The sequence below is a fragment of the Streptomyces dysideae genome (assembly GCF_001514305.1).
In the GTDB taxonomy this organism is placed as follows: domain Bacteria; phylum Actinomycetota; class Actinomycetes; order Streptomycetales; family Streptomycetaceae; genus Streptomyces; species Streptomyces dysideae.
On sequence record NZ_KQ949076.1, the window covers coordinates 87,917 to 144,824 of the forward strand.

The window sequence follows — 56,908 nt, forward strand, 5'->3', positions numbered from 1 at the left end:
GGGGCGTTCGGCTGAGCATGAGTCCTGGCAACAGGACTCACTCCCGCTCAGTCCCTAGGAACGGTCGACGGCACGTCAGGGGGGCGGCGGGGACTACCTCTCCAACGAGATCGCCTACCGGGCGACGCTGCTGCGGGACCGGCTGGGGCTGCACGACTCGCTGCCGGGCGGGCATGTGCACACGCCCGTGCTGCAGTTCGGGGCGGGCAACACCGATCCGGCGACCGGGTCCGTGACCGACCCGGAGTTCGTGCGCAACCGGCTGGACATCATCGCCCAGGTGCGGACGATCCTGAGCGTGGCGGCGGGCAGCCCGGTCACCGGGTGACGCGCTTGTCGTCGGTGGCCGCCCCGTCGTCCGCGTCCTCTGCGTCCTCTGCGTTCTCCTCCACCGTCTCCTCGCCCAGCAGTTCGCGCGCCATCAGCGTGGCGCCCGCGACCGCGCCCGGCATCAGGAACACCGCGACGAACGGCACCAGGAAGGCCACGCCGAGGGGTGTACCGAAGCCCCACACCAGGGTCTTGCGGGAGCGCAGGAGGGCGAGGCGGTCGCGGAGTTCGACGCCGCGGCGCTGGAGGGCGACGGCGGTGAGCTCCTCGGTGAGGAAGAAGCCGGTGACGACGAAGCCGATCACCGGCACGACCGTCTGGCCGACGACCGGGATGAAGCCGAGGGCGAAGAGCAGGACGCCCCACAGGAGGGCGCGGAACACGATCCGGAGGCTGTCGCGGGCCGAGATCCACAGCTCGCGCCAGAGCGGCAGCCCGGACTCGGGGGCCGTGCCGTCCGGGGAGACGTCCCGGTCGACCTTCTCGGAGAGGTTCTCGTAGAAGGGCTGGCCGACCAGGAGCGTGACCGCGGTGAAGGTGAGGACGGAGAGCAGGAGCGCCAGGGCGAACAGAACGGCCGTGAGGAAGCCGCGGAAGAGACCGAGCCAGGGGCTCGACCAGTCGTCGGCGAAGGGCGTCGCCCAGGCCACGAAGGCCGCGCCCCACAGGGCCAGTGCGACGAGCGCCGCCGCGTAGAGGACGAGTGTGATGAGGCCCGGGAGCAGCCCGAAGCCGTACTGCTTGCCGTGCCGGGCCACCCATCGCTGGCCCTTGAGGAGATAACTGAAACCCACCCCGAGATCGCGCATGGGGGAACTCTATCGGGGGCCTGTCGCCAGCCAGGGCTCACACGGGTCCCAGCCTGGTCATACGGGGGTCACGGCCACGAGAAGCGTAGGGATCGTTACCACGGGCTGTCCTCCCGTTCCGGCTCGCCGCACGCCGACGCTGTTTCCGCCCTCAGGATGCCCGGTCCAGGAGGCCCGGGATGCGCCGTCCGGGGCATCCGTGGCACCAACTCCCTCTTGTTGCGGTTGAGTCGAACAGGTACACCTCGCCGTACCGATCTCAGGAAGCCTTGGAGGAGGTACGCGTGCGCACCACGAGAACCGTTCCTGCGAGACCCGTTCTGATCACCGCCCTCGCCGTCACCGCGGCGGGGTCGCTGTTCCTCACCCCGCACACCGCCGGCGCGACACCCCAGCCCCCAGTCACCCGGGACGACCCCGCCCTCGACCAGCGCGCCGCGCAGGCCCCGGCGAGCGCCGCCCGGCGAGCCCTCGCCGCCACCACCGACCCGGTGGCCGACGACAGCCGCGGCTACCCGCGCGAGCAGGTCCTCACCCCCGACCCCGAGAACCCCGCCGACAAGTCCGTCAAGCTCGGCCTCACCCCGTACCACGCGATCGCCCCGAAGCTGAACGCCCTGCAGGCCCTCGGCGACCGGGTGAGCGTGGAGGTCGCGGGCCGTTCGGCGGGCGGGCACCGGCTCTACCTCGTCACCGTCACCGCGCCGGAGAGCGGCCGCCAGGCCCGCGCCCAGGCGCGGATGCGCGAGCTCATCGAGAACGCGCCCGCCGCGGCCGCCAAGAGCCGGGAGGTCAAGGCGGGTTACAAGACCCCGGTCTTCATCAACAACAACATCCACGGCAACGAGTGGGAGGGCACCGACGCCTCCCTGAAGCTCATCGAGCAGCTCGCCACCGCCAAGGACCAGAAGACGCGCGACCTCCTCTCCCACTCCCGCCTGTACTTCAACATCACCGCCAACCCGGACGGCCGTGTCGCCGGCACCCGCGCCAACGCCAACGGCTTCGACATGAACCGGGACTTCGTCACCGCCTCGCAGCCCGAGGTACGGGCGATGCGGCAGATCCAGATCGACAAGCAGCCGGCCGTCATGCTCGACCTGCACGGCTACGTCAACGGCACCCTCATCGAGCCCACCACTCCCCCGCACGGCGAGAACTACGAGTACGACCTCTTCCTGAAGAACACCTACGCCAACGCCCTCCGCATGGAGTCCGCCGTCAACGGCCTCGGCTACACGCCGGAGAAGGACGGCGTACAGCCCGCGCAGATCCCGTTCCGGGACGAGGAGGAGGGCTGGGACGACTGGCCGCCGATCTTCACCCCGCAGTACGCGGCGTTCCACGGCACGGTCGCCGCGCACACGGTGGAGATCCCGTTACAGGTGAACAACGCGGCCTACACCAGCCTGCCGGAGAGCGAGCTGCGACGCCGGTCCGCGATCAACGTGGATGTGGCGGGGGCCGCACTCCGCGCCACCCTCGACTACGTGCGGAGCAAGCGCACTTCGATCGTCGCCGACCAGATCGAGGTCTTCCGGCGGGGTGCCGCGGGCGCCGCGCAGGTGGCGGTTTCGGAGGAGACGGTGCCGGGGGTGCCCGGGATCGGCCCGGAGGACGTCTACACGACCGACTTCCCGCGCGCCTACGTCATCCCGGCCGGCCGGGGCGCCCAGCGCTCCGCGACCGCCGCCGCGCGTCTCGTCGACCACCTCCTCGCCAACGACGTCCGCGTCACCCGCGCGATCCGTGCCTTCCGGCTCGACGGGCGGACGTACGCGAAGGGCTCGTACGTCGTCGACATGCGCCAGGCCAAGCGGGGCATGGCCAGTGTGCTGCTGGCCGACGGGAGCGACATCAGCGACAAGGTGTCGGTGATGTACGACATCTCCGGGTGGAGTCTGGGCCGGCTGTGGGGTGCGACGGTCGAACCGGTGAGGCGCGGGAGCCTGTACGGCGTTTCCGCCCGCCCCGTCTCCGCCGCCGCGCACGTCGGTTACGTCGCGCCGCGCGGCAACCTGCGCCTGAGGCTCGACGACGCGCGGGAGATCGCGGCGCTCAACTCGCTGCTGCGGAAGGGCATTTCGGTACGGCAGGCAGCGGACGGCAGCGTCATCGTGCCGGGCTCGGCGCGAGCCCAGGCGGCGGTCGCCGCGAGGACGTACGACGTCGCCTTCGACGCCACGACGGCGACCGGCACCACCGCCCTGCACCGCACCCGGGTCGCGGCGGCCGTCACACCGGGTGAGCTGTTCGCGTTGCGGGAGATGAACTTCGAGGTCACGCCCGTCTCGGCGGCCGTGCTCAACGCGGGCTTCGACTGGTCGGCGGTGGACGTGCTGTTCGTGTCGGCGGGGCTGGAGTACGAGGACCTGGGCACGGCCGCCCGTACGGCGCTCGACGGCTTCCTCGACGATCACGGTCTGGTCGGGCGCGGTGCCACCGGTGCGGCGCTCAACTCCGCCACCGGGCTGCTGGCCGCGAAGCCGGTCGAGGGCAACGGGGACGCCAATGGTGTGGTGCGGATGGTGAACTCCGGGGTTCTCACCGGTGGTTCGCCGGACCACGGGTTCGTGTACGCGCCCGTGTGGTTCACGGATCTCGGTCCCGAGGTCCGCGTGGAGCAGTCGTACGCGGCCGGGAACCCGCTCGTCTCCGGGCACTGGCGGCCGGCGGAGGACGGTACCGGCGGGCCCGCGGACGCGGCGGGGCAGGCCTCGGTGGTCAGCGGTGCGCAGGCCGTGCTGTTCGGCACGGAGCCGCTCTTCCGGGACCATCCCAAGGGGGAATTCGCCCAGGTCGGGAGGGCGTTGTTCAGCATGGCACAGGCAAGCGGCGCAGATGAGGAGAGCGGATGACGCAGGAGATCCACGGCACGGTCGCGGCCGGCTTCGAGGCGGTGCGCGCGGAGTTCGCCGCGTTCGTGGCGGGGGAACTGCCCGATTACGAGGGGCAGTTGTGTGCCTACGTGCACGGACGCAGAGTCGTCGACCTGTGGGCCGGGGACGGCGCCCGGGCCGACTCCCTCTACGGCGTGTTCTCCTCCACGAAGGGTGCCGCCCATCTGGTGGTCGCCCTGCTCGTGCAGGACGGCACCCTCGAGCTGGACCGCAAGGTGACGTACTACTGGCCGGAGTTCGGCGCCGAGGGCAAGGCGGGGCTGACCCTGCGCGATCTGGTCGCGCACCGGGCCGGTCTGGTCGGGCTCGACGCCGGGTTCACGGACGACGAGCTGGCCGACGACCGGGCGATCGCCGAACGGCTCGCGGACCAGCGGCCGTTCTGGCGGCCGGGCACGGCGTTCGGCTACCACGCGCTCGTCATCGGGGCGCTCACCGGTGAGGTGGTACGGCGGGCCACCGGCCGTTCGCTCCAGGAGGTGTACGAGGAGCGGGTGCGGGCGCCGTACGGGCTGGACTTCCACCTCGGTCTGCCCGAGTCACTGGAGCCCCGCTTCCGGTCGGTGCAGCCGATGGCGCCGACGCCGGTGCAGCAGGCCGAGCTGGCCGCGATGCCGAGTGCCCCGCACAGCCTCGCCTCGATCGCCTTCAACACGCATGTGGCCGACCCCGGGGATCTGATGAGCTACGGCAACTCCCGTACGGTGCGCGCCAAGGGGCCGGCGTCGGCGGGCGGGGTCGCGGCCGCGCGGGGGCTCGCCGGGATGTACGCGGCGGCGATCAGCGAGGTGGACGGACGGCCACCGCTGCTGAAGCCGGACACGGTCGCCGAGGTCGGGCAGATCCATTCGATCGGCTACGACCTGGTGTCGCGGACGCACAAGGCGTTCGGGCTCGGCTTCCAGGCGACGGCCGACATGGCGTACCCGTTCCTGGGTGCCGGGACGTTCGGGCACAGCGGGGCTGCCGGGTCACAGGCGTTCGCGGATCCGCGCAGCGGGCTGGCGTACGGGTACACGCGGCGGCGGTATGCCTTTCCGGGCGGGGCGGCGCCGGAGAACGAGCGGCTGGTGCGGGCGGTGCACACGGCGGCACTCGCGCACTGATCCACCCGGATACGACGGAGTCCGCACCCCACGTCCAGGGGTGCGGGCTCCGTCGTGTGCAACGAACGCGGTCAGGCGGGCGTCACGGGTGTGGGCTCAGACCTTGACGATCATCTTGCCGGTGTTGTCGCCGCGCAGCACCCCGAGGAACGCCTCCAGGTTGTTCTCGATGCCCTCGACGACCGTCTCGCGGTACTTCAGCTCGCCGGAGCGGACCCAGCCGCCGACCTCCTGGACGAACTGCGGCTGGAGGTCGTAGTGGTCGTTGACGAGGAGGCCCTCGATGCGGCCGCGGGTCGCGATGAGGCGGGCGAGGTTCTTCGGACCGGGGGCGGGCTCGGTGTTGTTGTAGACCGAGATCATGCCGCAGATCGCGATACGGCCGCCGAGGTTGAGGGAGCCGATCGCGGCCTCCAGGTGGTCGCCGCCGACGTTGTCGAAGTAGACGTCGACGCCGTCGGGCGCCGCCTCGCGCAGCTGCTCGCCGACCGGCCCGTTCTTGTAGTTGAAGGCCGCGTCGAAGCCGTACTCCTCGACAAGGAGCTTGACCTTCTCGTCGGAGCCGGCGGAGCCGATGACCCGTGAGGCGCCCTTGAGCCTGGCGATCTGGCCGACCTGGCTGCCGACGGCACCGGCGGCGCCGGAGACGAAGACGGAGTCGCCCTCCTTGAAGGAGGCGGTGCGCAGGAGGCCGGCGTAGGCGGTGAGGCCGGTCATGCCGAGGACGCCGAGGTACGTGGACAGGGGCGCGGCGTCCGGGTCGACCTTGACGGCCTGCTTGGCGTCGATCGTGGCGTACTCGCGCCAGCCGCCGAAGTGGAGCACGTGGTCGCCCGGGGCGATGCCCTCGGCGTTCGACGCGACGACCTCGCCGACCGCGCCGCCCTGCATGACCTTGCCCAGCTCGAACGGGGCGACGTACGACTTGGCCGCGGACATCCTGCCACGCATGTAGGGGTCGACCGAGAGGTACTTGTTCCGTACGAGGACCTCGCCCGTGCCGGGCTGCCGGATCTCCGCCTCGACCAGGGCGAAGTCCTCGGGCTGCGGCCAGCCGACGGGGCGGCTGAGCAGGTGCCATTCGCGGCTGGTGGCGGGGAGGGCGGGGGTGTCGGACATGAGGGGCCTTCCTGTTTCCTGCGTTCTCGTGCGTGCGGCTCGATCTGCCTCAATTTACTTCAGCATCTGAAACAACCATGCTCCTGAATATTTCATGTTGTCAAGTAAAGGGGTAGCCTGGAGCCCATGGCCACGCAGAAGACGACACCCCGTATCGACCCGCTGACCCTTGAGGTCGTCGACCTCATCGGCACGGTCGTGGCCCGCTATCACGAGGAGTACGAGGACGCCGCCGCCGAGCACGCCCTGACCGGCGCCCAGGCCCGGCTGCTCAGCCTGCTCTCCCTGGAGCCGCTGCCCATGCGGCGGCTCGCCCAGAAGCTGAAGTGCGAGCCGTCGAACGTGACAGGGATCGTGGATCGCCTGGAGGCTCGGGGGCTGGTGGAGCGCCGGCCCGACCCGAACGACCGCCGGGTGAAGCTCGCCGCGACCACGCAGGAGGGGCGTCGGGTGGCGCGCAGTCTGCGCGATTCGCTGGACTTCGCGCGGGAGCCGCTCGCGGGGCTGTCGGCGGCGGAACGGGAGTCCCTGCGGGACCTGTTGCGGCGGATGGTCGGGGCGTAGTGTCAGTGGGCTTGCCTACACTCACCGCCCATGACTGATCAGGTCGTACAACCGAGAAGAGTCGAACCTCCGATCGCCGGCGACGAGGCGGCCACGCTGCTGGGCTCCCTGGAACGCCAGCGCGCGACTTTCGCCTGGAAGTGCTCCGGCCTGGACTCGGCCGGTCTGCGGGCCACCGTGGGCGCCTCCGCCGTCACCCTCGGCGGCCTGCTGAAGCATCTCGCCCATGTCGAGGACACCCACTTCAGCCGACTGCTGCTGGGGCGGGAGAAACCGGAGGCGCCGTGGGACGGGGTGGACTGGGACGCCGATCCCGACTGGGCCTGGCGGTCGGCCGACGACGACAGTCCCGAGCAGCTCATGGACCTCTGGCAGTCCGCGGTCGCCCGCTCCCGCGCGGTCGTCGGCGCCGCGCTGGCCGAAGGCGGCGTGGCGCAGCTGGGGCGCTTCACCACCTCCCGGGGCGAGTCCCCGAGCCTGCGCCGCATCCTCGTCGACCTCATCGAGGAGTACGCCCGGCATGTGGGCCACGCCGATCTGCTCCGCGAGTCGGTGGACGGGCTGACGGGGGAGGACCCGCCGGACTGACCCCGGGCGAGAACGCCGAGCGGTCCGTCGCACGGTGTACGTGCGACGGACCGCTCCGGAGCGAAGGCGTTCTCTTCGGCTCAGGCTTTCTTACGGGCCGTCATGGCGCGCTGGATCAGGATGAACGCGCAGAGCAGCACACCGGTGGCGATCTTCGTCCACCAGGAGCTGAGCGTGCCCTCGAACTGGATGATGCTCTTGATCAGGCCCAGGACGAGGACGCCGAAGAGGGTGCCCAGGACGTAGCCGGAGCCGCCCGTCAGCAGCGTGCCGCCGATGACGACCGCGGCGATCGCGTCGAGTTCCATGCCGGTCGCGTGCAGCGGGTCACCGGACTGGATGTACAGGGTGAAGAGCAGGCCCGCCAGCGCCGAGCAGAACCCGCTCACCGTGTACACGGCGATCTTGGTGCCGCCCTGCGGAAGACCCATCAGCAGGGCCGACTGCTCGTTGCCGCCGATGGCGTACACCCGGCGTCCGAAGGGCGTGTAGTGCAGGACGTAGAACGCCACGGCGAGGACGACGAGCGCGACGATGGCGCCCACCGACAGGAAGCCCACCCCCAGCGAGGCCTGCGCCTGCGCCATGCTGCTCACCGAGGCGTCGCCGATGGCGATCGACTCCTTGCTGATGACCAGGCACAGGCCCCGGAAGAGGAAGAGGCCGGCGAGGGTCACGATGAAGGGCTGGATCTCGAAGTTGTGGATCACATAGCCCATCAGGAAGCCGCCGAGGGCTCCCACGGCCAGCGCCATGGGGATGACGACCAGGATGGGCAGGCCCTGACGCTCCACCAGCCATGCCGTGAACATGGTCGTGAAGCCGATCACGGAGCCGACGGACAGGTCGATACCGCCGGACATGATGACGAAGGTGGCGCCGACGGCGGCGACCAGCAGGTAGCCGTTGTCGATGAAGAGGTTGAGGAAGACCTGCGGTTCGCCGAAACCGTAGTTCTGGTAGCGGCTCAGGCCCGCGATGTACATCGCGAGGAAGAGCGTGGCGGTCACCAGGACGGGCAGGCGCCGGTCACCGAGCAACTGCGCGGCCTTGGACGTCGTACGGCTGTCCGGCGCCGTGGGGGTCTGGGTGGTCGCGCTCATCACGACACCTCCATCTTGGGGGCTGCCTCGGGCGTCGTGGCGGTCTTCGCCGGGGTGGCGGGCGACGTGCCGCCGCCCGTCGCACCGGACTTGGAGCCGAACTTGGCACCGAAGACCTTCGCGCGGAACTTCGGGGACTGCAGCAGGCAGACGATGATGACGACGGCGGCCTTGAAAACCAGGTTGGTCTGGGTCGGCACGCCGATGGTGTAGATCGTGGTGGTCAGCGTCTGGATGACGAGGGCGCCGATCACCGTGCCGCCGATGGAGAACCGGCCGCCCAACAGCGAGGTGCCGCCGATCACCACGGCGAGGATCGCGTCGAGTTCGATCCACAGGCCGGCGTTGTTGCCGTCCGCGGCCGAGGTGTTGGAGCTGATCATCAGGCCCGCGATGCCGGCGCACAGGGCGCAGAACACGTACACCATGATCTTGATGCGGAGGGACCTGATGCCGACCAGTCGGCTGGCCTCGGCGTTGCCGCCGACCGACTCGACGAGCAGGCCGAGCGCCGTGCGGCGGGTCAGCGCCACGGTGACGGCCACGACCGCGGCCACCACGAAGATCGAGAAAGGCAGCGTCAGCCAGTAGCCGCCGCCGATCAGCTTGTACGGCTCACTGTTGATGGTGATGATCTTGCCGTCGGTGATCAGCTGGGCGACACCGCGCCCGGCGACCATGATGATCAGCGTGGCGATGATCGGCTGGATGCCCATCCGGGCGACCAGGAAGCCGTTCCACAGGCCGCAGACGACCGCGGCCACCAGCCCGACACCCATGGCCAGGAACACCGCGGACAGGGCGTTCTGGTCGGCCTGGTCACTGATGTACGAACAGGTCAGGGCGCCGGTGATGGCGACCACGGCACCGACGGAGAGGTCGATGCCGCCGGTGGCGATGACCAGGGTCATGCCGACCGCCACCAGGATCAGAGGCGAGCCGAACAGCACGATCGAGACGAGGCTGCCGTAGAGGTGGCCGTCCGTCATCCTGATCGAGAAGAAGTCGGGGGTGAAGGGGACGTTGACGAGCAGCAGGACGACCAGGACCGCGACCGGCCAGAACAGGTGATGGTGCGTCAGTGCTCGCCAACGGGAGGTGGTGGTCACTGGTGTTCTCCGCTCGCGATGGTCTCGAGGATCTTGCTGGAAGTGATCTCCGGCCCGTTGGTGAGCCGCGCCACCAGCTTGCGGTCGCGCAGCACCCCGATGGTGTGGCTGAGGCGGAGGACCTCCTCCAGCTCGGCCGCGATGTAGAGCACGGACATGCCGTCCTCGGAGAGGGACACCACGAGCTTCTGGATCTCGGCCTTGGCGCCGATGTCGATGCCGCGCGTGGGCTCGTCGAGGATCAGCAGCTTCGGCTGGGTGATCAGCCAGCGGGCGAGCAGCACCTTCTGCTGGTTGCCGCCGCTGAGCTGACCGACGCGGGCCTCCGGGTTGGCGGGGCGGATGTCCAGCGCCTTGATGTACTTGCCGACGAGTTCGTCGCGCTGGGCGGACGGGATGGGCCGGGTCCAGCCGCGGGCTGCCTGCAGGGCGAGGATGATGTTCTCCCGCACCGTCAGATCCGGGACCAGGCCCTCGGTCTTGCGGTTCTCCGAGCAGAACGCGACCCCGGCGCCGATGGCGTCGTTCGGGGCGCTCATCGAGACCTGCTTGCCGCCGATGGACACCTTGCCGCTGTCCGGCTGGTCGGCGCCGAAGAGCAGCCGGGCGAGTTCGGTACGGCCGGAGCCGAGCAGGCCGGCCAGTCCGACGACCTCGCCCTTCTTGATCTCCAGATCGAAGGGGGCGATACCGCCCGTCCTGCCGAGGCCGTCCGCCTTCAGCAGCGTCTCGCCGACGTCGGCGTGCAGCTGGTGCTCGTGGAGCTCCTCCAGCTGGTCCAGGGCCTTGCCGATCATGAGCTGGATCAGTCCGACCTGGTCGAGCTCGCTCACCATGTGCTCGCCGACGAGGGTGCCGTTGCGCAGGACGGTCATCCGGTCGCAGATCTCGTAGATCTGGTCGAGGAAGTGGGAGACGAACAGGATCGCGACCCCCTCGTCCTTCAACCGCCGCATCAGGCGGAACAGTTCGAGGACCTCGTCGCGGTCGAGGCTGGACGTCGGCTCGTCCAGGACCAGGACCTTGGTGCCCTGGCCCTCCCCAGCGCCGGTGCTCACCGATCGTACGATCGCGACCAGTTGCTGCACGGCGAGCGGGTACGAGGACAGGGGTGCGGTGACGTCGATGTCGAGGCCGAGCCGGTCGACCAGCTCCGCTGCCTCCTTGCGCAGCCGCTTCCACTGGATGCGGCCGAAGCGGGTCGGTTCCCGTCCGATGAAGATGTTCTCCGCCACCGACAGGTTGGGGCAGAGGTTGACCTCCTGGTAGACCGTGCTGATGCCGGCCTGCTGCGCCTGCAGCGGGCTGCCGAACCGCACGGACTTCCCGTCGAGGGTGATCGTGCCGCCGTCCAGGGAGTAGACCCCGGTCAACACCTTGATCAGGGTGGATTTACCAGCGCCGTTCTCGCCCATCAGGGCGTGGATCTCGCCGGGGAAGAGCCGGAAGTCGACACCCGACAGAGCCCGTACCCCCGGAAACTCTTTGACTATGCCCGTCATCTCCAGGACGGGCAGCGGCTCTGCCATGGCAGCGCTCCTCATGGATTTCGTTCAGGCCCGCAGGGAGCCCCCTGGACAACCCTCTGGGCGGAGGGCTTGGTCAGGCGGAGGCTCCCTGCCGGTGGGTGCGGTCGGTCAGTACTTGCGAGTGGGGAGCGCGGCCTTGGCCTGGTCCTGCATGAAGTCGCTCTCCTCGGTCTTGATCCAGCGCTCGACCGTCTCGCCGTCCTTGACCTTCTGGACGACCTCCATCAGCTGGGGGCCGAGCAGCGGGTTGCACTCGACGATGGCGTTGATCTTGCCCTCGGACATGGCGATGAAGCCGTCCTTCACGCCGTCGACCGTGACGATCAGGATGTCCTTGCCGGGCTTCTTGCCGGCCGCCTCGATGGCCTGGATGGCGCCGATGCCCATGTCGTCGTTGTGCGCGAACAGCACGTCGATGTCCGGGTTGGACTGCAGGAAGGCCGCCATGACCTGCTTGCCGCCGGCGCGGGTGAAGTCGCCGGTCTGGCTGACGACGATCTTCCAGTCGTCCGCGTGGTCGGCGTCCATGACCTCCTTGAAGCCCTTGGCACGCTCGATCGCGGGGGCGGCACCGGTGGTGCCCTCCAGCTGTGCGATCTTCACGGGGCCCTTGTGGCCGGCCTTCTCGAGGACCTTCTCCAGGATCTTGGCCGCGCGCCGGCCCTCGTCCGTGAAGTCGGAGCCGACCAGGGTCACGAACAGGGACTCGTCGGAGGTCTCGACGGAGCGGTCGGTGAGGACCACCGGGATCTTCTTGGCCTTGGCCTCCTTCAGCACCGCGTCCCAGCCGGTGACGACCACCGGCGAGAAGGCTATGACGTCCACACCCTGGGTGATGTAGCTGCGGATCGCGGAGATCTGGTTCTCCTGCTTCTGCTGCGCGTCGGAGAACTTGAGGGTGTAGCCCGCCTCCTTGGCCGCTTCCTTCACCGAGTCGGTGTTGGCACTGCGCCAGCCGCTCTCCGAACCGACCTGGGAGAAGCCGAGGACGAGCTTCTTGCCGCCGCCGCTGCCGGAGTCGGAGGACGAGGAACTGTCGTCCTCCTTGGCGCAGGCCGCCAGGCCCGTCGCAGCCACCACGCCGACCGCCGCAGTGAGGAAGTTCCGTCTGTTGAGCATGTTCTTCTCCTTTGAAGAGCCGGCCCTGGGATGGACCCGCTGGTACTCGATGGGACCGGCCGCACTGCGTCCAGCCTGTCGATCATTGTTCGAAATGTCGGCCGCGCTGGTGGATGGAAGGCGATCGGTTGGTGTCATGTCAGCCGGGAGCGGTCCCCGGTTGAGGGTGGTACGGAAAGGTGCTGGCGCGGACGACGAGTTGAGGTTCGATGGCGATTTGTGATGTCCCGGAGGGGGTCCGGCCCTCGATGAGGTCCAGCAGCAGGGCGATGCTCCGCGTGCCCACCGTCGAGAAGTCCTGCCGGACGGTGGTGAGCGGCGGAGCGAAGAACTCCGACTCCGGGATGTCGTCGAACCCGGCCACCGCGACGTCCTGGGGAGTTCGCACGCCCGCCTCACGCAGAGCCCGCAACACCCCCAGCGCCATCTGGTCGTTGGCGACGAAGACTGCGGTCAGACCGCGGCCCACCCAGCCGGCCAGTTCCTGGCCCGCACGGTAGCCCGACAACGGACTCCAGTCACCCCGCAGCGGCATCGGCGGTTCCACGCCTGCCTCTTCGAGGGTCGCCCGCCAGCCGACGGTCCGGTCCGCCGCCTCCTGCCAGTCCTCGGGCCCGGCGAGATGCCAGACCTTGCGGTGGCCCGCGGCCAGCAGATGGCCGGTGACCAGCCGCGCACCCAGATGTTGATCCACGTTGACGCTGGGGATCTCCACGCCGGACCCGGTTCCCACGGCCACCACCGGAAAGGGACGGCGGAGTTCGGCGAGGGCCTCGACCGCCGACCGCTGCGGGGCGATGGCGATCACCCCCTCCACCCCTCCCTCGCTGAGGTGGTCCAGGGCCTCGGACAGCGTCTCCACCGTCAGTTTGCGCAGACTGACCGTCGAGACAAGATACCCCTCGGCACGCGCCGCCTCCTCGAGCGCGAACAACGTGCTGGCCGGGCCGTAGAGCGTGGTGTTGGAGGCGACCACGCCCAGGGTCCTGGTGCGCCGGGTCACCAGGGCCCGTGCGGAGGAGTTGCGGCGGTAGCCCATCTCCTCGATCGCGCGCTGCACCCTGGCCCTGGTCTCGTCCCGCACATTGGGGTGATCCCCCAGTACGCGGGACACGGTCTGGTGGGACACGCCGGCCAGGCGTGCCACGTCGGCCATGGTGGGCGGCCGAAGCTGCGAGTGTGTCACGGCCGCACCTCCTTGGCGGTCGTCTGCCGATAAGACCTGTGCTGTGGGCTGGTGGTTCCCCGCCGTCGGCTTCACGCCGGGGTTCCGGAAAGCCTCATGGCACCGGGTGGGAAGGCGAGTTGAGTCACTGCTGGCACGTCCTCGTAGCTCCTTGGTTGCCGCCCGGCGCGGAATGGTGAACGCGGAGGTCATTGTGAGCGCTAACAATTCATGGCGGTCAAGAGGGCTGCATCAGGGAAGTCGTCACGGTTGAATAACGCGGCACGCTGCGAGTGTTCAGGAGGCGGTCGGCCGTGGCGCACATCGCGGCCGGGAAACAGGCCGGGTGTCGACACGAGGTGTGCCGTAGCCGAACGGCGATGTGGCGACAGGACCGACAGGACCGACAGGACCGACAGGACCGACAGGACCGACAGGACCGACAGGACCGACAGCCGGGCCTCCCCCGCACGGAGAGGCTCACGCGACCCCCGGTCACCGTCGGCTTCGGACGACGAGCGGTCCGCCCGTCCGGAACCCTACGAGCACCACCACAGGAAGCGCGTGCACGTCTCCGAAGGGGTCGGATCCGGGGTCGGGAGGTCCGAGGTCGGATCAGCCGTCGGGGTGCTGGAGTCCTGCGGTGGGGAGGTCGCGGCGGGAGCCGAGGAGGTGGGGCGCGCCGTCGCGTTCGAGGCCGGACCGCCCTTGGGCTTGTCCCGGTCCTCGTCCTTGGGCTCCTTCGACGCCGAGGCCGAGGCAGACGCCGACTCGTCCGGCGAATCCCCGTCGGCAGCGGCCGATCCGCCCGCCCCGTCGCCGGCTGCCGAGCCACCCTCCGACGAAGTCGTCGGCGAAGCGGCGGAGGCCTCATCCGCGGACACCGCGTTCGGCTCCGCCGGCGGCGCCTCCATGCCGAGTTCCACGAGACTCAGCCCGCCCACGGCGAGCAGCAGCCCCGTCCCGATCACCAGCACCCGTCGGCGACGGCGCCGGTGCAGCGCCGCCCGCCGGTCCCGCCGGCCCGCCCCCGCACCGCGTCCACGGTCCCGGGCTCGACGTCCACCGGCCTCCGGGGCGTCGCGTTCGCGCGCTTCGTCGCGTTCGTCGTGTTCGTCCACGGACTCGTCGTCCCGATCGGACAACGAGTCCGCGTACGCCCGGCACGCTTCGGCCGATGTGCCGCACCCCGGGCAGGCGAGGGCGCCATTGAGGTGCCGTTGGCACGGGTGGCAGTAGTCCATGACGTCGGAAGATTATGTTCCGCACGGGTAACGTTCCCGGGCGGAGCCGTGAAAGTTGTGTGGGAGCCTTGTGTTGTGGCGTTTCGGGGCGGGGACAGCCCGGACCATTGCCCGCCATCCCGGCCATCGCGTCGAAACCGTTGTGCGTTCGACCCATTGACACTCCGACCGCGTCATCCTTACTGTCGCGACCAGCATTTCGAACGTGTGACGATATTTCGAACAGAGCCGAAGAGGACGAGGGAGTAGCTACCGTGCGCATCACGGGAATCAGCACGCACGTGGTAGGGACGCCATGGCGCAACCTGACCTACGTCCAGGTGCACACCGACGAGGGGCTCACCGGCGTCGGCGAGACCCGCATGCTGGGCCACACCGACGCCCTGCTCGGTTATCTGCACGAGGCAGAGGCCAACCACATTCTCGGGTCGGACCCGTTCGCTGTCGAGGATCTGGTCCGCCGTATGAAGTACGGCGACTACGGGCGGGCCGGCGAGATCGTGATGTCCGGCATCGCCGTGATCGAGATGGCCTGCTGGGACATCAAGGGCAAGGCCCTCGGCGTCCCCGTCTGGCAGCTGCTCGGCGGCAAGGTCACCGACAAGGTCAAGGCGTACGCCAATGGCTGGTACACCACGGAGCGCACCCCCGAGGCGTACCACAAGGCCGCGCAGGAGGTCATGGCGCGCGGTTACAAGGCCCTCAAGATCGACCCCTTCGGCACCGGTCACTTCGAGCTCGACCACGACGAGACGCTCTACTCCGTCTCCCTGATCGAGGCTGTACGTGACGCCATCGGGCCGGACTCCGAGCTGATGCTGGAGATGCACGGCCGCTTCTCCCCCGCCACCGCCGTCCGGCTGGCCAAGGAGCTGGCGCCTTTCAAGCCCGCGTGGCTGGAGGAGCCGTGCCCGCCGGAGAACCTGAAGGCGCTGGAGAAGGTCGCCGCCAAGGTCGACATCCCGGTCGCCACGGGTGAGCGGATCCACGACCGGATCGAGTTCCGGGAGCTCTTCGAGAGCCAGGCCGTGGACATCATCCAGCCCGATGTCGGTCACATCGGCGGCATCTGGGAGACCCGCAAGCTGGCCGCCACCGCCGAGACGCACTACGTACTGGTCGCGCCGCACAACGTGGGAGGGCCGGTCCTGACCGCCGCCTCCCTCCAGGTAGGCTTCACCTCGCCGAACTTCAAGATCCTCGAGCACTTCAACGACTTCGCGGACGCGGAGATCAAGAAGGTCATCTCGGGGGCGCCGGAGGTCGTGGACGGCTACTTCCACCTCTCCGACAAGCCCGGCCTCGGCGTTGAGCTGGACGTGGACGCCGCGGCGGAGTTCCCCCAGCAGCAGGCCCGGTTCGACCTGTGGGCCGAGGGCTGGGAGCAGCGCAAGCCCAAGGGGAGCAAGTGAGCACCCGCCGGTCCGGCTCCAGGGGGACCCAGTGAGCACCGCCGTAGTCATCGAGGCGCCGGGCGAGCACCGGCTCGTCCCGCACGAGCCCCGGCAGCCCGCCGCCGGCGAGGCCCTGGTCCGCGTGCACGCCTCCGGGATCTGCGGCAGTGACCGCGAGGTCTACCAGGGCAACCGGCCGGAAGGATACGTCCGCTATCCCCTCATCCCGGGCCACGAGTGGTCCGGAACGGTGGAGGCGGTCGGGGACGGGGTACCGTCAGGTCTTGTAGGCCGCAAGGTCGTGGGCGAGGGCTTCCGGAACTGCCAGGTGTGCGACCGCTGCCACGCGGGCGAGACCACGCTGTGCACGGCGGGCTACGAGGAGACCGGCTTCACCCAGCCGGGCGCCATGGCCACCACCCTCACGCTCCCCGCCCGTCTGCTGCACGTTCTGGCGGACGACGCGGATCTGACGGCGGCGGCACTGCTGGAGCCGGCCGCGTGCATCGCGGCCGCCGCACTCAAGGCGAACGCCCTCCCTGGCGAGAAGGTCGCCGTCGTGGGCACGGGAACGCTCGGAATGTTCGCCGTTCAGTTCCTGAAGGCGGGTTCGCCGGCGGAACTGCTCGTCGTGGGCACCCGGCCGGACCGGGCGGAGCTGTCGAAGCGGTTCGGTGCCACGGACTTCCGCACGAAGGACGAGGAGCTCCCGGACGACTTCGACGTCGTCATCGAGACCGCCGGGTCCGCGGACGCGGCGCGCACCGCCGCCGCCCTGCTGCGGCGCGGTGGGCGGCTGGTCCTGACGGGGATCCCGGCGTCGGGTGCCGACGGACTCGACCCGACCGATCTCGTCGTACGGCAGCTGGAGGTGCACACCGTGTTCGGGGCGCCGCCGGACGCCTGGGCGCACACGGTGCGGGTCTTCGGGGCCGGGCTCCTCGATCCGCTGCCGCTCGTCACGCACGAGCTGCCGCTGGCGGAGTTCCCGCAGGCCATCGATTTGGTGGGGTCCGGCGACCCGACGGTCGGAAAGGTCCTGCTGCGGCCATGACCCACCCCTGAGCCGTACGCCGGTACGGGGTACCTGACGACTCCGTACCGGCGTACACCCAAAAGCCTTGCGCACCCAGAGCCGCGAACCTCGTCCGAAATACCGAATGTGAAGGACAGCTTGTGACCGACACCACCGCCCCGGCGCCGCGCCGTCCCGGCGAGCAGGCGCTTGCCGCGCTCGGCCTGAACGCGCCCGCCCTCGACCCTTCCGACGCCTCCCCGCACACCTTCCCCGGCGGCGGCCGCTGGCGCACCGAGGTTCCCTCCGTCGAGGGGCCCGAGGCGCTCGCCGTGGTCCTCAAGGAGGCCTCGCGGCTCGATGTGCCGATCCACCGGATCAGCCAGGGCAGCGGCGTGTGGATGCTCACCGACGCCGAGATCACCGAGATGGTGGAGGCGACGGCCGAGCGCGACATCGAGCTCTGCCTGTTCACCGGCCCGCGCGGCACCTGGGACATCGGCGGCTCCACCCGTACCGACTCGCGGGGCGGCGGGCTGCGCGCCCGGGGCCACGACGCGGTCGCCGGGTGTGTGGAGGACGCGGTCCGCGCCACCGAGCTGGGCGTGAAGTGCCTCCTCGTCGCCGACGAGGGCGTGCTGTGGGCGCTGCACCGGGCGCGGGTCGCCGGGATCATCCCGGCCGACACCACGCTCAAGGTGTCGGCGCTGATCGGGCCGGTCAACCCGGCCGCGTACGCCGTCTACGAGAACCTCGGCGGCGACTCGATCAACGTGCCGAGCGACCTGACGCTCGACCACCTCACCGAGATCCGGCGGGTCTCCGCCGCTCCCATGGACATGTACATCGAGGCCCCCGACGACCTCGGCGGCTACGTACGGATGTACGAGGTCGCCGAACTGATCCGGCGCGGCGCACCGCTCTACCTGAAGTTCGGTCTGTCGAAGGCACCCGGGATCTACCCCTACGGGCATCACATGCGCGACCTGACCCTGAACACGGCCCGGGAAAGAGTGCGGCGCGGCCGGCTCGCCCTGGACCTGCTCGCGCGCCATGGAGCGGACGGCGACATGGCGCCGCTCGGCTCGCGACTGCCGGGCGCCCTCAACCGTTTCGAAACTCCCTCATAACGTTTCGAACAAACAGCCTTCACAAAAGGCGACGCAGCCGCACACAATCCGACACACCTCTTCTCGGTCTTTTCTCGCATCGCCCTTCGGAGCGCTTCGCAAACCGCCAGACCGAGCTCGGCACAAACACATCAAGGATGATGACAATGCGCAACCGTAGAAGCGCCCTCGCCACCATGGCCGGAGCCGCCTCCCTCGCTCTCGCCCTGTCCGCCTGCGGTCAGAGCAGCGAAGGCGGCAGCGAGGAGAAGGCAGGCAGCTCCGAAGGCGCCACCATCGGCATCGCGATGCCGACCAAGTCCTCCGAGCGCTGGATCGCCGACGGCAACAACGTCAAGAAGGACCTGGAGTCCAAGGGCTACAAGACCAAGCTGGTCTACGGCGAGGACGACCCCGACCAGCAGGTCTCGCAGATCGAGAACCTGATCACGCAGGGCGTCAAGGCGCTGATCGTCGCGGCCATCGACAACAAGTCGATGAACAACGTGCTCCAGCAGGCCAAGGACGCCGACATCCCGGTGATCTCCTACGACCGCCTGATCCTCGGCACCGAGAACGTCGACTACTACGCGTCGTTCGACAACGAGAAGGTCGGCGAGCTCCAGGGCAACTACATCGTCGAGAAGCTCGGCCTGAAGGACGGCTCCAAGAAGGGCCCGTTCAACATCGAGCTGTTCGCCGGCTCCAACGACGACAACAACACCCGCTACTTCTTCCAGGGCGCGATGAACGTCCTGCAGCCGTACATCGACAAGAAGCAGCTCGTCGTCCGGTCCAAGCAGACCGCGCTGACCCAGGTCACCACCCTGCGCTGGGACGGCGGCACCGCCCAGAAGCGCATGGACGACATCCTGACCTCGGCGTACAAGACCGAGCGCGTCGACGCGGTCCTCTCCCCGTACGACGGCATCTCCATCGGCATCCTCTCGGCGCTGAAGTCGGACGACTACGGCTCCAAGAACAAGCCGCTGCCGGTCGTCACCGGCCAGGACGCCGAGGTCGCCTCGGTGAAGTCGATCATCGCCGACCAGCAGTCGATGACCGTGTACAAGGACACCCGCGAACTCGCCAAGGTGGCCTCGAACATGGTCGACGCCCTGCTCAACGACAAGAAGCCCGAGACCAACGACACCGAGACCTACGACAACGGTTCGAAGGTCGTCCCGGCGTACCTGCTCGAGCCCGTCGCCGTCGACAAGGCCAACTACCAGAAGGTCGTGGTCGACTCCGGCTACATCAAGGAAAGCGACCTCAACTAACCGCCGGCACACTCTGATTGGAAGGCACGACCATGGCGGGACCCGTCCTGGAAATGCGCTCGATCGTCAAGACCTTTCCCGGCGTAAAAGCGCTGTCGGACGTCACACTGACCGTCCGGCCGGGCGAGGTCCACGCCATCTGCGGGGAGAACGGCGCCGGCAAGTCGACCTTGATGAAGGTCCTCTCCGGCGTCCACCCGCACGGCACGTACGAGGGCGAGATCCTCTTCGAGGGAGAGGTCTGCGAGTTCAAGGACATCAGGGCCAGTGAGCATCACGGCATCGTGATCATCCACCAGGAGCTGGCCCTGGTGCCCTACCTCTCCCTCGCGGAGAACATCTTCCTCGGCAACGAACACGCCACGCGCGGCATCATCAGCTGGAACGAGACGCTGAAGCACGCCACGGAACTGCTGCGCCGGGTCGGTCTCACCGACCACCCGGACACCCGCGTCGCCGACATCGGCGTGGGCAAGCAGCAGCTCGTGGAGATCGCGAAGGCGCTGTCGAAGAAGGTGAAGCTGCTCATCCTGGATGAGCCGACCGCCGCGCTGAACGACGAGGACAGCGGCAAACTCCTGGATCTCATCCTGGAGTTGAAGAAGCAGGGCATCACCTCGATCATCATCTCCCACAAGCTGAACGAGATCCGCAAGGTCGCCGACTCGGTGACGATCCTGCGCGACGGGCGGACCATCGAGACGCTCGACGTGAAGGCCGCGGAGACCACCGAGGACCGGATCATCAGCGGGATGGTCGGCCGCGACCTGGAGCACCGCTTCCCGGAGCGCTCCCCGCACCAGCCGGAGGAGGGCCAGGCCCCCGCCCTGGAGATCCGCAACTGGACCGTGCACCACCCGATCGACCAGCAGCGCAAGGTCGTCGACGATGTGTCGATCCAGGTGCGCCGCGGGGAGATCGTGGGCATCGCGGGCCTGATGGGCGCCGGCCGCACCGAGCTCGCGATGAGCGTGTTCGGGCGGACCTACGGCCGGTACGCGGGCGGCGTGGTCCTCAAGGACGGCACGGAGATCCGTACGAAGACCGTCCCCGAGGCGGTCAAGCACGGCATCGCGTACGTCACCGAGGACCGCAAGCACTACGGCCTCAACCTCATCGACACCATCAACCGCAACATCTCGCTCAGCGCGCTGGGCAAGGTCGCCAAGCGGGGTGTGGTCGACGAGCACGAGGAGCGGCAGGTCGCCGAGGGCTTCCGCAAGTCCATGAACATCAAGGCGCCGACCGTCTTCGAGCCGGTGGGCAAGCTGTCCGGCGGCAACCAGCAGAAGGTCGTCCTCAGCAAGTGGATCTTCGCGGGTCCGGACGTGCTGATCCTGGACGAGCCGACGCGCGGCATCGACGTCGGCGCCAAGTACGAGATCTACACGGTCATCGACCAACTGGCGGCCCAGGGCAAGGCGGTCGTCTTCATCTCCTCCGAGCTCCCGGAGCTGCTCGGTATGTGTGACCGCATCTACACGATGGCCGCGGGGCGGCTGACCGGTGAGTTCTCGCGCGAAGAGGCCTCGCAGGAATCGCTGATGCGTCAGATGACGAAGGACAAAGAGGTATCCCGATGAGCACGGATGTGACCGCCAAGACGCCGGCCCCCGCGCCGCCCGGCAAGGAAGGGGCGGCCACCGGCGACGGCATGCTGCAGCTGATGCTGGACGGCATGCGCCGCAACATGCGGCAGTACGGCATGCTGTTCGCCCTCGGCCTGATCGTGGTGCTGTTCGCCGTGTGGACCGACGGCGACCTGCTGCTGCCGCGCAACGTCTCCAACCTGGTGCTGCAGAACAGCTACATCCTGATCCTCGCGATCGGCATGATGCTGGTCATCATCGCGGGCCACATCGATCTGTCGGTCGGCTCGCTGACGGCGTTCGTGGGCGCGGTGGGAGCCGTGCTGATGGTCAGCCACGACATCGCCTGGCCGCTCGCCCTGGTGCTGTGTCTGGCCATCGGCGCGGCCGCGGGCGCCTTGCAGGGGTTCTTCATCGCGTATCTCGGCATACCGTCGTTCATCGTGACCCTCGCGGGCATGCTGCTGTTCCGCGGTCTGACCGAGATCTTCCTGGAGGGCCAGACGATCGGCCCGTTCCCGGAGGGTCTGCAGAAGGTCGCCAACAGCTTCCTGCCCGAGGTCGGCCCGGAGACCAACTACCACAACCTCACCCTGCTGCTCGGCCTCGCCGTGATCGCGTTCGTGGTGCTCCAGGAGGTCCGCGACCGCAAGCGGCAGCAGGAGTTCGCCCTCGACGTGCTGCCCGCCAAGCTCTTCCTGCTCAAGCTCGTCGCGCTGAGCGCGGCCGTGCTCACCGTCACCATGCTGCTCGCCAGCTACAAGGGCACCCCGATCGTGCTGCTGATCCTCGGCGTGCTGGTGGTCGGCTTCGGCTACGTCATGCGCAACGCGGTCATCGGCCGGCACATCTACGCGATCGGCGGCAACCTGCCCGCGGCCAAGCTGTCGGGTGTGAAGGACAAGAAGGTCACCTTCCTGGTCTTCCTGAACATGGGCATGCTCGCGGCCCTGGCGGGTCTGGTCTTCGCCGCCCGCTTCAACGCGGCCTCCCCCAAGGCCGGCCTCAACTTCGAGCTGGAGGCGATCGCGGCCTCGTTCATCGGCGGTGCGTCGATGAGCGGCGGTGTCGGCACCGTCCTCGGCGCGATCATCGGTGGCCTGGTCCTGGGTGTGCTGAACAACGGTATGAACCTCGTCGGCATCGGCACCGACTGGCAGCAGGTCATCAAGGGCCTGGTGCTCCTGGCGGCGGTCGGGTTCGACGTGTGGAACAAGCGCAAGGTCGGTTCGTAAGCAAGTCGTCGGGCCCCGCGGACAGCTGGTCCGCGGGGCCTCTCGACGTTTTGAGGACCGGTGCCGGCATGGTCGGCACGGTCCCACGTCACGGGAGGCAGGAAGCCGGTGAAGGAGCTCTTCGGCAAGCTCGCCGACGGCACGGAGATCCACAGCTGGTCGCTGGCCAACGGCGGCACGCGAATGAAGGTCCTCTCCTACGGCGGGATCGTGCAGTCCCTGGAGGTCCCGGACCGCCAGGGCCGGTACGCCAACATCTCCCTGGGCTTCGACAACATCGAGGACTACGTCGCCAGGAGCCCGTACTTCGGCGCGCTGATCGGCCGGTACGGCAACCGCATCGGCAAAGGCCGGTTCACGCTGGACGGCAAGACCTACCAGGTCGACGTCAACGACGGCGAGAACAGCCTGCACGGCGGCGCCCAGGGCTTCGACAAGCGGGTGTGGGACATCGAGCCGTTCACCAAGGGCTCCGACGTCGGCCTGTACCTGTACTGCACGAGCGTCGACGGTGAGATGGGCTACCCGGGCACGCTCAAGGTGAAGGTGACGTACACCCTCACCAAGCACGGCGACTGGCGCATCGACTACGAGGCCACGACCGACAGGACGACGGTCGTCAACCTCACCAGCCACGTGTACTGGAACCTGGCCGGCGAGGGCAGCGGCACGATCGAGAACCACGAGCTGAAGATCGCCGCCTCCCGCTACACACCGGTCGACTCGGGCCTGATCCCCACCGGTGAGCCGGCCCCCGTCGCGGGCACCCCCTTCGACTTCCGCCGCACCAAGGCGATCGGCGAGGACCTCCGCGAGGCCCACCAGCAGCTGCTGTACGCCAAGGGCATCGACCACAACTGGGTGCTCGACAAGGGCATCTCGGCGAAGCCCGAGTGGATCGCGACCCTCAAGGACCCCTCCTCCGGCCGCACCCTGCGGATGGCGACCACGGAGCCGGGCCTGCAGTTCTACTCCGGCAACTTCCTCGACGGCACGCTGGTCGGCCCGAGTGGGAAGACCTACCGGCAGGGTGGCGCGCTGTGCCTGGAGACCCAGCACTTCCCGGACTCGCCGAACCAGCCGTCGTTCCCGTCGACGGTGCTGAAGCCGGGTGTGACGTACCGGTCGACGACGGTCCACTCGTTCACGCGCTGACCGACCTTCACAGGTGGCACACAAGTTCTTACCGATTCCTCAGTGGTTGAACAGCGCCACCCCAGCCTCCGTATGTACGGGTGGCCCGTGCTCCCCCGCGCGGGCCACCCAAGACGACGGGCCCGGTCGTCCCCGCCGGGCCCGCCCCATACCGGAGGTTCCATGGCCGACAACGTCACCTCGCTGTTCCGCAGTACCGCGGCACACAGCCCGTCGATGGCGGCGTTGACGCGGGAGGGCGGCGACGGGGCCGGTCCGGTCGACTTCTGCATTCCCTGCAACCCGTACTTCCCGACGCCCGCCATGTTCGACGACATGGCGGGCCGGCTGCGCGACATCATCACGTACTACCCGAGCAGCGCCGACACCATCACGCAGGAGCTGTGCAGTCTGCTCCAGCTTCCGCCGCAGTGCGTGGCGATGGGCAACGGCTCCACGGAACTGATCACGTGGATCGACCACTTGCTGGTCCGTGAGTCCCTCGCCATCCCCGTCCCCACCTTCGGCCGCTGGACCGACCAGCCGATGGAGACCGGCAAGCGGGTCGACATGTTCCCGCTCCAGGAGTCCAGCGGCTTCGCCCTGGACCTCGCGCAGTACGCCGAGTTCATCCGGGCCCGGGGCACCCGGGTCGCGGTGATCTGCAACCCGAACAACCCCGACGGCGGGTTCCTCCACAAGCACGCGATCGTGCAGTTCATGGACGCGATGGCGGACCTGGACCTGGTGATCGTCGACGAGTCGTTCCTGGAGTTCGCGGACGCCGAGGTGGAGCCGTCCGTGGTCCAGGAGGCGATGCTCCGCCCGAACGTCATCGTCCTGCGCAGCCTCGGCAAGAACTTCGGCCTGCACGGCATACGTTTCGGCTACCTGGTCGCCAACCCGGCGCTCGCGGGCATGGTCCGCTCGATGCTCCCGAAGTGGAACCTCAACTCCTTCGCTGAGCACGTGGTGTTCATGCTCAAGAACCACGGCGCCGAGTACGCGCAGAGCCTCCAGCAGGTCCGCCGCGACCGCCTCGACATGGCGAGCCAGCTCTCCGCACTCCCTGGCCTGACGGTCTACCCGTCCCAGGGCAACTTCCTCTTCGTGCGCCTCCCCGTGGGCGCCGAAGGCACCGTGGTCCGGGACCGGATGCTGACCGAGCACCGGATCCTGGTCCGCGAGTGCGGCAACAAGATCGGCTCGTCCAGCCGCTTCCTGCGGCTCGTGGTGCGCCCCCAGGTGGACGTGCGTCGCCTGGTGTCCGGCCTGGAACAGGTGCTCTACGGGACCAGGAGGGGAGCCGCCGTACCCGAACTGAGTAACGGGACCAACTACAGCTCGGGTACGGCGGCGGTGGACCGCCTGGTCAGCTCGACCAACGGGGCCGGCATGCACGGCCTCGCCGCTCAGGCCGTCGGCGTCGGCGCACCGGGGCTCGCAGCCGCCCCGGCGCCCGGCGTCGGCATGCCGATGCCGGCGGCGGCCCAGGTGACGCCGATGGGCATCCCCCCGCAGCGGAGCGGCAGCGGAATGCCCATGCCGGTTGCAGCCCAGGCACCGGCGCAGATGCCGGCACCGGCCCAGATCCCCGCCCCTGCTCCGGTACCGGCCCAGATGCCGACCCCGGCCCAGATGCCGGCTCCGACCCCGGTACCGGCCCAGATGCCCGCCCCGGCTCCGGTACCTGCCCAGGTGCCGGCGCCCGCCCCCGCTCCCACGCCGTTCCCCTCGCCCATGGCCCCGGCCGCGGCGATGGCCCCCGGCCCGACCCCGCCGGGCGTCCCGGCCCGGGGCGGGCTCACGGCCGCCCAGGTCCGCGGCACGACCGGCCCCGGCCTGGCCCCAGCCCCGGTCTCCGGCTGGCCCAACTCCCAGAGCTGGCCGAACGCGGCGGGGATGGGACAGGCGGGGTAGCACCGTTTCATCCGGGTTGGCCGACTACACCGGGTTCAGCCTCCACTGCTGGCAGTTGTTGTTCAGCCAGGACCACTGGCGTACGTCGGCGGAGTCCGCCGTCGAGCAGTTCGCGACGTCGGCCACCTTGCCGGTGGCCTCGTTGACGATGCGGACGTAGTTGCTGTCGGTCGCCAGGAAGCGGAAGCGCTGGCAGGTGTTGTTCAGCCAGGACCACTGGCGCAGGTCGGCGCCGTCGGCCGCGGAGCAGTCGGCGGTGTCGAGGACCTTGCCGGTGGCGACGTTGACGAGGCGGCTGGTGTCGTCGCCCTGGTCCTCGATGCGCCACCGCTGGTTGTTGCCGCCGTTGCAGGTGTACTGCAGGACGTTGGCGCCGTCGGCCGTCGAACTTCCGGCGACGTCAAGGCACTTGCCGCTGTTGCGGTTCGTGATCGTGTACGTGGTGGACACGGACGACGGCTCGCCCGACGGGCCCGTCATGCTTGACCCGAGCCTCACCGGCGTACCGAAGTTCGGGGTGCCGTCGGAGTTCCAGGTGAGCTTCTGGGCCCGTGCCGTACGCCCGTTGTCGCAGCCCTCGGAGGCCGCGTCGTTGGCGTGGTAGACGATCCAGTCCTCGGTGCCGTCCGGGGACTTGAAGTGACCGTGGTGGCCGGGACCGTAGACGCCGTTCGCGTCGTTGCGCTGGAAGACCGGCGTGGACTTCTTCGTCCAGGACGACGCCGACAGGGGGTCTGAGCCGGTCAGCGTCAGTTGCCCCAGCTTGTAGTCCGGCGTCCAGCAGCCGCTCGCCGAGTAGATGAGGAAGGTCTGCCCGCCGCGCTGGAGGATCTCCGGGCCCTCGTTCACCGTGCCGCCGGACGTCTCCCAGGAGTTGGTCGGCCTGGAGATGGTGGAGAAGCCCGTGGCCAGCGTGTACGGGTTGGACATCCGGGCGGCGACGAGGTTCTGCGTGCCGCCGCTCGCGCTGCCGAACAGATACAGCTGGCCGTTGATGGTCGCCACCGTCGCGTCCAGCATCCAGGCGGAGTTGAGCTGGTTCTTGTAGGTGTACGGCCCCATGGGGTCGGAGCCGGAGCTCTCCAGGACGTGCGTGCGCTGCGTCGCGTTGTAGTCGGTGATGTTCTGCCCGGCGACGTAGTACAGGTACCAGCGGCCGTTGATGAAGTGGATCTCCGGCGCCCAGATGTTGCAGCACCTGGAGGCGGCGTCGCCCTTCCACACCTGCACGCTGGGCGCGGTGGCGAGCCCGGCGAGGGTGGCGGACTTGCGCATGGTGATGACGTCGGTCCAACTCGTCGACACCATGTAGTAGTTGCCGTTGTGGTACGAGATCCAGGGGTCGGCGCCCTTCTGCGCCTTGACGGGATTGCTGAAGGAGGCCGCACTTGCGGACGGCTGCCCGAGGGTCAGGGCCAGCAGCAGTGCTGCCAGCAGGGTCAGTAGGCGACGGGCCATCCGGTGCTCCAGTTCAGTAGGTTGATGCCCAGCTTGGGCGTGCCGTTGTCGTTGCCGTCGTAGTAGTGGTAGACGATCAGGTCGCCGTCGGCGTCGTTCATGATCGACTGTCCGCCGGGGCCGATGACGCTGCCGTGCGACTCCAGCACGGGCGTGCCGCCGTTGTTCATCATCGAGACGCCGTTCTTGTCGACGTACGGCCCGGTGACGCCGGCGGCGCGGCCGACCTTGACCTTGTAGGTGGAGCTGGTGCCGTTGCAGCAGGTGTCGTAGGAGGCGAAGAGGTAGTAGTAGCTGCCGCGTTTCACGATGTACGGCGCCTCGACGGCCTTGGTTCCGGTCGGGCGGGAGGCGAGCGAGTACCGGGTGGTGTTGGAGGAGAGCTGCTTCCCGGTGGACGGGTTGATCTGGATCATCTTGATCCCGGTCCACCAACTGCCGAAGGACAGCCACCACTTGCCGTCGCCGTCGACGAAGAGGTTCGGATCGATGGCGTTGTAGTCGCTGGACGAGCTCGACGTGTACACGGTGCCCTGGTCGGTCCAGCTGCCCGGCTGCCCGGTGCTGGAGGTGGCGAGCCCGATGGCCGAGGTGTTCGAGCCGAACTTCGAGACGGAGTAGTACAGCAGGTACTTGCCGCCGTGGAACGAGATGTCGGGCGCCCAGGCCTCCGGGACGGAGGAGTAGTTCGACCACCAGCCGGGCCGGGACGAGAAGGCGTCCGCGCCGGCGCTGAAGGCGGTGCGGTCGCCGGACCTCTTGCTGCTGATGCCGCCGCCGGTGGCGTACAGCAGGTACTGCCCCGACGAGGTGCGGATCATCGTCGGGTCATGGGTGACGACCGAACCGATGACGCGGCCGGGGTTCGGGTACGCCGACGCCGAGGACGGGACCAGGGCGAGCAGGACGGCGGCGGGGAGGGCGAAGAGCGTGGCCCTGCGGGAGGTACGGGAGGTGCGGCTCACGTGGATCCTCCTTGCGGTGGGGGGAGTTCACGTCGCCCGGGATACCTTGGCCATAGCGTACGAAATCCCGAACGGCGATCGCACGTTCGGACGGACCGTAGAATCGAACCCCTTGCGCGTCAATGGTCCGCGCAGCAACAGGGGCCAACTGCCGGAAAACTACGTGCTGACGGAGTACGCCGCCCAGAGCCACCCGAAGGGCTGCCCCAGCGGCCGTCTTTCCGCCATGTCACCAACCAAGCGCAGCCGTCCTCACTGGAGGCTGCCGCCCTGGGCGCCGCGGATGAGGGCGTGGCCCAGCGCGGTGGTGATGTGCAGGGCCCGGCCGGCCTGCCGGACCGTGATCAGCAGCCCGGCGTGGCGCAGTTTCGCCGTGTGCTGGCTGACGGAGGACGTGGAGACCGCGAGGCTTCCGGCCAGTTCGCCGGTGCTGCGGGCGGTGCAGGCGGCGACGAGGACGGCAGCCCGGACGGGGCCCATCAGCGCGCCCAGCGCCTGCACCGGGTCGTGGCGGGCGCCGGGCCGGGCCCACAGGTCGTGCGGGACGGGGTACACCAGCACGGGGGCGAGAGTGTGGTCGTACAGGGAGACCGGGGCCGGCCAGCAGAAGTAGGAGGGCTGGAGGGTCAGGCCGCGGCCCCGGAGTTGGAGCGTCTGGCTCACCGGGTAGGCGACCTCCAGCGCCGGCGGCACCCAGCGCATCCGCGGCCCCAGTCCGGCGAGCAGCGCCTCCGGGCCGGCCTCGCGGGCGGTGTGCCGGCGGAGCAGGCAGTCCGCCTCGACATGGGCGCGGATCCGGGGCCAGTACGGTGCGAGCGCCTCCGTGTGGAAGGCGTGGATCGCGCGCCCGAGGGCGTCTGTCGCGGAGTGCTGCCCCTGCGCCAGCCGGCCGACCCAGCCCGATAATCGGCGCCCGGCGGCCAGCCGGGTGAGGTCGGTGTCCAGGCGGTGCGCCGGGGTGCCGGTCACCGCGCGTACGGCCGTGGCGAGACCACCGACGCCGGGTGTGGGGGTGCCGGGTGCGGGGGTGAGGAAGTCCGGCGAGTAGCCGTACGGGGGCAGCAGATCGGCCAGGATCCGGCTGTCGGCGGAGAGCCGGGGCCGTACGGCCTGCCGCCAGGCGCCGAACGCGGCGGTGCCGTCCCGGCGTTGCAGGGTCTGCACACTGTTGGTGACCTCCCACATGTGGTCGGGCCCCGGGGCCACCCGGAGCCGCCTCAGGTCCTCGGCGGTGAAGATGATGCGCAACACGGTCGTCCCCTCCCCTGCGCATGGGGGCGGCAGTGACCTGCCGGTTTAAGCCCTGGCTTCTCCGCCTTGCCGGTCCGGTGTGACGCTCCCCACTCTTTGGGACCATGACAGCAGAGACATCCCGAGCCGTCCGCATACACAGGACTCACACGAGGACGCCACACGAGGACGCCACGTGATGACCGTGCCTGAGCAGGTCGCAGCAACTGGCGACGGCCCCCGGTACACGCACAGCGAGGCGACCCGGTTGCTGTGCGCGGGCGTCTACTTCGACGGCACGTTCCGGCGCCGTGTCATCGAGCAGCTGGTCGAGCACGAGGAGCGCCCGATCGCGCCCTCCCTGGGCATCGACGCCCTGCCGGTCCTCGCGCACGCGCTGCACGCCCGCCGCCGGGAGACCGGGACCGGCCTGGTGCTGCTGCTGATCTGGGTGCTGTTCATCGGGCTCGGACTGGCCGGGACCGGCTCGGAGCAGACGGTGTTCCCGGTCCCGTGGTTCGTGGCGTACGCGGTCGTCGGCGTCGTGACCTATGTCGTGCAGGGCGCCACGGGCACCGCCTTCACCCTGGACCGCGCGGTGCTGAAGCAGGCCACGCGGGGCCGCCTGAAGGCCGTACTGCCCGTCCTGCCGTTCGTCCTGATGCTCGTCTACTGGGGCGCGGCCGGCGTCGCACTCTTCTCCGGCGCGGACGTCTGGGCGGCAGTGGTGTTCCCGCTGCTGCTGATGCTGCCGGTGTGGGAGTTCCAGACGCGGATCCGGGAAATCGTCCGCGGTGAGCTGAGCCGTGAGGCGTTCCGGGCGGGACCCCGCAAGGAGCTGCCGGGCGGTGGGCAGTTCGAGCGGATCGGCGCGGCCATCGACCGTGAGCAGCATGCCCGGCTGACGATCTACGACCCGTTCCGGCCGTTCGTCGGTGCGGGCACGCCGTACAAACCGTGGTCCGTGGCCATGGAGTTGAAGGGCGGACACACCGCCGCCAAGCCGCTCACCGGGCGCGAGGTCATCGACCTCATCAAGGAGCCTCTGGAGGGCCTGAGGGAGTCTTCGGCCACCGGCCGCGACCGCCTCCGCGACCTCGAGGTCGACGAGCTGGTGTATCTGCCGGTCGGGCTGGCCCGGGACCGGTTCGCGCAGGAACTCGACCAGACCGGCAAGCACTTGGAAGCGGCGGTCGGCGAGGGCGGCGAGGGACGCCGGCACTTCCTGCGGGTGCGGATCGGGGCGTGGGACGAGCAGGTCGGCATCTCCGTCCTGGTCCGAGTCCACACCCAGGGCGGGATGCTCGTCCTGGAGGTCGTGCCGCACGTGCTCAACCCGCTGCGCCCGGAGTTCCGTTCGGTCGACGTGATCGCGCGGCGCGCCACCGACGGCAGCGGCGCCCTGCCGCGCGATATCGTCCGCGTCCTGCTCACCGGCCCCGGCGCGGGCGTCGCCGCCGGGCTGTGCCTGTTCCGCACGGTCGTCTCGGACGTCCGCGTCTGGCTGACCATGCCGCGGTACGCGCTGCCCGACGGGCCCGTCGCCTCGGTGCGGGAGCTGGGGAGCGTGGAGGAGGTCTCCCTGTTCCAGGAGATGGACATCAGCCGGTACGTCAAGACGATCCAGGACCGGATCGCGAGCGGCGTGCGCGGGGCGCTGCACACGAAGGGCTACGAAACGGGCGACTTCGAGCAGTCCGTCGTCCATGTGAGCGAGGGCGGCGTGTTCATCGGGGAGATGAGCAACAGCGCGGTCGCGGTGGGCGACCAGTCGTCGGCGAAGAACGTGCGCATGGAGAAAGCAGGAAGGGACGGGGGAGGCGGTACGTCATGACAGTGGCCCATCAGAATCCGGAGCCGCAGCCGGGTGGCATCAGCATCGGCACCATGCACGGCGGCGCCGTAGCCCAGGGCTCGCACGCCCAGGCCGTCAACGTCTCGCAGGGTGCGGCCGACACGTCCGAACTCCGCGACGCCGTGACCGCCCTGCGCGAGGAGCTGCGCCGGCTCGGGGAGCTGGAAGCGCAACTCACCGCGGCCGAGGCCGACATCGCGCAGACGGGGCAGATCGAGCCGAGCCGTCTGGCATGGCTGCGCGATCGCATCGCAGTCGGCGCGACGGCGGCGACCGGACTCGCCGCGGCCGGACAGGCCGCCGAGCAGCTCGCCCGGCTCATCGGCGGGCAGGGGTAGGCGCCGTGGACCAGTGGGACGAGAACAGGCAGGACTGGACGGACCCGGACCTCCCGGAGGGACCGCCGCCGGGCACCAGGACGGCGCGGGTGGCGGTGGTCACGGCTGTCGCGGTCGTGCTGTGCGCGGTGGCGGGCATGGGGATCTGGGCGTGGGCGCGGGACGGCGGCTCCTCGAACGCCGGGTCGCCGGGCGGGTCCTTGCCGAGTGCGCCGTACGGCGCGGAGACAGCTTCGGGGGACGCGGCCGGTTCCGGTGAGGTCCCGTCGCACCCGTGCGCGGCGGTGAGCTATGAGCTGGCCCAGGAGTGGGGGCTGCAACACGACACCACGATGACCGAACCTGGATGCCGCTGGGCTATGCAGGACGACGGCCGGACGAGCTTCATCGTGCTGCGCTACTCGGACGAGCCGCCGGCACAGTGGGACAGCGTGTCGCCGATCGCGGTCGACGGTGTTCCCTCGGCGACGAGCGTCAAAGTCAGCAACTCCATATGCATGGTCATGTGGCCGACGTCGTACGGGAGCGCGAACGTGTCCGCCATTCAGGGCTACAACGCCGGCGGCGAGGATGTGTGCGATGCCGCCGCGGACTTCACGGCAGCGGTGGCTCCCAACGTGCCGGGCTGACGCACCACCCCGGCAGATCGACCTCCGCCCGTACGGTCTTCCCGGGCGCCGACGCCTCCCGGTCCAGCACCTCCCACCGGTCGGCGAGCGCGTCGACGAGCACGAGTCCGCGCCCGTGTTCGTCGAGGGGCCGGGTAGGCCGTACGTCACCCGGTTTCTGCGGACGTCGTTCGGCGCAGGTGTCGCTCACCTCGACACGCACGCTCCCGGTGACGAGGGAGAGCCGCAGCTCGAAGTCCCGGCCGGGTACGCGTCCATGGGTCACGGCGTTGGCGGCCAGCTCGGCGACGATCACGGCGACGGCGTCGGAGGCGTTACTGCCGTGCGGGACGCCCCAGTCGTGCAGTTGGTTCAGGGCGAGGTGCCGGGCGAGGCGGGCGCCGCGGGGCGTTGCGCTGAGGCGCTGGGTGAACATACGTACGGTGACCGGGGGTTGGGGGGTGGGCGGTGCGTTCATGCGCCCAATCTGGCGGTCGGGGAGGGGACTTCACCAGGTCGGCGGTGCGTACGACGCGGGAGCGTACGCGGTTACGGACTGGACGGTACTCGTGACCTGACGTGACCATTGGCGCGGGAGGTGACCGACAGTGGTCGATGGTGTGGGCGCGGGTGGTGAGCCGGAGTCGTCGGACAGTCTGCGGACGTTCGGGGCGGTCGTCCAGGCGTTGCGGGAGCACGCGGGGCTGAGCCGGGAGGAGTTCGTAGACCGGGTGGGGCTCTCCAAACATCCCCCTCCTCAGTGGCAATGATCAGCCACGACCCTAACCTTCGGGGGCGTCGGCCGACGACCAGCGCGAGCTCCCCTCCCGCCCCTCACACCACACCTGTCAGTGGCCAGTTCGGGTCTGCCAAACGAGCGGTGTAACCAGGGTGGTTGGGGTTACTGACGGGCTGTTGCGGCGCACCGGCCCGGCCCCGGGCGGCCTCTCGGGTCGAAGAAACGGCTCAGACCATGAAGAACAAGCTCAGGAGAACTTGGTCAGGTGTTCGGTGAGGGCATGGGCAACGTCGCCATCCAGTTCGTCCTCGTTGACCCAGACGACACCGACCTCGCCCTCTGTCTCGTCGATGATCAGCTTCGCACCGTGGGGGAGGCCCCGGACTCTCTCCACACGCCATTCGTTGGTCCCCACGCGGACGCCCCATCCCCAGATTCATGCTGCGGTGACCCCCGTCAGAGATAAACGGAATGGAAGCACGCGAATACAGGCTGTGTGTAGGTATCGATCGAAAATTCGCGAATATCTACTTATCGATCTGGTCGTTGTCTGCCGCGAGGCCGCGGAGCCGGCGCTGCACGCGGGTCCATTCCCGGATGTCTTCGAACTTGGCGGCCTTACTCTCCGAGGTCTGGTCGGCGTCGCGTGTCGCAAAGACGATCAGACGCATGCCTTTGCGCTTCAGCTCGATGACGTCGGTGTCCACGAGCTCTCCGTCGGCCAGTTCGTGCTGAATGCGGGCTGGCAGCCGTGCCATGAACCCGGCAGCATCCCCGGAGGTGCTCACCTTCACCTCGACCTCCGAGGTGCCCTCGCGCGAGTCGGGCAGGAGGGTGGGTTCGCCACCCTCCAGAATCTCTTTGGCGCTGCCAGGCTCCCAGCCGAGAGTCCGCTCGAGCTTGTCGATGGTGAGCGGCATGGTCTTGTAGCCGTCGCTGGACTCGGCGCGCTGCACGGTGGAGTAGCCGATGCCGGCCGCTTCCGCGAGGTCTTCCTGCCTCCAGCCACGCGCCTTGCGTGCGTCACGGATGGCCTTGGCGAGGCGCTTCCAGTCCCGGGGGGTGGTGGTCATAGTCGTCATCATCTCCCACGGTAAGGCAACACTCATAGCGCCTAGCAACCTCTTGACCAGTAATAATCGGCGCACATGCCACAAAAGTGTTGCCTACGCGCATTCTCTCTCACCGGTCCCGTGCCGTGAACCCCGTCCACCCAGCCTCACTCGTACCCGCCGTGACGCTTCCCGCACCCCACCAATCAGAGTTACACCTTGCGGAGAGGTCTCATTGGGCCTACCGTGCTCCTCGTGACACCTAACGGAGCCACAATCAAGGCCTTTCGTGAGGTGCGTGGGCACTCGGTGAGGCGTCTTGCGCACCTCGCTGGGCGGCATCCGAGCACCATCACGCGCATCGAGGAAGGGTGCCGGGGCACGACGCCCGAGACCCTGCGGCGGATCGCTGCGGCTCTGGAGATCCCTGTCGAAGCCATCACCAGGGAGAACCCATGAGCCGGACCGCGGTGTCGGCGCTCAGTCCGCCCTTGGTTGACCCGCTTCTTCATTTCACGGCGGGGCGCACTCGTGCCGTCGCGGCGAGGAGTGAGGTCAATTCCGCCCCGTATGGCCCGAAGCGGATGAACGCACGGGCCGCCCGGTCAAGAACTGAGGGCCGCCCGTACGCCGACAAGCCCGGGAGCCCTCACCCCCCACTCACACCAATGTCCAGTCAGAACGGAGGCAGCCCGTTGTCTCAGGCCAGCGCCAAGATCAGTCCGCCGGAAGAGCCGGAGTCCGACGTCATCGCCCGCGCGCACAGCGGCGACCGCGATGCGTTCGCCGCCCTGTACAACCAACATCGTGACACTGTGTACGTCAGCATCGTCCGCCGGGTGCGAAACCGGGACCTGGCAGAGGACCTGACCCAAGAGGTCTTCGTGCGGGCGCTGCGCCGCATGGAGACCTTCGCCTGGCAGGGGAAGGGCCTCGGCCCCTGGCTGCAGACGATCGCCCGGAACCTGATCATCGACCACTACAGGTCGAGCCGGGTACGGCTCGAAGTTCCGTCGGGCGACTTCTTCGAGTCGGGGAAGCTGGGCTGCAACGCCGAGGACGTCGCACTTGGGGTCCTGAGGGCCGTTGAGGCCCGCAAGGTGATTGACTACGCGCTGCCCCTCCTCAGCGCCCACCAGCGCACGTGCATCCGGCTCAGGTTCTTGGAGGAGCTGTCCGTGCCCGAGACGGCCCGGGTGATGGGCCGGCAGCCAGGCGCGGTCAAGACGCTCCAGTACCGGGCCCTCCGCAGCCTGATGCGGATCGTTCAGCCTACCGAGGAGGTGGCGGCGTGACGTCGAACAGGAACGTCCAGGCAGCCGCTGCCGTCATCCGTGAAGGCCTCGCGCGCTTCGGGGAGGAGGTGGCGTTCGATCTCGCGCTGGCTCTGAACACCAACGCCCTTCTGGGGCCCAGCCTCTACGGGACCGAAGAAGAGCAAGCCGCACCCCGGGCGGAGCTGCTGCGCACCCTGGTGGTCCGGCGGCAGGACCCGCCCGCCACCGAGCAGTCGGAGGCTCATCCGGCGACCACGCTTGAAGCCGAAGTTGACACATGGGAGGCGAAGTGTGCCCGAGCCCATGCCGTCTGGGCCTCGCTGGGCACGGAGTTCCACGGTCACAGGCCCGAGGTCATGGCCATCGAATGGGACCGCGACCGCGTCGTGGTCTGCATCAAGGCGGCGTCCCTGGCCGATTGGGAGTTCTGGCTCGGTGCCGCCGGAGCGCCGGTGGACGCCGACACCCGGCAGACCGGGTACGCGCAGCTGGCGTTCGGCGAACGTGACGGGGTGCCAGTGCACTTGGTGGCGCACGACGTGCCGCGCCTGCTGGGCGAGGCATGGCACGCGGCCCGCGAGCCGTACTTCCTGTGGGGGCGCATCTACGATCTGGCCTGTCCGCTGATCGACTGCGACGGCAACACCTGGCACTACCACGGCTACCGGGCCCAGGACAGTATTCCCCTGTTGCAGAAGCGGGACACCGACGAACCCTGCGCGCTGGCAAGCGTCGTCCTCGACGCCGGACCGCTGACCCCCGGGAAGCCGCCTGCCACATCAACCAGCACCGCGGTCGCCGGGGATGGCGACACCGCATGAACCTGATAGTCGGACGGGACGGCACCGCAGCGAGGTGCGGGAGAACTCACTGGATGCCGCACCCGGATGCTGTGAGCCGGTTTCCCGCCCGCGGCGCGGCGGCTCCGCGGGCGGTATCCGGCCACAGGCGCGGTCGGCGCTTGGCCGCGATGTCCTCGGTCCAACCGACGCCCACGATGAGCAGCCCGACAAGCGGCCAGGTGATCAGGAACACGAGGACGGAGGAGGAGCTCTCGAGCAGTCCCGAGTACGTCGGCCAGACGCCCGGGATCTCCCAGAGCAGATCGACCAGTGGCACGCCGGCGATGATCGCCGCCTCGTGCCACAGGTAGATCGTCACCGCACGGTTGTTGGCCAGTGTGATCGGTCTGTCGAAGCGCATGAGTGGCTTGGGCAGTTCCCGCCAGGTCGGCGAGACGAACAGCAGCAGGACGCAGAAACCGAAGGACCACAGGGCCTGGGCCAGGGGAATTTCGTTGAGGTCCCAGCCGTCCTCGCCGAGGTGCCCGGAGGCCCACCACAGGCCGAGCGCCATCGATGCGGGCGCCAAGGACAGGGCGATGTAACTCGGTACACGGCGCAGCAGCCCGCGGTGGTGGGCGAAGCCGAGGATCCAGCACGAGCCGTAGACCGCGAAGTCCTTGATGGCCTCACCCGTGGCTCCAGGGATCTCCACCAGGCCGGTTCCCACTGCTGCGGTCAGCGGCAGCGGGGCCAGCAGGGTCACCCACGGCGACCTCCGGAACATCCTCCACAGCAGCGGCGAGAGCAGCACGAACCAGAAGTAGGCCCGCAGGTACCACAGGGGACCCGCCGCCTGCTCGGCCCAGGAGCCGTCGAGGAGGCCGTCCGGGCTCCCGATGTGCCAGGGGAAGGGCGGGGTACCGACCGGCACGACCCAACATAGGATTTTCAGCCACCACCAGAGCTCCTCCCCCTTCCCGGGATGCCAGCCGCGCGAGAACAGAGCTCCGAGCACCACCAGGCCGTACAGCCACAACGGCAGCAGCAGCCTCCGAAGGCGGCTGCGGATAACACCGAGGACGGGCCGCTGCAGCGAGCGGGCCATCAGCGAGCCCGCCAGCGCGAACATCACACCCATGGAGGGGAAGACCAGCGCCAGCCAGGCCCAGCCGAAGGAGTGATAGACGACGACGCGGAGGAGCGCGACGGCGCGCAGCAGATCGAGATAGCGGTCGCGAGCAGAGCCGGACTGCGCCACATCGGCGGCTTGCGCGGACGCGGCGGATGTGGCGCCGCCCTGCGAATGCCGGGCGGCGGACGCCCCCGCCGGGGTACTCGCGGTCACCCGGGATGCTTCTCTTTCAGGACTGTGGTGTTCCAGACCACCGGGGCGGACGCCGGGGCCCCGACCGCTCCGGTGCGGCGCAGCTTCTGCCAGCGCAGCCGCCCACCGGTCAGCGCGGTGATCCACGACTGCAGCAGGACCGCGTACATCAACTGGCGGTAGACGACCTGCTGCAGCGGCAGCGAGATCAGGTGTGCAAGCCGCTCGCCGTCGAGCCGGAAGGCGTACGCGGCGCAGAACGCCTGAACGGCGAGGACGCCCAGCCAGGCCAGGACGGTACTTCCGGTGGGCCCGAAGACCAGGCCGTAGGCCAGGAAGATGTCCATCAGCGGTGCCAGAAGCGGGGCGACGACCGTGAACAGGGACACCAGCGGCAGCCCGACCCGGCCGAAGCGGCCCGAGGGCCCGGCCTCCACCACAGCCCGGCGGTGCTTCCAGATGGCCTGCATAGTGCCGTAACTCCAGCGGTAACGCTGAGACCACAGCTGCTGGACGGTCTCCGGCGCCTCAGTCCAGGCACGGGCCTTCTCGGCGTACACCACTCGCCAGCCGTCCCGGTGCAGGGCCATGGTGACGTCGGTGTCCTCGGCCAGGGTGTCGTCGCTCATCCCGCCGACACGGTCCAGGGCCTCGCGGCGGAAAGCGCCGACCGCACCCGGAATGGTGGGCATGCAGCGCAGGACGTCGTACATCCGGCGGTCGAGGTTGAAGCCCATCACATACTCGATGTGCTGCCAGGCCCCGATGAGGGTGCCGCGGTTGCCCACCTTGGCGTTTCCGGAGACCGCGCCGACAACTGGGTCTCCGAAGGGCTGCACGAGTTCGCGCACGGTCGACGGCTCGAAGACCGTGTCGCCGTCCATCATCACGATGATGTCGTGGCGAGCGTGGGCGATGCCGTTGTTGAGGGCCGCGGGCTTGCCGGCGTTGGCCTGCCGCAGGACTCTTGCGTTCGGCAGGGCGACTTGCTCGACGATGTCTGCGGTGCCGTCGGTCGACCCGTCGTCGATCACGATGATTTCAATCGGGTGGTCGCTGTCCGCCAGGGAGCGCAGCGTGTTGGTGATGCATCTGGCCTCGTTGTAGGCCGGGACCAGCACGGTGACCGGCTCGGTCACTGAAGGGAGGCACCGCCCGCGCGCCCGGCGGGCATGTGTCCAGGAGAGCAGCAGCATGAGCGCGAAGCGAGCGAGACCCAGTACCCCGACCACGGTCAGCGCGAAGATCAGGATACCCGTCACCCGCTCGGAGAGGCCGACCACGGTGATGAAGGCCTCGCCCTTCCGCAACTCGGTGCCAGTGACCTCGGTGTGCGCGCTGGGTGCCTTGAGGGCCTGGGTGAGCGTCGGGAAGCTGTAGCCTTCGGCCCGCAAGCTGGGCAGCAGCACATCCAGAGCGGCCAGGGTCTGGGACCGGTCGCCGCCGGAGTCGTGCATCAGGGCGACGGCGCCGTCGCCCCGTTTCTCGGGCAGCGCCCTGCGGACGATCTCGTCGACGCCGGGGCGCGCCCAGTCCTTGCTGTCGGTGTCGATGAACACCGTGATGTAGCCAAGCTCGCCGACGTGGCGGGTCACCGGCCAGGACCTGTTGTCCAGGGAGACGACGGTCGCGGAGTAGGGCAGGCGGACGAGCGAGGTACGGATTCCGGCCGCTCCGGTGAGCGCGAGCTGGTTCTGCGCCAGTTCCCAGGTGAGTCGCGAGCGGGACTGGAAGGAGAGGTCGGGGTGGTTGAAGGTGTGCAGCCCGACCTCGTGTCCCTCGGCCACCATGCGTTCCACAAGCTTGGGATAACGGGCCGTCATATTGCCGGTGACGAAGAAGACCGCGTGGGCGTGGTGCTCCTTCAACTCGTCCAGGATCCTCGGCGTCCACGTCGGATCCGGGCCGTCGTCGAAGGTGAGAACAAGTGTCTTGTCCGGGATCTCGTAGCTGACCGGCGCCCCGCCACCCCGGGTGTCGAGAACCGGCCCGCCCTTCAGGAATTTCTTGGGTACCTCGTCTGCGGAAGCCGGGAGCCGCGCCCGATGATCGGCGAAGATCTCACTGTGTACGTAGCCGTGCAGGCACAGCATGGCAAGCAACACGACGAGGAAGAGCAACGGCAGCAGATGGCGCATCGGCAGCCAACGACGGCGGGCGCGGCCGCTCGGGGAGGTCATTGCACCACCCTGTACTCGGCCGACTGCACGCTCGCCGAGGGGGTGGGCGCCGCGGAGGGACCGGGGGACGCGCTCGGCCCAGGGCCTGGGTCTGTGCCTGTGTCCGGACCAGCACCGGTGCCGGAGTCCGGATATGCGCCAGGATCAGCACCGGCGTCTGCACGGTCATGTCCAGGCACGTGGTTCACGACGGTACGCTTCGCACCCCGAGCTCCACCCGGGAGACTTCGGCGGCTGAGCAGGTCGCGCGGCTCGGCTGAGCGTGCGGCGCGGCCGTCTGTGCTGGAATCCGGGTCCGGGGCCGGGTCTGCGCCGGTGCCGGGTGCGGGGGCTGCGTCCCGTTCAGTACCGTGCTCGGGAGTGGTCGAGACCTTCGGGGCGGCGCGCCCTCCGTGTCGGTCCGGCAGGGCCGGTTCCGTGTCCCGGGCACCGGACGTCGGCTGCCACAACAGCTCACCTCGCCGGGCGTTGCCCTGGCCGGGCGGGGCGCCGAGGGCAACAGGAGCGAGGCCCGGCAGGGCGCCGGGCCTCGCCGTGACGCGCTCGTCGGGTGACGTGACCACCATGCGGCCCGGAGTCTCCTTCTGGCCCAGAGTCTCCTCCTGGCCCGGAATCTCCTCCTGGCTCGGAATGGGCAGCCGGGCGGGGGCGACATGCCCCCTGAGCAACGAGAAGACGAGGACCGTCGCATAGCAGGTGCAGGCTGATCCGAGGATCCATCCGAGGCGCCGGAGTTTGTGCTTGCGTCGGCCGCTGTTGTCCACAAACACCGGTTCGCCCTGCTCCGCTGGCAACTCGCCGTCACTGGCAAGGGCCTGATCGGCGGACGCCCCGTGGAAGCCGCCGATCGATGTATCCGATGGCGACGACGTCGAGGGGGCGTCATCCAGATCGGTCAAGGACACCATGTCGGTGTTCGGAGCAGGTGCGCCTCCCGGAGGCACACAAAACCGCGAAGTTTCCTCAGATCTACGCACATCACACTCCAGGAGACTGAATCGATCAACGCAAGGGGCGCCCACCCCGTCTCTGCAGCCAGGCAGGATTTCCTCCGCCCGGGTACTCCGGTACTCCACGAGTTCAACCTGAGTAACTACGCGTCGGCGTCGTCATGCAGCTCTCTGCAGGGTTTCGCCGAAATGCGGTCTCACAACCTCGGGTCCAGGAAGCTGTCACGTTCCAGGAACGCCAGTTGCGCGTATCCGGCCTGCCTGGTGTCGGCGTCCACCGGCGCCCCGATGATGCCGAGCCAGAGATCCCGTTGGCGTCCAGCGCCGGCGCGGGCTTGAACGCCGGCTTTTGTTCGAAGCGCGTGAGGTCTTCACGGATGGCGGCGGCGACTGCCGGGATGTTCCTGTTCAGCGTCATCAGGCTGCCACCGCCTTGGCGAGCGCCTCGGTGGGCCGGACGATCCGCATCAGGCTGCGGAGGGCCCGGTACTGGAACACCTTGACGGCGCCCGGACGTTGGCCCATCACCCGGGCCGTCTCGGCCACGGACAGTTCCTGCAGGAATCTGAGCTGGATGCACGTACGCTGGCGCGGGCTGAGGAGGAGCAGCGCGTCATCAACCATCTTGTGGGCCTCCACGGCCATCAGGTTGTTGAGCGCGGTGTCCACAGCGTTGCGGACCAGCTCGGACGACTCCGAGAACTCACCCGTGGGCATCTCAAACCGGGCTGGGCCGCACCTGTAGTGGTCGGCGATCAGGTTCCGGGCGATCGTCTGCAACCAGGCCCCCAGGTCCTTCCCCTGCCAGGTGAAGGTCTCCATACGGCGCAGCGCCCGCACGAAGACCTCTTGAGCCAGGTCCTCTGCCAGGTCCCGGTTGCGCACCTTGCGCAGGATGGCGACGTACACCGCGTTACGGTGCTGGCGGTACAGGGCGGCGAACGCCTCGCGGTCGCCGCTGCGCGCGCGGGTAATGAGCTCGGGCTCCGGCCCTTTGGGCGGACTGATGTCGGCATCGCATGCCTGAGTCAATGGACTGCCTCTGTTCTGGCTGGGCATCGGTGGGGTAAGGCGGGTGTCCCGGTTTTGCCTTGCCGGCGCGAAGGACGGCCCCGGTTCTTGACCAGGCCGTCTGGGTGCCTCTCCGCTTCCAGCCGGGCGGGGCGAGGCAACCCCGTGCCTCCCTGCGAGGGCGCCCGACGTGAAGCGCAGGAGTGGGCCGACGCGGGGCGGACTGAGCGTCGATTCCGTGGTCTGGCTCACGGCCTCTCCCTGGTGATGGCCTCGATGGGGATCTCTAGAGCCGCAGCGATCCGCTTCAGGGTCTCGGGCGTCGTGCCCCGGCACTCTTCTTCGATGCGCGTGATGGTACTCGGATGCCTATCTGTGAGGCATGCAAGACGCCTTACTGAGTGGCCACGCGCCTCACGAAAGGCTCGAATTGTGGCTCCGTTGGGTGTCACGTGGAGCACATTATGGGTAGCTATGCGTCATTGCAAGGCGAGACACTGCTCTGTGAGATGAAAAAACATCACCGTGATGCCTCGGCGAGGCTGACTGATCGGCCACAGAGGGGTGCGGCGGGTGGGCGATATCCCACAGAGGCAACATTTTTGCGCCTTGCGTGCTGATCGTTACTGGTCAAAAGCTTGAAAGGTGCTGTGAACGTTGCCTTACCGTGAAGCATCATGACGACTATGACCACCACCCCCCGGGACTGGAAGCGCCTCGCCAAAGCCATCCGTGACGCACGCAAGGCGCGCGGCTGGAGGCAGGGAAACCTCGCGGAAGCGGCCGGCGTCAGCTACTCCACCGTGCAGCGCGCCGAGTCCAGCGACGGCTACAAGACCATGCCGCTCACCATCGACAAGCTCGAGCGGGCTCTCGGTTGGGCGCCTGGCAGTGCCAAAACGGTCCTGGCGGGCGGCGCGCCCGCCCTCCTGTCCGAGTCGGGTGAGGACGCCCCCGGTACCGAGGCGGAAGGGTGCGCCTCCGGGGATGCCGCCGAGCAGTTCATGGCACGACTGCCGACCCGCATTCAGCACGAACTGGCCGACGGTGAGCTCGTCGACACCGACGTCATCGAGTTGAAACGCAAGGGTATGCGCCTGGTCGTCTTCGCGACGCGCGGCCCTGACCAGGTCCCGGATGACAAGGCAGCCAAGGCCGAAGACATCCGAGAGTGGACCCGTGTACAACGCCGACTCCGCGGTCTTGCGGCCGACAACGACCCGATCGATAAGTAGATATTTGCGATTTTTCTACCGGTCTCTACACACGGCACGTATATGCATGCTTCCATTCTGTTTATTCCTGACGGGGGTCACCGCAGCACGTCGCATTTGGGGATGGGGTGTCCGCGTGGGGGCCAGTGAATGGCGTGTGGAGAGAGTCCAGGGCATCCCCCACGGCGCGAAACTGATCATCGACGAGCCGGAGGGCGAGGTCGGTGTCGTCTGGGTCGACGAGGACGAGCTTGACGGCGACATTGCCGACTTAATCGCCGAGCGCCTGACCGAGTTCTCCTGGCCCCTCGCCTTTTGAGGGGGCTGGTCGGGTTCCGAGAGGGCGTTTGATGTAGGCGAATTGCCGTTTATTTCCTAGTAGGTTCCTCGCCAGGTGGGTGTGCTCTCGTCCGTTATGCGCTTGGCTAGGTTGTCGATCGAGGCGATGTGGATCACGGCCTCGGAGCTGGCGGGCAGGGTCTCGTCGTCGCGGGCGAGGCGGCGATGCATCGCACCGGCCAGCTGTTCTTCGACGAGACGATCACGGCGAGAGTCGGCGCGCTCTCGCCGTACTCGACCAACACCGTCACCCGCACCACCCTCGCCCAGGACTCCATCTACGACGACGGAGGCGCCGCGTCCGGCCTCCTCACCCTCACCGCACTGGGCAGTTCGCCGTCTGCGGGTCATGCGGGGACCCTGACCCTCGGCATCGAACAGAGCTGACAGGACTGACAGGGCTGACGCGGCTCCCCGGTCCCGCACGCCGGCAACGGGACCGGGGAGACCCCGCCCAGGACCCGCCTACTTCTCCGGGCACTCCTTCCACGCCATGTGGTACACCGTGCTGATGTCCCCGTCCGTCGAGTCCATGGCCATGAAGCTGACCTTGTCGGGGTTCACGGAGCCGGCGCTGACGCGGAGTTCGGTGTTGATGTTGAAGTTGCGCTGTACTCCGCAGGGCGCCCAGACCAGCTGGGCCCACTCGGTGGAGTCGGTGGCCTGCCAGTTGTCGTTGAGGGGGCCGGTGAAGGGGTGACTCCTGGACGCCGTGTTCGGGGAGCCCTGGAAGTAGTACGAGGCTCTCTGCATGCCGCTCGCGCCGGCCTGGAGTGCGGCGAAGCCCCGGTAGTCGACGCTGGCGATGGCGTACGTGAAGCCCTGCGGGACGTGGACGATCAGGTTGAGCTGGCAGTTCTTGCGGAACGCCGTGGAGTTGGAGTCGCCGCCCGCCTGGGCGAGGTAGTCGCTGTAGGTGACGGTGAACGCCGTGTTGTCCTCGGAGACGGCTACGGCGGTCGTGCCCTGCGGGCAGCCGGAGCCGTTCACCGTGGCGACCTTGATGACGATCTTGTCCGGGGGCGGGTTGTCGAACGAGGAGGAGGGGGCGGCCTGTGCGGGCAGTGCGGTGGTGGTGAGGAGCGCGGCGATCGCGCTGCTCAGGAGGAATCCGCCGGACATGGCTCTCCTAAAGGTTGGGGGGTGGCTGCGCTCCCGGCCCTCGTGGTTCAACTGAACTGTGGTTCAACTTTGAAGAACCAATGGGGATCCCGTGAAGACCGGGGGCGATCGCATCGTAGGGAGCCGCACGGGACACGGTCAGGGCGAACTCCGGCCATTCACATCCGCGTGATTCACAGGGTTACGGGGGTTACGGAGTTACAGGGCTACGGAGACCGCCGGCCTCGCTTCCGCTTCCGCCGTCTGTTCCTTCCGGTACGCCCGGATCGAGTAGCCGAGTGCCGCTGCCCACAGCGCGTACAAGGCGACGTAGACCGTCGTGGCGAGGCCGCCGGACACGCCGAGCCAGTCGCTGTTCAGCAGCGTGCGGACGTTGGTCACGAGGATCACGCCGCCCACCACCGAGCCCAGGACCCGCGGCGGCAGGATGCGGACCAGCCAGGCGGCGATCGGGGCGGCGACCAGGCCGTCGGCCAGGAAGGCGGCCACCCACAGCCAGGCGATGCCCTGCGAGCCGAGTGAGAGGAGGAAGCCGAGGCTGGCGGCGATGGCGACCAGGAACTCGCTGGTGTCGATCGAGCCGATCACCTTGCGTGGCTCCATCCGGCCCGAGGCGAGGAGCGCGGGCGTGCCGACCGGGCCCCAGCCGCCTCCGCCGGTCGCGTCGTGCGCATGCGGTCGGTGTCCCGTCTTACCCAGGTTTCCTGCCGGGCTGGTAGGGATGGCCGGGACGGGACGCTAGGGCATCAAACTGAGGGCAAGCTGAGAGTCGCCGTCGGAGACCGTGATCGCCGCCGCGCCGACTGTCGACCAGACCGGCGCGGCGGAGGTCGCCGACGATGCCAGGCGTCAGCTCAGCCGGATCATGTTCCAGGACAGCGGTTCCAGTACGGCGGTGAGGTTCCCGTCCTGCAGCGTGGTGCCCTCGATCTGGTGCGGGGCGACCCGCTCGGGGTCGTCGAGGGTGTTCCGGGCGTCCGGGTCGGCGTCCGCGAGCGCGCTGTGCTCGACGACCGAGGTCAAGTCAAGCCCGTTCAGGGCGACTTCGAGGGGCAGGGCGTCTGTCTGGCTGCGGTTCACCGCGAAGACGGTGACCGTACCGTCCTCGGCGCGTACCGCCGTGGCGTGCAGCAGGTCCGCCTCGCCGTACTTCTTCGTCTCGTACGTCGGTGAGTCGACCCGTACGTCCAGGACCTCGCCGCGGCCGTACTTCGAGGCCTGTGCGAAGGGGAAGAAGGTCGTCTGGCGCCAGGCCGGGCCGCCCGGCTCCGTCATGATCGGGGCGATGACGTTCACCAGCTGGGCGAGGCAGGCGACGGTGACGCGGTCTGCGTGCCGGAGCAGGGCGATGAGGAGCGAGCCGAAGACGACCGAGTCCAGGACGCTGTAGTTGTCCTCGAGGAGGCGGGGGGCCTCCGGCCAGTCGTCCTGCTCGAACGTCTTCGCCTGCGCCTCCCAGCGGGAGAGGTACCAGACGTTCCACTCGTCGAAGGAGAGGTTGATCTTCTTCTTCGACTTGACGCGGGCGCCGACGTGGTCGCAGGTGGCGACTACGTTCTCGATGAACGACTCCATGTCGACCGCCGAGGCCAGGAAGGAGTCGACGTCGCCGTCGTGCGGCTCGTAGTAGGCGTGCAGGGAGATGTAGTCGACCAGGTCGTACGTCTCCTGGAGGACCGTCGCCTCCCACTCGGCGAAGGTGGGCATGCTCTGGCCGGAGGAGCCGCAGGCGACCAGTTCGATGCCGGGGTCCTGCTGGCGCATCGCTCGGGCGGTCTCGGCGGCGATACGGCCGTATTCCTCCGCCGTCTTGTGGCCGGTCTGCCAGGGGCCGTCCATCTCGTTGCCGAGGCACCAGAGGCGGATGCCGAAGGGGTCCTTGTCGCCGTGTGAGATGCGCTGCCCGGAGAGGGCCGTTCCTGAGGGGTGGTTGGCGTATTCCTGGAGCTCCAGGGCCTCTGCCACGCCGCGGGTTCCGAGGTTGATGGCCATCATGGGTTCGGCCTGGGGGCCGACCTTCTTCAGGAACGCGATGTACTCGGAGAGGCCGAAACGGTTGGACTCCGTCGAGTGCCAGGCCAGGTCGAGGCGCTTCGGGCGGTCTTCGGCGGGGCCGACCGAGTCCTCCCACTTGTAGCCCGAGACGAAGTTGCCGCCGGGGTAGCGGAGGGCTGTGACGCCGAGTTCGCGGACGAGGTCCAGGACGTCCGTGCGGAGGCCTTCGGCGTCGGCCGTGGGGTGGTCGGGTTCGAAGATGCCGGTGTATACGCAGCGGCCGAGGTGTTCTACGAAGGAGCCGAAGAGGCGGGGGTTTACTTCGCCGACCTTGAAGGCGGGGTCGAGGGTGAAGCGGGCGGTGTGCATGCGTGCGTGTGCCTTCCGGGGTGGGTGGTTCCTGGTTCGTTGGCGGGTGGTTCTTCTCAAGGGACTTACTGTCCGGCCAGACCGGTGTGGGCCACGCCCCGCACGATCTGGCTCTGGAAGAAGACGAACACGGCGATCAGCGGGAGGCCCGCGATGATGCCGCCGGCCATGAGCTGGGGCCAGACGATGCCGAAGGAGTTCTGCACGGTGGCGATGCCGTTCGGCATGGTCATCAGGTCGGGGTTGTTGGTCACCATGAACGGCCACAGGAAGTTGTTCCAGGAGGCGATGAAGGTGAAGATGCCGACCGCCGAGAGGGAGGGCTTGGAGAGGGGGATGACGATCGTGAAGAAGATGCGCCAGCGGCCGGCGCCGTCGATGAACGCCGCCTCCTCCAGTTCGCGGGGCAGTGACTGGAAGAACTTGTAGAGGATGTAGACCATCGCCGCCGGCGCGCACTGCGGCAGGATCATCCCCCAGTACGTGTCGACCATGCCGAGCGACTGGACCGTGGTGAACAGGGGCACGCCGAGGATCGCCGGCGAGAACATCAGGCCCGCCATCGTCAGCGCCATCAGGGCGGACTTGCCGCGGAACTCGGTGCGGGCGAAGCCGTATCCGGCGAGCGAGGCGACCAGCAGCACGATGAACGTGACGCAGACGGACACGACGAGGGAGTTCACGAACCAGTTGGGGATGTTGCCGGCCTCGAGGACGCCCTTCCAGGACTCCAGGGTGAAGTCCTCGGGGATCCAGTGCGGCGGGGCGACCGACTCGGTGGGGGTCTTGAGGGACGTCGACAGGGCCCAGAGCAGGGGGGCCACCCAGACCGCGGAGAGGGCGAGGGCGACCAGGGTCAGGGCGATCTGTCCGGGCGTCCAGGTGCTGCGGGGCTTGTGCATGACGGGAGTCGGAGTCGGCACTGTCATCGGAGGGTTCCCTCCTCGCGCTTGCGCAGCAGCCACATCCGTCCGAGTGCGACGGCCGCGATGATCAGGAACAGGATGAAGGAGATCGCGGAGGCGTAGCCCACGCGGTAGCTGGTGAAGCCCTGTTCGAGGGTGTACTGGACGAAGGTGCGGGTCGATTCCTCGGGGCCGGGTCCGAACTGGTACATGACGACGGCCTGGTCGAAGACCTGGAGCGAGGCGAGGATCTGCAGCGCGAGGACCAGGCCGGTGATGTTGCGCAGGTTCGGCACGGTGATGTGGAGCATGCGCTGGAAGGCGTTGGCGCCGTCCAGTTCGGCCGCCTCGTAGAGGTGGTGGGGGATGGCCTGGAGGGCCGCCAGATACAACAGGAACGAGAAGCCGACCGTCCACCAGAGGGTCGCGATGACGACGGCGAGCATGGCCGTGGACTTCTGGGTGAGCCAGGGGGTGTCGGTGCCCAGGACGTGGTTGACCATGCCGTTGGTGGGTTGGAAGAGCCACCACCAGAGGTTGGCTATGACGGCCGACGGCAGCAGGAAGGGCATGAAGAAGCAGAGCCGCCACAGCCACTTGAAGTGGACGGTGTGGTGGGCGATCAGCGCCATCAGCAGCGCGGCCACGACGATCATCGGGACGACGTAGAAGGTGAACTGGACGCTGTGCCACAGCGAGTTCCACACCAGGTCGTCCTTGAGGGCCTCGCGGTAGTTGTCGAGGCCGATGAAGCCGGTGTGTTCGCCGGAGATGTTGGCGTCGGTGAAGCTGAGGTAGAGGCCGCGGACGACCGGCACGATGACGAACAGGCCGTAGAGGACGAAGAACGGGGCTACGAACCAGCCGCCGTGCTGGAAGCGGCGGCCCCAGCGCAGGCGGGCGGAGTCGGCCTCGGTGGCCGTGCGGGGGCGCAGGGTGGTGGCGGTCGCGAGGGTGGTCGTGGTGCTGCTCATGCGTCTGCTCCCGCCTGCTCCTGGGCGGCCGTTCTGCCGTCCATCGGGTTCTTCGCCGCGAGCAGCTGGGCCAGGGCGGACCTCATGCGGCGGGCCGCGGCGTCCGGTTTCGCCGAGCCGAGGTTGGCGGCGGCGATGATCGGGCCGACGCGGTGGGCGAGGACGCCGGTGGAGCCGGCGAACCAGACGCGGGGTTCGGTGGCCGGATGGTCCATGGCGGGCCTGGAGTACTCGTTCTGCGGGGCGAGTTCGAGGTAGGCCTTGTCCTGGAAGGTGGGGAGGTAGGCGGGGACGTGACCGCCGCCCGCCCAGGCGGTGGCGTTCTTGACCATGTAGGCGGCCAGCAGGTGGGCGCCCTCGTTGGCGGCGCCGCCGCGGTCGGACTGGTGGGGCAGCACGAAGGAGTGCGACTCGGCGTGCGTGGCCGGGGTGCCGAAGACGGGCGGCAGCGGCTGGGCGCCGTAGTCGATCTTCTCGCCGTTGAAGTACGGCACCGACCAGTTGCCCTCCCAGGTGAAGGGCGATCCGGCGATGAAGGCCTCGCCGTCGGCCTCGCCGACGTTCACATAGCCGTCGGTGACGTGCTTGCGGAGGAACTCCAGGACCTGGGTGGCCTTGTCGGTGTCGAAGGTGACCTCGGTGCGGTCGTCGTTGAAGTAGGTGCCGCCGAGCTGCTGGTAGAAGGAGAGGAAGAACCACCAGGAGAAGTTCTCGTCGTGGGCGTGCAGGCCGAGGGTCTGTAAGCCCTTCTTCAGCTGTCCCTTGGCCGCCTTGAGGATCTCGAACCACTCGTCGGGGGAGGTGGCGGACGGCAGCCGGCCGTCGGTGTCCAGCAGGCCCGCCTTCTCGCAGACGTCCCTGCGGTAGAAGTTCAGCTGGACGTGGATGTCCAGGGGCAGCGCGTACAGCTTGCCGTCGACGAGGCCGCGCTGCCAGAGGACGGGGTTGAAGTCGGCTTCCTTGACGCCGTACTTGGCGAGCAGGTCCATGTCCCAGGCGTCGAGGAGCCGGCCGGGTGCGAAGCCCGGGATGCGGCCCTGGTGCATGACCGCGAGGTCGGGGGCGCGGTTGCCTGCCGCGGCCATGGCGAGCTTGGTGTAGTAGGGGCCGCCCCAGGTGAGTGTGGACGCCTTGACGGCGACGTCCGGGTTGGCCTTGCGGAAGGCGTCGACCATGGTGACCTGGTTGGCGCCGTCGCCGCCGCTGAAGAGGTTCCAGTACCGCACCCGGGTGCGGGCGCCGGAGGTGAGTGCGTCGGCGCCGGTGCCGAGTGCGGCGAAGCCGAAGGTGGCCGCGATGCCCAGGCCGCCGGCGGTGGCCAGAAGTTGCCTGCGATTGAGGCCAGGTCGTCCCATGCCCTGCCCTAACTGTGCGAGTACGAGTGCGAGTGCGTACGTTGCATGCGTGGCGCGTTCGAGATATCGAATTATGCTCGTAACTTCGAACGGGACCGTAAAGTTGAAGCGCTTCCGCGTCAATGGTTCATGCACGGGTTTCGGACAGCGCCGGTCGTTCCCCGTTGAACAACGGTCGCCGGATCGCATGACGTGGGCACGCCGCGCCGCGTAGTCTCGAACGGCCTGCTGTGCGGCGGCGAGAGAGGGAGAGCGATGGACTTCGCGGGCGCGCGGATCAGAGCGGCCCGGATCGCCGCGGCACTGCGGCGCTCGCACGCCGGGTCCGCGATGCGCGACCTGGCCACCGATCTCAGCGACGCCCTGCGGGCCAGACCCCAAGCCCCGGCGGACGTCCGGGAGTTGTGCCGGGCGCTGTGCGAGGAGATGGGCGCACGGCGGGGTGGGCGGCCCGTGGAGTTGCGGTTCGAGCGGTTCCCGGACGAGATCGAGGTCACCGGGCTGTGGCTGGAGTTCCAGGACTTCGACCTGGTCATCGTCGAGGAGCGGGCCGAGGCGGTGCAGCAACTGGTCATCCTGGGCCATGAGTTGTGGCATCTGCACGCCGGTCACGGCCATCACCACGTGGCCGGTACGGCGGCGGCGCACGCGCTGGCGAACGAGCCGGGCTGGCGGGACGCGCTGACGGTCGCCGCGCGCAACGGCTCGCGGGAGCGGGACGAGGCCGAGGCCGACGACTTCGGACACCGGCTGGCGGCGGCGTTCCGGCCGCTGCTGTCGGGGCGGGCCGTGGAGGCGCCGCTCGATCCTGTGCAGCGGTCGCTGGGCTATCGCCGACGCGGAGGCCCGACGCGATGACATGGCAACTGGCCCTGTCTCCCGTCGACTTCGTCCACGAGTTCTACCCGTCGTTCTGGTGGATCCCGGCCGGGGTGCTGGCCGCCGCCCTGGCGATCAAGCTGCCCAGCATCATCCGGCTGTGGAAGGACCCGCTGCTGCGTGCGGTGGGCGGTCTGCTGCTGCTGGCGTGCGCGGTGTTCGTGTTCGTGGCGCCGTCGACGATCGCGTGGGTCAACCGGATCACGGGCGTGCCGAACATCTCGTCGCCGTGGGTGTACTCCCTGCTCACCGCGTTCTGCGGCTCCTGTCTGCTGCTGATCATCACCTGGCGCAACGGTCTGTCCGACCGCTCGGCCCGCACCCGTCGCGCCATGCGGTGGGTCGTCGCCGTGTACTCCTCCGTGATCGTCGCGCTCTGGGTGCTGTTCGGCCTCGCCGACGTGCCCGTGGAGCGGCTGCGGGACCTGGACACGTACTACGCCAACACGCCGTACATGCGCGAGATGATCGTGCTCTATCTGGTCGCGCACATCGTGGCCGCGCTGATCACGAACGGACTGATCTGGAACTGGGTCCGCACCGACGGGCTCGACGCGTGGCTGCGCTGGGGGCTGAAGTTCCTGGGCGTCGGCTACGCGCTGCAGCTGGGCTTCGACGCCGCCAAGTTCACGGCCGTGGGGGCTCGTTGGACCGGCCGGGACCTGGACTGGCTGAGCACGGGCGTCGCGCCGCCGCTGGCCTGCCTGTCCGCTGTCCTGATCGCGATCGGCTTCATCCTCCCGCACGCCGGCCAGTACCTCCACGACCGCTGGCGGGTCCGGCTCGCGTACCGCGAACTGCGGCCCCTGTACGCGCTGATGAGGACCGTCAACGGCCGTGGCGTCCCGTTCCCGCTGCGCGCCACGCCTGAGCTGCGGCTGATCCGCCGGGAGACGTTCATCCGCGACGCGCTGCTGCCGCTGGCCCGCTTCATCGACGAGGAACGACGCGAACGCTCGTACGCCGCCGCGCTCGCCCTCGGTCACCCGCCGGCCCGCGCGAAGGCACTGGCCGCGGCGGCCGCGGTCCTGGACGCCGTGGACACCCGGAACCACACCCAGGAGGGCGAGACCACCGCAGGCCCCGACACCACGGACCTGCTCCGCGACATCGCCCCCGTCTCCCGCGCCCTGCGCCACACGGACGCCCTCCGGGCGATACGGGCCCGGACACCGGACGACCTTCCGGTCGCCAACTGAGCGTTTGCGGCGAGCTGTTGACGCCGAACGGAGCCGCGCGGTCCGCAGGGCTGCGCCACCACGGGGGAACGGGACGGCGACGCGGCCGACGTACGACCAGGCCCCGTATCCCGCCCGGCACCATCGGCCACGCACACCCGAGGCCCCGGACGCTGCTCCCCCACAGGCAGCGCCCGGGGCGTCGGCTTGCGATCCTTTCTTTTCGGGGGCCTGAATGTCAACCATTCCTGCTGAACGCGGCAGCTATTGCTGCGTTTCCTGGTCGACCCCGTCTGGTCGCGGCCGGAAGGACCCGATACTCTCCCGTCAGCCCTCAGTCACGGATCAGGGAGAGCCCGGTGCTTGACGCCCACACTTCCCTCGCCGAGGTGCGCGAGCGTCTCGAGGAGCTGACCGGGCGGCCGGGCGGGCTGGCCGAGGTGTTGGACGTGGGCGGGCTGTCGTTCCGCACCGGGATACCCGCCGATGTCGTGGCCGTCCTGCTGGCGGGCGGGACCGTGCCGGAGACGAGCCTGAGCGACCGCGTGCGACAAAGGCTGGATTTCGTACGCGAGACCCGGCGCCGCCCCGACGGCAAGCGGTACGCCCTGGACGAGCTGGCCAGGATCGCGGGGACCAGCCGGCAGTGGCTGAGCGAGTGGCGCCGCAGCGGACTGCCCAGCCTGGAGCACGCCGACCGGATCCGCCGCCACTTCGACCTGCCCGCCGGTTTCTTCACCGCGGACGAGACCGAGGCCCTCCACACCGCGCTGCAGCCGGTGCTCCAGGAGTACGAGGCGAAGGCGGACCCGCTGGCCCCACTGCGCACCCCCGCCTTCTACCGACTGGCCCGGCGCGCCCCCCACATGTCGCCGCGCAAGCTGCGGGCCCTCGCCGAGTGGGCCGAGATGGTCACGGAGCAGAACCCCGCGGGCGACGACGACTTCTGAGTACGGCTGGGGCCGCGGCCGCCGTTCGGAACGGTGTTTTCGGCCAGCCCTGCCCTGCTTCCGCATCCCCTTCCTCCGCTACGCCCCTTTCCTCCTCGTCAGATTGTCATGTCCGCGACGATGAAGGTGGCTGAGGCGACGTCCGGCTTGGCATATTGCACAGCATCGAACACACCCGCGCAGCCACGGGGAGAACCGTGCGTACGAACAGGGAGATGCGTCGTCTCGCCGATGTCCTCATCGACCCCATCCGGGTGCCGGTCCCCGCGGACCCCGAGGACCTGTTCGACGCACTCGTCGCCTCCGCCACCCGCTGGCGGGGCCGCCGGATCGTGGTCCACAAGGAGGTCTTCCCGCCGCACACCGCCAGCGGACTGTGGCTGGAGCGGGAGTCGCACGACGACGTCATCGTCGACCGGCGGGCCGCCGCCTGGCACCGGATCGTGATCTTCTGCCACGAGGTGTGGCACATGCACCAGCAGCAGGCGAACACCGCCGACGCCGGCCTCCGGGCCGCCGCCCGCACCGACTTCACCCTCGCCGACGAGCAGGAGGCCGACCGCTTCGGCATGCTGATGGGCCGTCGGCTGCGCCCCTGGCTGGAGGCCTCCGCGGACTCGGTGTTCGCGGCGGACGGCAACGGCACCCAGGACCTCGCCGGCCGCATCGGCGCCGCCCTCAACTACCGCGGGACACGCGGATGAACGGCGTGGCCAACTACATCAGTGCCGGTGTCCTCTGGCTCGGCCTGGTGGTGAAGGCCCCCGACCTGGTCCGGCACCGGCGCGACCCCCATCTGCGGGCCATCTGCGTGGTGCTCGGCCTGGCCGGCCTCTGCTTCTTCCTCGGCGCCGCGCCCACGGTCGGCGCGGTCAACCGCCTCAGCGGGATCCCGAACCTCGCGGCGCCGCTGACGTACGTGGCGATCACCGCGTACAGCGCCGCCTCCCAGGTGCTGATCGTCTGCTGGCGGGGCGGCCCCGGGGTGCGCCGCACCGCACGGCGCTGGATCCTCGCGTACACGGGCGTCGTCGCCGGCATCGCGGCGATGTTCGCGCTGGGCGACGCGCCCGTGGAACGCCGTACCGACCTGGACATCTACTACGCGACCACGCCGTACACCCGCGAGATGATCCTGCTCTATCTGACCGGGCATCTCACCGCCGTCAGCGTCACCACGGTGTCCGCCCTGCGCTGGGCCCGCGAGGTGCACGGCTGGCTGCGTGCCGGGCTGACGACCCTGGGCCTGGGCACGCTGTTCGGCGCCGGGTACAGCGCGTCCAAGCTCGCCGCGGTGGCCGCCCGCTGGTACGGGCACGACTGGACGCTGCTCGGCACGCACGTCGCCGCGTCGGCCGCCGGGCTCGGCGCCCTCATGACGGTCGCGGGCGTCCTGATCCCGCTGACCGGGCCGCGGCTGACGGAGTGGTGGCGGGCCTGGCGGACGTACGCCCGTCTCGAACCCCTGGAGCGCGAACTGGACGACCTCCTCGCCCGCCGGTCGCTGCGGCTGCCGCGGCCGCGCTGGTCCTCCCCCACCACCCGGCTGGTCTGGCGGCAGACCAGCATCCACAACGCGCTCAGCCACCTGGACGCGTACCTCGACCGGGACCTCTACGACGAGACCCTCCAAGCCGCGCTGCGCACCACCGGCGATCCCGAGCGCGCCTCCGCCACCGCCTGGGCGACGGTCATCACGGCGGCCGCCCGGGACGAGCGGCACGGTGTCCCGTACGCCGGTGAGACCGACTGGTTCCGGGACCGGGCACCCCGGCCGGACGCGCTGGTGCACATCGCCGACGTACTGGCCGGCTCCGCGCCCGTCCGTTCCGCCACGGTCCGGGCGGTGACGTCCCGGGCATGAGTCTCGTCGTCTATCTGGCCGCCGGTGTCCTCGCGCTGTCCGCCGTCGTGCTGTTCCGCAGGCCGCGTACGGTGCTGCGCGAGCCGTCGGCGTTACGGAACCCGCTGACCGTGTCCACCTGCGTGGCGATCACGCTCGGCGCGCTCGTCTTCGTCTGCTCGGCGCCGATGACCCTGGCCGCGGTCAACGACCTCACCGGCATCCCGAACTTCGGGGCCCCGCTGACGTACGGGATGCTCTCGGCGTACAGCTGCTCGCTGCTGATCCTGCTGATCAACTGGCGGGGCGGGCCGCCGGAGCGGGTGCGGCGGCTGGTGCTGCGCAGTATCGCCGTGTACGGCCCGCTGATCGTGGCCGTGGTCGTGCTGTTCGCGCTCGCGGACGCGGACACCGAGCGGCTGACCGACCTCGACACGTACTACGCCGACACGCCCTACATGCGCGAGATGATCGTGCTCTATCTGCTCGGGCACAGCGCCGTCATGGTGGCGATGGCGGTGGTGTGCGTGCGGTGGGGGCGCGAGGTGACCGGGCTGCTCAGGACCGGGCTGCGGCTGATCTTCATCGGCGCGGTGCTGGACGTGGCGGGGTTCCAGCTCACCAAGTACACGGCGGTCGTGGCCCGTTGGACCGGCCACGACCTCGACTTCCTGTCCACCAGCATCGCCCCGCCGATGGCGTCGCTCGCCGCCCTGATCTGTTCCGCCGGCTTCCTGCTGCCGAGGCTGCTGCCGGCGGCGGTGGCGCACTGGCGCGGCCTTGGCGACTACCGCAGGCTCGGGCCGCTGTGGTCCCGGGTGGGGTTCGTGTCCACCGCGCCGAAGCCGCCCGCGTCCTGGTGGCAGCTTCCGCAGGCGCGGCTGCACTGGCGTGAAGTGTCCATCCACGACGCCCTGTTGGCGCTGGCGCCGTACTTCGACGACCGGATCCGCGAGCGGGCTTACGCCGCCGCGGTGGGTGCGGGCCGTACGCCGCACGAGGCCCGGGTCGCCGCGGAGGCGGCCATGCTCGACGCGGCGGCGTGCCGGGCCGCCGCCCGGGAGGAGCCGCTGGACCGCCCGAGCGCCTACCGTCTGCACGCCACGGAGGTCTCCGGCACGGGCGGCCTGGTGGAGCTGGCGCAGGCCTTGGCCCGGACTCCTGCCGCGGACACGGTGCGTGAAGGTACGGTGAGAGCCTTTCCTGGCTAGGGACTTTGTGCCCAGGTCGCCTAATGGCTGGTGGTCTTGAGTGTCTTCATGGCTGAGTGCGAGGAGCCCCATGTCGCGTAGAGCTGTCGTCATCGGTGCCGGCCTGGCCGGCATGCTGGCCGCCGCGGCGTTGTCCACCGTCGCGGACGAAGTGATCGTCCTGGACCGTGACGAGCTGCCCGACGGACCGGAGCACCGCAAGGGTCTCCCGCAGGGGCGCCACGCCCACCTCCTGATGGCCGGCGGACTGGCCGCCATGGAGGACCTCGTGCCGGGCGTGAGCATGCGCAAGCATCTGCTCGCCGCCGGCGCCCACGAGATATCGCTCAGCTCGGGCATGGTGGCCCTCACTCCGGAGGGCTGGCTCCGGCGCTGGCGCCACGAGGGCCCGCAGATGCTGACGTGCAGCCGGGCGCTGCTGGACTGGGCGGTACGGGTCGCGGTGCTGGCCAACACCGGGGCCAAGATCCGCAAGGCCCAGGTGCTGGAACTGACCGGGAGCGCGCACCGGGTCGAGGGCGTACGGATCTCGACGGCGGCCGGGGAGACCGACCTCGAGGCCGACTTCGTGATCGACGCGAGCGGACGTGGCTCACGGGTCGTCACCTGGCTTGCCGCACTGGGGATTTCGGACGTCCGCGAGAAGACGGTCGACGCGGGCCTGGTCAACGCCACCCGCATCTACCGCACCCCCGAGGGTGCGGAGAGCTTCCCGCTGACCATGATGCAGGCCGACCCCTACCAGTCCCGGCCCGGCCGCAGCGGTATGGTCCTGCCCATCGAGGGCAACCGCTGGATGGTCAGCCTCGCCGGCACGCGGGGCGGCCAACCGCCGTCCGACACCGAGGGCTTCCTCCAGTACATCCGGGACCTGCCCCACCCGATCCTCGGCCGGCTGATCTCCGGCGCCGAACCGCTCACCGACGTCCACGTCAGCCGCAGCACCAGCAACCATCGCCGGTACCTGGAGAAGACCCGCCAGTGGCCCGAGCGCTTCGTGGTCCTCGGCGACGCGCTGGCCATCTTCAACCCGGCGTACGGGCAGGGCATGACGGTGGCGGCGATGGGCGCGCGGAACCTGGGCCGCGAACTCGAACGCCACGGCCTCACCACCCCCGGCCTCGCCCGGCGCGTGCAGCGAGGGACGGCCCGGTCGGTCGACGCGGCCTGGACCCTGGCCGTCAGCCAGGACATCTGGTTCCCGGAGACCCGGGGCGGGTCCCCCAACATCGCGGACCGCCTGCTCACGTCGTACACCCGCCGCATGATCAGAACGGCGACCAGCTCCTACAGCGCGGCGTCCGCGATCTGGGACGTGACCAGCATGACGACGGGCCCGACGCGACTGCTGCGCCCGTCGACGGTCCTGGCTACCCTCAGCGGCCCGCCCCTCCCGGCGGCCGCCGGCCCGCCCCTGACGCCCGAGGAGCGGGAGATCGTA

50 protein-coding genes and 5 pseudogenes (1 of these 55 only partly in view) are annotated in these 56,908 nt (G+C 69.1%); 30 read left to right on the plus strand and 25 right to left on the minus strand.

The window, feature by feature from the left end; genetic code table 11:
- Positions 1 to 64: 64 nt before the first annotated feature.
- Positions 65 to 328 (plus strand): annotated as a pseudogene (locus AQJ91_RS48665) (pyroglutamyl peptidase); the annotation flags it as partial.
- On the opposite strand, the gene AQJ91_RS03745 reads toward AQJ91_RS48665, so the two are convergent.
- On the minus strand, positions 318 to 1,139 hold the full coding sequence (locus AQJ91_RS03745; RefSeq protein WP_067016299.1) for an EI24 domain-containing protein: 822 nt from the start codon (positions 1,137 to 1,139) through the stop codon (positions 318 to 320). The pseudogene AQJ91_RS48665 and the gene AQJ91_RS03745 overlap by 11 nt on opposite strands.
- 284 nt (positions 1,140 to 1,423) lie before the next feature.
- Between AQJ91_RS03745 and AQJ91_RS03750 the strand changes: the two genes are divergently transcribed.
- Both AQJ91_RS03750 and AQJ91_RS03755 read left to right on the plus strand, forming a co-directional pair.
- Positions 1,424 to 3,997, plus strand: a complete 2,574-nt coding sequence (locus AQJ91_RS03750; RefSeq protein WP_067017190.1) for a M14 family zinc carboxypeptidase — start codon at positions 1,424 to 1,426, stop codon at positions 3,995 to 3,997.
- Positions 3,994 to 5,145, plus strand: coding sequence for a serine hydrolase domain-containing protein (locus AQJ91_RS03755; RefSeq protein WP_067016301.1), 1,152 nt, complete (start codon positions 3,994 to 3,996; stop codon positions 5,143 to 5,145). The genes AQJ91_RS03750 and AQJ91_RS03755 overlap by 4 nt, the downstream gene beginning before the upstream one ends.
- Before the next feature lie 96 nt (positions 5,146 to 5,241).
- On the opposite strand, the gene AQJ91_RS03760 is transcribed toward AQJ91_RS03755, so the two are convergent.
- Complete coding sequence (locus tag AQJ91_RS03760) at positions 5,242 to 6,264, minus strand: NADP-dependent oxidoreductase (RefSeq protein WP_067016303.1); 1,023 nt, start codon at positions 6,262 to 6,264, stop codon at positions 5,242 to 5,244.
- Positions 6,265 to 6,390: 126 nt separating this feature from the next.
- Between AQJ91_RS03760 and AQJ91_RS03765 the strand changes: the two genes are divergently transcribed.
- Entirely contained in the window at positions 6,391 to 6,828 is a 438-nt protein-coding gene (locus AQJ91_RS03765; protein WP_067016305.1) for a MarR family winged helix-turn-helix transcriptional regulator, read from the plus strand.
- A gap of 30 nt (positions 6,829 to 6,858) precedes the next feature.
- Complete coding sequence (locus tag AQJ91_RS03770) at positions 6,859 to 7,416, plus strand: DinB family protein (protein WP_067016307.1); 558 nt, start codon at positions 6,859 to 6,861, stop codon at positions 7,414 to 7,416.
- 80 nt (positions 7,417 to 7,496) lie between these two features.
- Here AQJ91_RS03770 and yjfF read toward each other — a convergent pair whose 3' ends face one another.
- The 6 genes from yjfF to AQJ91_RS48675 all read right to left on the minus strand — a co-directional run bounded on the left by yjfF (position 7,497) and on the right by AQJ91_RS48675 (position 14,685).
- A complete protein-coding gene (yjfF, locus tag AQJ91_RS03775; protein WP_067016309.1) occupies positions 7,497 to 8,519 on the minus strand; it encodes a galactofuranose ABC transporter, permease protein YjfF in 1,023 nt (340 codons plus the stop codon).
- Positions 8,519 to 9,628, minus strand: a complete 1,110-nt coding sequence (locus AQJ91_RS03780; RefSeq protein ID WP_067016311.1) for an ABC transporter permease — start codon at positions 9,626 to 9,628, stop codon at positions 8,519 to 8,521. Before AQJ91_RS03780 ends, yjfF begins: the two co-directional genes overlap by 1 nt.
- Complete coding sequence (locus AQJ91_RS03785) at positions 9,625 to 11,157, minus strand: sugar ABC transporter ATP-binding protein (protein ID WP_067016313.1); 1,533 nt, start codon at positions 11,155 to 11,157, stop codon at positions 9,625 to 9,627. Before AQJ91_RS03785 ends, AQJ91_RS03780 begins: the two co-directional genes overlap by 4 nt.
- A gap of 108 nt (positions 11,158 to 11,265) precedes the next feature.
- The gene (locus tag AQJ91_RS03790; protein WP_067016315.1) at positions 11,266 to 12,276 is read right to left on the minus strand and encodes a substrate-binding domain-containing protein; all 1,011 of its coding nucleotides are present in this window, start codon (positions 12,274 to 12,276) and stop codon (positions 11,266 to 11,268) included.
- A 139-nt stretch (positions 12,277 to 12,415) separates the two neighbouring features.
- A complete protein-coding gene (locus tag AQJ91_RS03795; RefSeq protein ID WP_067016317.1) occupies positions 12,416 to 13,462 on the minus strand; it encodes a LacI family DNA-binding transcriptional regulator in 1,047 nt (348 codons plus the stop codon).
- Positions 13,463 to 13,980: 518 nt separating this feature from the next.
- Positions 13,981 to 14,685 (minus strand): SCO2400 family protein, encoded by a 705-nt coding sequence (locus AQJ91_RS48675; RefSeq protein ID WP_067016319.1) that lies wholly within the window; start codon positions 14,683 to 14,685, stop codon positions 13,981 to 13,983.
- Positions 14,686 to 14,939: 254 nt separating this feature from the next.
- On the opposite strand from AQJ91_RS48675, the gene AQJ91_RS03805 reads away from it, so the two are divergent.
- The 8 genes and pseudogenes from AQJ91_RS03805 to AQJ91_RS03840 all read left to right on the plus strand — a co-directional run bounded on the left by AQJ91_RS03805 (position 14,940) and on the right by AQJ91_RS03840 (position 25,361).
- Positions 14,940 to 16,097: a mandelate racemase/muconate lactonizing enzyme family protein gene (locus AQJ91_RS03805; RefSeq protein ID WP_067016322.1), complete on the plus strand. Its 1,158-nt coding sequence runs from the start codon at positions 14,940 to 14,942 to the stop codon at positions 16,095 to 16,097.
- Between the two features lie 31 nt (positions 16,098 to 16,128).
- Complete coding sequence (locus AQJ91_RS03810; protein WP_067016324.1) at positions 16,129 to 17,133, plus strand: zinc-dependent alcohol dehydrogenase; 1,005 nt, start codon at positions 16,129 to 16,131, stop codon at positions 17,131 to 17,133.
- A gap of 122 nt (positions 17,134 to 17,255) precedes the next feature.
- The gene (locus AQJ91_RS03815) at positions 17,256 to 18,224 is read left to right on the plus strand and encodes a hypothetical protein (RefSeq protein WP_067016326.1); all 969 of its coding nucleotides are present in this window, start codon (positions 17,256 to 17,258) and stop codon (positions 18,222 to 18,224) included.
- A 146-nt stretch (positions 18,225 to 18,370) separates the two neighbouring features.
- Positions 18,371 to 19,483, plus strand: a complete 1,113-nt coding sequence (gene chvE, locus AQJ91_RS03820) for a multiple monosaccharide ABC transporter substrate-binding protein (RefSeq protein WP_407696818.1) — start codon at positions 18,371 to 18,373, stop codon at positions 19,481 to 19,483.
- Positions 19,484 to 19,515: 32 nt separating this feature from the next.
- Positions 19,516 to 21,066, plus strand: a complete 1,551-nt coding sequence (mmsA, locus tag AQJ91_RS03825) for a multiple monosaccharide ABC transporter ATP-binding protein (RefSeq protein ID WP_067017192.1) — start codon at positions 19,516 to 19,518, stop codon at positions 21,064 to 21,066.
- Complete coding sequence (gene mmsB / locus AQJ91_RS03830) at positions 21,063 to 22,307, plus strand: multiple monosaccharide ABC transporter permease (protein ID WP_067016330.1); 1,245 nt, start codon at positions 21,063 to 21,065, stop codon at positions 22,305 to 22,307. The genes mmsA and mmsB overlap by 4 nt, the downstream gene beginning before the upstream one ends.
- Positions 22,308 to 22,388: 81 nt before the next feature.
- Positions 22,389 to 23,462: pseudogene (locus AQJ91_RS03835) on the plus strand (aldose epimerase family protein); the annotation flags it as partial.
- A gap of 162 nt (positions 23,463 to 23,624) precedes the next feature.
- Positions 23,625 to 25,361, plus strand: a complete 1,737-nt coding sequence (locus tag AQJ91_RS03840; RefSeq protein ID WP_067016334.1) for a pyridoxal phosphate-dependent aminotransferase — start codon at positions 23,625 to 23,627, stop codon at positions 25,359 to 25,361.
- Positions 25,362 to 25,385: 24 nt separating this feature from the next.
- On the opposite strand, the gene AQJ91_RS03845 is transcribed toward AQJ91_RS03840, so the two are convergent.
- From AQJ91_RS03845 to AQJ91_RS03855, 3 genes are all read right to left on the minus strand, one after another.
- Positions 25,386 to 26,819 carry a family 43 glycosylhydrolase gene (locus AQJ91_RS03845; RefSeq protein ID WP_067016336.1) on the minus strand — a complete coding sequence of 478 codons (1,434 nt, stop codon included), beginning with the start codon at positions 26,817 to 26,819 and terminating at the stop codon, positions 25,386 to 25,388.
- Positions 26,801 to 27,784 (minus strand): arabinan endo-1,5-alpha-L-arabinosidase, encoded by a 984-nt coding sequence (locus AQJ91_RS03850; protein WP_067016338.1) that lies wholly within the window; start codon positions 27,782 to 27,784, stop codon positions 26,801 to 26,803. The genes AQJ91_RS03845 and AQJ91_RS03850 overlap by 19 nt, the downstream gene beginning before the upstream one ends.
- A gap of 252 nt (positions 27,785 to 28,036) precedes the next feature.
- Positions 28,037 to 29,035, minus strand: coding sequence for an ArsR/SmtB family transcription factor (locus tag AQJ91_RS03855; RefSeq protein ID WP_067016340.1), 999 nt, complete (start codon positions 29,033 to 29,035; stop codon positions 28,037 to 28,039).
- 178 nt (positions 29,036 to 29,213) lie between these two features.
- Here AQJ91_RS03855 and AQJ91_RS03860 point away from each other — a divergent pair, with 178 nt between their 5' ends.
- The 3 genes from AQJ91_RS03860 to AQJ91_RS03870 are packed head-to-tail and all read left to right on the plus strand — an operon-like array spanning position 29,214 to position 31,836.
- Complete coding sequence (locus tag AQJ91_RS03860) at positions 29,214 to 30,848, plus strand: hypothetical protein (protein ID WP_067016342.1); 1,635 nt, start codon at positions 29,214 to 29,216, stop codon at positions 30,846 to 30,848.
- Entirely contained in the window at positions 30,845 to 31,207 is a 363-nt protein-coding gene (locus AQJ91_RS03865) for a hypothetical protein (protein ID WP_159054474.1), read from the plus strand. The genes AQJ91_RS03860 and AQJ91_RS03865 overlap by 4 nt, the downstream gene beginning before the upstream one ends.
- A gap of 5 nt (positions 31,208 to 31,212) precedes the next feature.
- The gene (locus AQJ91_RS03870; protein WP_067016346.1) at positions 31,213 to 31,836 is read left to right on the plus strand and encodes a DUF3558 family protein; all 624 of its coding nucleotides are present in this window, start codon (positions 31,213 to 31,215) and stop codon (positions 31,834 to 31,836) included.
- Here the strand turns inward: AQJ91_RS03870 and AQJ91_RS03875 are convergent.
- Positions 31,802 to 32,293 carry an ATP-binding protein gene (locus AQJ91_RS03875; protein WP_067016348.1) on the minus strand — a complete coding sequence of 164 codons (492 nt, stop codon included), beginning with the start codon at positions 32,291 to 32,293 and terminating at the stop codon, positions 31,802 to 31,804. The two genes, AQJ91_RS03870 and AQJ91_RS03875, sit on opposite strands and share 35 nt — an antisense overlap.
- A gap of 130 nt (positions 32,294 to 32,423) precedes the next feature.
- Here AQJ91_RS03875 and AQJ91_RS55135 point away from each other — a divergent pair.
- Positions 32,424 to 32,564, plus strand: a pseudogene (locus AQJ91_RS55135) (transcriptional regulator); the annotation flags it as partial.
- 237 nt (positions 32,565 to 32,801) lie between these two features.
- On the opposite strand, the gene AQJ91_RS53340 reads toward AQJ91_RS55135, so the two are convergent.
- A complete protein-coding gene (locus AQJ91_RS53340; RefSeq protein WP_159054475.1) occupies positions 32,802 to 32,948 on the minus strand; it encodes a hypothetical protein in 147 nt (48 codons plus the stop codon).
- A 133-nt stretch (positions 32,949 to 33,081) separates the two neighbouring features.
- Complete coding sequence (locus tag AQJ91_RS03880) at positions 33,082 to 33,627, minus strand: helix-turn-helix domain-containing protein (protein WP_067016350.1); 546 nt, start codon at positions 33,625 to 33,627, stop codon at positions 33,082 to 33,084.
- A 234-nt stretch (positions 33,628 to 33,861) separates the two neighbouring features.
- On the opposite strand from AQJ91_RS03880, the gene AQJ91_RS58085 reads away from it, so the two are divergent.
- From AQJ91_RS58085 to AQJ91_RS03890, 3 genes are all read left to right on the plus strand, one after another.
- Complete coding sequence (locus AQJ91_RS58085) at positions 33,862 to 34,065, plus strand: helix-turn-helix domain-containing protein (protein WP_159054476.1); 204 nt, start codon at positions 33,862 to 33,864, stop codon at positions 34,063 to 34,065.
- A 236-nt stretch (positions 34,066 to 34,301) separates the two neighbouring features.
- Positions 34,302 to 34,901: an RNA polymerase sigma factor gene (locus AQJ91_RS03885; protein ID WP_234381793.1), complete on the plus strand. Its 600-nt coding sequence runs from the start codon at positions 34,302 to 34,304 to the stop codon at positions 34,899 to 34,901.
- Complete coding sequence (locus AQJ91_RS03890) at positions 34,898 to 35,704, plus strand: BN159_2729 family protein (protein ID WP_067016354.1); 807 nt, start codon at positions 34,898 to 34,900, stop codon at positions 35,702 to 35,704. Before AQJ91_RS03885 ends, AQJ91_RS03890 begins: the two co-directional genes overlap by 4 nt.
- A 46-nt stretch (positions 35,705 to 35,750) precedes the next feature.
- Here AQJ91_RS03890 and AQJ91_RS03895 read toward each other — a convergent pair whose 3' ends face one another.
- The 4 genes from AQJ91_RS03895 to AQJ91_RS58090 form a co-directional block, all read right to left on the minus strand.
- A complete protein-coding gene (locus tag AQJ91_RS03895) occupies positions 35,751 to 37,013 on the minus strand; it encodes an acyltransferase family protein (RefSeq protein WP_067016356.1) in 1,263 nt (420 codons plus the stop codon).
- Positions 37,010 to 39,172 carry a bifunctional polysaccharide deacetylase/glycosyltransferase family 2 protein gene (locus AQJ91_RS03900; RefSeq protein WP_067016358.1) on the minus strand — a complete coding sequence of 721 codons (2,163 nt, stop codon included), beginning with the start codon at positions 39,170 to 39,172 and terminating at the stop codon, positions 37,010 to 37,012. Before AQJ91_RS03900 ends, AQJ91_RS03895 begins: the two co-directional genes overlap by 4 nt.
- Positions 39,173 to 40,539: 1,367 nt before the next feature.
- On the minus strand, positions 40,540 to 41,154 hold the full coding sequence (locus tag AQJ91_RS03905; RefSeq protein WP_067016361.1) for a sigma-70 family RNA polymerase sigma factor: 615 nt from the start codon (positions 41,152 to 41,154) through the stop codon (positions 40,540 to 40,542).
- A 227-nt stretch (positions 41,155 to 41,381) separates the two neighbouring features.
- Positions 41,382 to 41,594: a helix-turn-helix domain-containing protein gene (locus AQJ91_RS58090; protein ID WP_407696819.1), complete on the minus strand. Its 213-nt coding sequence runs from the start codon at positions 41,592 to 41,594 to the stop codon at positions 41,382 to 41,384.
- A gap of 225 nt (positions 41,595 to 41,819) precedes the next feature.
- Between AQJ91_RS58090 and AQJ91_RS03910 the strand changes: the two genes are divergently transcribed.
- Positions 41,820 to 42,368, plus strand: a complete 549-nt coding sequence (locus AQJ91_RS03910; RefSeq protein ID WP_067016363.1) for a helix-turn-helix transcriptional regulator — start codon at positions 41,820 to 41,822, stop codon at positions 42,366 to 42,368.
- A gap of 136 nt (positions 42,369 to 42,504) precedes the next feature.
- A complete protein-coding gene (locus tag AQJ91_RS53345; RefSeq protein ID WP_159054478.1) occupies positions 42,505 to 42,666 on the plus strand; it encodes a hypothetical protein in 162 nt (53 codons plus the stop codon).
- Positions 42,667 to 42,722: 56 nt separating this feature from the next.
- On the opposite strand, the pseudogene AQJ91_RS48695 reads toward AQJ91_RS53345, so the two are convergent.
- Positions 42,723 to 42,857 (minus strand): annotated as a pseudogene (locus AQJ91_RS48695) (IS5/IS1182 family transposase); the annotation flags it as partial.
- Between the two features lie 3 nt (positions 42,858 to 42,860).
- Between AQJ91_RS48695 and AQJ91_RS03915 the strand changes: the two are divergent.
- Positions 42,861 to 43,073, plus strand: a pseudogene (locus AQJ91_RS03915) (protocatechuate dioxygenase); the annotation flags it as partial.
- Positions 43,074 to 43,151: 78 nt separating this feature from the next.
- Here the strand turns inward: AQJ91_RS03915 and AQJ91_RS03920 are convergent.
- The 6 genes from AQJ91_RS03920 to AQJ91_RS03945 form a co-directional block, all read right to left on the minus strand.
- A complete protein-coding gene (locus AQJ91_RS03920) occupies positions 43,152 to 43,808 on the minus strand; it encodes a DUF4360 domain-containing protein (RefSeq protein WP_067016367.1) in 657 nt (218 codons plus the stop codon).
- A 198-nt stretch (positions 43,809 to 44,006) separates the two neighbouring features.
- The gene (locus tag AQJ91_RS03925) at positions 44,007 to 44,531 is read right to left on the minus strand and encodes a TSUP family transporter (protein WP_079084656.1); all 525 of its coding nucleotides are present in this window, start codon (positions 44,529 to 44,531) and stop codon (positions 44,007 to 44,009) included.
- 126 nt (positions 44,532 to 44,657) lie between these two features.
- On the minus strand, positions 44,658 to 46,172 hold the full coding sequence (gene arfA / locus AQJ91_RS03930; protein ID WP_067016369.1) for an arabinosylfuranosidase ArfA: 1,515 nt from the start codon (positions 46,170 to 46,172) through the stop codon (positions 44,658 to 44,660).
- Positions 46,173 to 46,237: 65 nt separating this feature from the next.
- Complete coding sequence (locus AQJ91_RS03935) at positions 46,238 to 47,101, minus strand: carbohydrate ABC transporter permease (protein WP_067016371.1); 864 nt, start codon at positions 47,099 to 47,101, stop codon at positions 46,238 to 46,240.
- Positions 47,098 to 48,051: a carbohydrate ABC transporter permease gene (locus tag AQJ91_RS03940; RefSeq protein WP_067016373.1), complete on the minus strand. Its 954-nt coding sequence runs from the start codon at positions 48,049 to 48,051 to the stop codon at positions 47,098 to 47,100. Before AQJ91_RS03940 ends, AQJ91_RS03935 begins: the two co-directional genes overlap by 4 nt.
- Complete coding sequence (locus AQJ91_RS03945; RefSeq protein WP_067016375.1) at positions 48,048 to 49,406, minus strand: extracellular solute-binding protein; 1,359 nt, start codon at positions 49,404 to 49,406, stop codon at positions 48,048 to 48,050. The genes AQJ91_RS03940 and AQJ91_RS03945 overlap by 4 nt, the downstream gene beginning before the upstream one ends.
- A gap of 255 nt (positions 49,407 to 49,661) precedes the next feature.
- On the opposite strand from AQJ91_RS03945, the gene AQJ91_RS03950 reads away from it, so the two are divergent.
- The 7 genes from AQJ91_RS03950 to AQJ91_RS03980 form a co-directional block, all read left to right on the plus strand.
- A complete protein-coding gene (locus AQJ91_RS03950; RefSeq protein WP_199847838.1) occupies positions 49,662 to 50,264 on the plus strand; it encodes a toxin-antitoxin system, toxin component family protein in 603 nt (200 codons plus the stop codon).
- Positions 50,261 to 51,484: an MAB_1171c family putative transporter gene (locus AQJ91_RS03955; protein ID WP_067016378.1), complete on the plus strand. Its 1,224-nt coding sequence runs from the start codon at positions 50,261 to 50,263 to the stop codon at positions 51,482 to 51,484. Before AQJ91_RS03950 ends, AQJ91_RS03955 begins: the two co-directional genes overlap by 4 nt.
- 338 nt (positions 51,485 to 51,822) lie before the next feature.
- Positions 51,823 to 52,413, plus strand: coding sequence for a transcriptional regulator (locus AQJ91_RS03960; protein ID WP_067016379.1), 591 nt, complete (start codon positions 51,823 to 51,825; stop codon positions 52,411 to 52,413).
- A gap of 197 nt (positions 52,414 to 52,610) precedes the next feature.
- Positions 52,611 to 53,117: a toxin gene (locus tag AQJ91_RS03965; RefSeq protein ID WP_067016381.1), complete on the plus strand. Its 507-nt coding sequence runs from the start codon at positions 52,611 to 52,613 to the stop codon at positions 53,115 to 53,117.
- Positions 53,114 to 54,277, plus strand: a complete 1,164-nt coding sequence (locus tag AQJ91_RS03970; protein ID WP_067016383.1) for an MAB_1171c family putative transporter — start codon at positions 53,114 to 53,116, stop codon at positions 54,275 to 54,277. Before AQJ91_RS03965 ends, AQJ91_RS03970 begins: the two co-directional genes overlap by 4 nt.
- Complete coding sequence (locus AQJ91_RS03975) at positions 54,274 to 55,467, plus strand: MAB_1171c family putative transporter (protein WP_067016385.1); 1,194 nt, start codon at positions 54,274 to 54,276, stop codon at positions 55,465 to 55,467. The genes AQJ91_RS03970 and AQJ91_RS03975 overlap by 4 nt, the downstream gene beginning before the upstream one ends.
- Positions 55,468 to 55,537: 70 nt before the next feature.
- Positions 55,538 to 56,908, plus strand: the 5' portion of a protein-coding gene (locus AQJ91_RS03980; protein WP_067016387.1) for an FAD-dependent oxidoreductase. Its footprint extends 27 nt past the window's final position; only the first 1,371 of its 1,398 coding nucleotides appear in the window; its start codon is at positions 55,538 to 55,540; its stop codon lies beyond the right edge, outside the window.

Bases quoted from the DNA above. Each gene is read 5' to 3' on its own strand.
- AQJ91_RS03745 (WP_067016299.1), bottom strand. From the start codon at position 1,139: ATGCGCGATCTCGGGGTGGGTTTCAGTTATCTCCTCAAGGGCCAGCGA.
- AQJ91_RS03755 (WP_067016301.1), top strand. From the start codon at position 3,994: ATGACGCAGGAGATCCACGGCACGGTCGCGGCCGGCTTCGAGGCGGTG.
- AQJ91_RS03760 (WP_067016303.1), bottom strand. From the start codon at position 6,264: ATGTCCGACACCCCCGCCCTCCCCGCCACCAGCCGCGAATGGCACCTG.
- AQJ91_RS03765 (WP_067016305.1), top strand. From the start codon at position 6,391: ATGGCCACGCAGAAGACGACACCCCGTATCGACCCGCTGACCCTTGAG.
- AQJ91_RS03770 (WP_067016307.1), top strand. From the start codon at position 6,859: ATGACTGATCAGGTCGTACAACCGAGAAGAGTCGAACCTCCGATCGCC.
- yjfF (WP_067016309.1), bottom strand. From the start codon at position 8,519: ATGAGCGCGACCACCCAGACCCCCACGGCGCCGGACAGCCGTACGACG.
- AQJ91_RS03785 (WP_067016313.1), bottom strand. From the start codon at position 11,157: ATGGCAGAGCCGCTGCCCGTCCTGGAGATGACGGGCATAGTCAAAGAG.
- AQJ91_RS03790 (WP_067016315.1), bottom strand. From the start codon at position 12,276: ATGCTCAACAGACGGAACTTCCTCACTGCGGCGGTCGGCGTGGTGGCT.
- AQJ91_RS48675 (WP_067016319.1), bottom strand. From the start codon at position 14,685: ATGGACTACTGCCACCCGTGCCAACGGCACCTCAATGGCGCCCTCGCC.
- chvE (WP_407696818.1), top strand. From the start codon at position 18,371: ATGCGCAACCGTAGAAGCGCCCTCGCCACCATGGCCGGAGCCGCCTCC.
- mmsA (WP_067017192.1), top strand. From the start codon at position 19,516: ATGGCGGGACCCGTCCTGGAAATGCGCTCGATCGTCAAGACCTTTCCC.
- mmsB (WP_067016330.1), top strand. From the start codon at position 21,063: ATGAGCACGGATGTGACCGCCAAGACGCCGGCCCCCGCGCCGCCCGGC.
- AQJ91_RS03840 (WP_067016334.1), top strand. From the start codon at position 23,625: ATGGCCGACAACGTCACCTCGCTGTTCCGCAGTACCGCGGCACACAGC.
- AQJ91_RS03845 (WP_067016336.1), bottom strand. From the start codon at position 26,819: ATGGCCCGTCGCCTACTGACCCTGCTGGCAGCACTGCTGCTGGCCCTG.
- AQJ91_RS03860 (WP_067016342.1), top strand. From the start codon at position 29,214: ATGACCGTGCCTGAGCAGGTCGCAGCAACTGGCGACGGCCCCCGGTAC.
- AQJ91_RS03865 (WP_159054474.1), top strand. From the start codon at position 30,845: ATGACAGTGGCCCATCAGAATCCGGAGCCGCAGCCGGGTGGCATCAGC.
- AQJ91_RS03875 (WP_067016348.1), bottom strand. From the start codon at position 32,293: ATGAACGCACCGCCCACCCCCCAACCCCCGGTCACCGTACGTATGTTC.
- AQJ91_RS03880 (WP_067016350.1), bottom strand. From the start codon at position 33,627: ATGACCACCACCCCCCGGGACTGGAAGCGCCTCGCCAAGGCCATCCGT.
- AQJ91_RS03900 (WP_067016358.1), bottom strand. From the start codon at position 39,172: ATGACCTCCCCGAGCGGCCGCGCCCGCCGTCGTTGGCTGCCGATGCGC.
- AQJ91_RS03910 (WP_067016363.1), top strand. From the start codon at position 41,820: ATGACCACCACCCCCCGGGACTGGAAGCGCCTCGCCAAAGCCATCCGT.
- AQJ91_RS03920 (WP_067016367.1), bottom strand. From the start codon at position 43,808: ATGTCCGGCGGATTCCTCCTGAGCAGCGCGATCGCCGCGCTCCTCACC.
- arfA (WP_067016369.1), bottom strand. From the start codon at position 46,172: ATGCACACCGCCCGCTTCACCCTCGACCCCGCCTTCAAGGTCGGCGAA.
- AQJ91_RS03935 (WP_067016371.1), bottom strand. From the start codon at position 47,101: ATGACAGTGCCGACTCCGACTCCCGTCATGCACAAGCCCCGCAGCACC.
- AQJ91_RS03940 (WP_067016373.1), bottom strand. From the start codon at position 48,051: ATGAGCAGCACCACGACCACCCTCGCGACCGCCACCACCCTGCGCCCC.
- AQJ91_RS03945 (WP_067016375.1), bottom strand. From the start codon at position 49,406: ATGGGACGACCTGGCCTCAATCGCAGGCAACTTCTGGCCACCGCCGGC.
- AQJ91_RS03950 (WP_199847838.1), top strand. From the start codon at position 49,662: ATGGACTTCGCGGGCGCGCGGATCAGAGCGGCCCGGATCGCCGCGGCA.
- AQJ91_RS03955 (WP_067016378.1), top strand. From the start codon at position 50,261: ATGACATGGCAACTGGCCCTGTCTCCCGTCGACTTCGTCCACGAGTTC.
- AQJ91_RS03970 (WP_067016383.1), top strand. From the start codon at position 53,114: ATGAACGGCGTGGCCAACTACATCAGTGCCGGTGTCCTCTGGCTCGGC.
- AQJ91_RS03975 (WP_067016385.1), top strand. From the start codon at position 54,274: ATGAGTCTCGTCGTCTATCTGGCCGCCGGTGTCCTCGCGCTGTCCGCC.